This window comes from Arthrobacter sp. 10T425 (assembly GCF_056393985.1).
Window position 1 is genome coordinate 56,674 of record NZ_JBFTGZ010000010.1, and the last position, 57,671, is coordinate 114,344.

The 57,671-nt window shown below is 65.5% G+C and carries 46 protein-coding genes, 2 tRNA genes and 1 pseudogene (2 of these 49 only partly in view); 25 read left to right on the top strand and 24 right to left on the bottom strand.

Translation table 11 applies throughout. From position 1 onward, the window contains the following. Positions 1–1,889 carry the 3' portion of a Stk1 family PASTA domain-containing Ser/Thr kinase gene (gene pknB, locus AC1DDH_RS13135; protein ID WP_476955590.1) on the top strand. The gene continues 85 nt to the left of window position 1, outside the view, so only the last 1,889 of its 1,974 coding nucleotides appear in the window; its start codon lies beyond the left edge, outside the window; its stop codon occupies positions 1,887–1,889. A 63-nt stretch (positions 1,890–1,952) separates the two neighbouring features. On the opposite strand, the gene AC1DDH_RS13140 is transcribed toward pknB, so the two are convergent. After that, positions 1,953–2,594, bottom strand: coding sequence for an anthranilate synthase component II (locus AC1DDH_RS13140; protein WP_476856755.1), 642 nt, complete (start codon positions 2,592–2,594; stop codon positions 1,953–1,955). A gap of 170 nt (positions 2,595–2,764) precedes the next feature. Continuing rightward, the gene (locus AC1DDH_RS13145; protein ID WP_476859648.1) at positions 2,765–3,532 is read right to left on the bottom strand and encodes a class E sortase; all 768 of its coding nucleotides are present in this window, start codon (positions 3,530–3,532) and stop codon (positions 2,765–2,767) included. Positions 3,533–3,709: 177 nt separating this feature from the next. On the opposite strand from AC1DDH_RS13145, the gene AC1DDH_RS13150 reads away from it, so the two are divergent. Together AC1DDH_RS13150 and AC1DDH_RS13155 are read left to right on the top strand one after the other, a co-directional pair. Further along, a complete protein-coding gene (locus AC1DDH_RS13150; RefSeq protein ID WP_028278234.1) occupies positions 3,710–3,964 on the top strand; it encodes a cell division protein CrgA in 255 nt (84 codons plus the stop codon). 105 nt (positions 3,965–4,069) lie between these two features. After that, positions 4,070–4,675, top strand: a complete 606-nt coding sequence (locus AC1DDH_RS13155) for a DNA-3-methyladenine glycosylase I (RefSeq protein ID WP_476870304.1) — start codon at positions 4,070–4,072, stop codon at positions 4,673–4,675. Positions 4,676–5,790: 1,115 nt separating this feature from the next. On the opposite strand, the gene AC1DDH_RS13160 is transcribed toward AC1DDH_RS13155, so the two are convergent. Continuing rightward, positions 5,791–6,660 carry a rhomboid family intramembrane serine protease gene (locus tag AC1DDH_RS13160; RefSeq protein ID WP_230008395.1) on the bottom strand — a complete coding sequence of 290 codons (870 nt, stop codon included), beginning with the start codon at positions 6,658–6,660 and terminating at the stop codon, positions 5,791–5,793. 9 nt (positions 6,661–6,669) lie between these two features. Then, positions 6,670–7,215 carry a peptidylprolyl isomerase gene (locus AC1DDH_RS13165; RefSeq protein WP_026538031.1) on the bottom strand — a complete coding sequence of 182 codons (546 nt, stop codon included), beginning with the start codon at positions 7,213–7,215 and terminating at the stop codon, positions 6,670–6,672. A 155-nt stretch (positions 7,216–7,370) separates the two neighbouring features. Between AC1DDH_RS13165 and AC1DDH_RS13170 the strand changes: the two genes are divergently transcribed. Next, a complete protein-coding gene (locus tag AC1DDH_RS13170) occupies positions 7,371–8,369 on the top strand; it encodes a hypothetical protein (protein ID WP_476955591.1) in 999 nt (332 codons plus the stop codon). A 188-nt stretch (positions 8,370–8,557) separates the two neighbouring features. Further along, positions 8,558–9,430, top strand: coding sequence for a glycosyltransferase family 2 protein (locus AC1DDH_RS13175; RefSeq protein WP_223914864.1), 873 nt, complete (start codon positions 8,558–8,560; stop codon positions 9,428–9,430). Positions 9,431–9,484: 54 nt separating this feature from the next. On the opposite strand, the gene AC1DDH_RS13180 is transcribed toward AC1DDH_RS13175, so the two are convergent. Next, complete coding sequence (locus AC1DDH_RS13180) at positions 9,485–10,414, bottom strand: DMT family transporter (protein WP_476850708.1); 930 nt, start codon at positions 10,412–10,414, stop codon at positions 9,485–9,487. A gap of 131 nt (positions 10,415–10,545) precedes the next feature. Between AC1DDH_RS13180 and AC1DDH_RS13185 the strand changes: the two genes are divergently transcribed. After that, positions 10,546–10,914: a cupin domain-containing protein gene (locus AC1DDH_RS13185; protein WP_028275348.1), complete on the top strand. Its 369-nt coding sequence runs from the start codon at positions 10,546–10,548 to the stop codon at positions 10,912–10,914. A gap of 58 nt (positions 10,915–10,972) precedes the next feature. Here AC1DDH_RS13185 and AC1DDH_RS13190 read toward each other — a convergent pair. The 11 genes from AC1DDH_RS13190 to dnaA all read right to left on the bottom strand — a co-directional run bounded on the left by AC1DDH_RS13190 (position 10,973) and on the right by dnaA (position 23,363). Next, positions 10,973–11,048: transfer RNA gene (locus AC1DDH_RS13190), tRNA-Ala, on the bottom strand. 72 nt (positions 11,049–11,120) lie between these two features. Further along, positions 11,121–11,243: a DLW-39 family protein gene (locus tag AC1DDH_RS13195; protein WP_308288829.1), complete on the bottom strand. Its 123-nt coding sequence runs from the start codon at positions 11,241–11,243 to the stop codon at positions 11,121–11,123. Positions 11,244–11,306: 63 nt separating this feature from the next. After that, positions 11,307–11,380, bottom strand: a tRNA-Ile gene (locus AC1DDH_RS13200). Between the two features lie 98 nt (positions 11,381–11,478). After that, entirely contained in the window at positions 11,479–12,111 is a 633-nt protein-coding gene (locus AC1DDH_RS13205) for a DUF3566 domain-containing protein (protein WP_476955592.1), read from the bottom strand. Then, positions 12,108–14,846 carry a DNA gyrase subunit A gene (gyrA, locus tag AC1DDH_RS13210; RefSeq protein ID WP_476850707.1) on the bottom strand — a complete coding sequence of 913 codons (2,739 nt, stop codon included), beginning with the start codon at positions 14,844–14,846 and terminating at the stop codon, positions 12,108–12,110. The genes AC1DDH_RS13205 and gyrA overlap by 4 nt, the downstream gene beginning before the upstream one ends. 61 nt (positions 14,847–14,907) lie before the next feature. Continuing rightward, a complete protein-coding gene (gyrB, locus tag AC1DDH_RS13215; protein ID WP_374706707.1) occupies positions 14,908–17,007 on the bottom strand; it encodes a DNA topoisomerase (ATP-hydrolyzing) subunit B in 2,100 nt (699 codons plus the stop codon). Positions 17,008–17,421: 414 nt separating this feature from the next. Further along, positions 17,422–17,979, bottom strand: a complete 558-nt coding sequence (locus tag AC1DDH_RS13220) for a DciA family protein (protein WP_223914868.1) — start codon at positions 17,977–17,979, stop codon at positions 17,422–17,424. Next, positions 17,976–19,202: a DNA replication/repair protein RecF gene (recF, locus tag AC1DDH_RS13225; RefSeq protein ID WP_476870306.1), complete on the bottom strand. Its 1,227-nt coding sequence runs from the start codon at positions 19,200–19,202 to the stop codon at positions 17,976–17,978. The genes AC1DDH_RS13220 and recF overlap by 4 nt, the downstream gene beginning before the upstream one ends. Before the next feature lie 45 nt (positions 19,203–19,247). After that, positions 19,248–20,132 carry a phosphogluconate dehydrogenase (NAD(+)-dependent, decarboxylating) gene (gene gnd / locus AC1DDH_RS13230; protein ID WP_223915420.1) on the bottom strand — a complete coding sequence of 295 codons (885 nt, stop codon included), beginning with the start codon at positions 20,130–20,132 and terminating at the stop codon, positions 19,248–19,250. 99 nt (positions 20,133–20,231) lie between these two features. After that, on the bottom strand, positions 20,232–21,356 hold the full coding sequence (gene dnaN / locus AC1DDH_RS13235; protein WP_018775670.1) for a DNA polymerase III subunit beta: 1,125 nt from the start codon (positions 21,354–21,356) through the stop codon (positions 20,232–20,234). Positions 21,357–21,941: 585 nt separating this feature from the next. Next, positions 21,942–23,363, bottom strand: a complete 1,422-nt coding sequence (gene dnaA / locus AC1DDH_RS13240; protein ID WP_018775671.1) for a chromosomal replication initiator protein DnaA — start codon at positions 23,361–23,363, stop codon at positions 21,942–21,944. 463 nt (positions 23,364–23,826) lie between these two features. Here dnaA and rpmH point away from each other — a divergent pair, with 463 nt between their 5' ends. The 8 genes from rpmH to AC1DDH_RS13280 all read left to right on the top strand — a co-directional run bounded on the left by rpmH (position 23,827) and on the right by AC1DDH_RS13280 (position 29,545). Continuing rightward, a complete protein-coding gene (gene rpmH / locus AC1DDH_RS13245; RefSeq protein ID WP_003800212.1) occupies positions 23,827–23,964 on the top strand; it encodes a 50S ribosomal protein L34 in 138 nt (45 codons plus the stop codon). A 41-nt stretch (positions 23,965–24,005) separates the two neighbouring features. After that, positions 24,006–24,416, top strand: a complete 411-nt coding sequence (gene rnpA / locus AC1DDH_RS13250; RefSeq protein ID WP_079552763.1) for a ribonuclease P protein component — start codon at positions 24,006–24,008, stop codon at positions 24,414–24,416. Beyond that, positions 24,409–24,804, top strand: a complete 396-nt coding sequence (gene yidD, locus AC1DDH_RS13255; RefSeq protein ID WP_230009110.1) for a membrane protein insertion efficiency factor YidD — start codon at positions 24,409–24,411, stop codon at positions 24,802–24,804. The genes rnpA and yidD overlap by 8 nt, the downstream gene beginning before the upstream one ends. A gap of 15 nt (positions 24,805–24,819) precedes the next feature. Beyond that, positions 24,820–25,791, top strand: coding sequence for a membrane protein insertase YidC (gene yidC, locus AC1DDH_RS13260; RefSeq protein WP_223914872.1), 972 nt, complete (start codon positions 24,820–24,822; stop codon positions 25,789–25,791). Further along, positions 25,791–26,381 carry a Jag family protein gene (locus AC1DDH_RS13265; protein WP_230009108.1) on the top strand — a complete coding sequence of 197 codons (591 nt, stop codon included), beginning with the start codon at positions 25,791–25,793 and terminating at the stop codon, positions 26,379–26,381. The genes yidC and AC1DDH_RS13265 overlap by 1 nt, the downstream gene beginning before the upstream one ends. Positions 26,382–26,397: 16 nt before the next feature. Further along, positions 26,398–27,048 (top strand): 16S rRNA (guanine(527)-N(7))-methyltransferase RsmG, encoded by a 651-nt coding sequence (gene rsmG, locus AC1DDH_RS13270; protein WP_370116794.1) that lies wholly within the window; start codon positions 26,398–26,400, stop codon positions 27,046–27,048. An 87-nt stretch (positions 27,049–27,135) separates the two neighbouring features. Further along, the gene (locus AC1DDH_RS13275; RefSeq protein WP_275450894.1) at positions 27,136–28,203 is read left to right on the top strand and encodes a ParA family protein; all 1,068 of its coding nucleotides are present in this window, start codon (positions 27,136–27,138) and stop codon (positions 28,201–28,203) included. 67 nt (positions 28,204–28,270) lie between these two features. Next, positions 28,271–29,545, top strand: coding sequence for a ParB/RepB/Spo0J family partition protein (locus AC1DDH_RS13280; protein ID WP_476955593.1), 1,275 nt, complete (start codon positions 28,271–28,273; stop codon positions 29,543–29,545). A gap of 184 nt (positions 29,546–29,729) precedes the next feature. Here the strand turns inward: AC1DDH_RS13280 and AC1DDH_RS13285 are convergent. Further along, a pseudogene (locus tag AC1DDH_RS13285) lies at positions 29,730–30,599 on the bottom strand (IS110 family transposase); the annotation flags it as partial. 1,528 nt (positions 30,600–32,127) lie between these two features. On the opposite strand from AC1DDH_RS13285, the gene AC1DDH_RS13290 reads away from it, so the two are divergent. Continuing rightward, positions 32,128–32,370 carry a hypothetical protein gene (locus AC1DDH_RS13290; protein WP_476955594.1) on the top strand — a complete coding sequence of 81 codons (243 nt, stop codon included), beginning with the start codon at positions 32,128–32,130 and terminating at the stop codon, positions 32,368–32,370. Positions 32,371–37,077: 4,707 nt separating this feature from the next. Here AC1DDH_RS13290 and trxA read toward each other — a convergent pair. The 5 genes from trxA to AC1DDH_RS13315 form a co-directional block, all read right to left on the bottom strand. Further along, on the bottom strand, positions 37,078–37,404 hold the full coding sequence (gene trxA / locus AC1DDH_RS13295) for a thioredoxin (RefSeq protein WP_223914875.1): 327 nt from the start codon (positions 37,402–37,404) through the stop codon (positions 37,078–37,080). A 37-nt stretch (positions 37,405–37,441) separates the two neighbouring features. Next, a complete protein-coding gene (gene trxB / locus AC1DDH_RS13300; protein WP_476874142.1) occupies positions 37,442–38,398 on the bottom strand; it encodes a thioredoxin-disulfide reductase in 957 nt (318 codons plus the stop codon). 297 nt (positions 38,399–38,695) lie between these two features. Beyond that, complete coding sequence (locus tag AC1DDH_RS13305) at positions 38,696–40,231, bottom strand: ABC transporter substrate-binding protein (RefSeq protein ID WP_476955595.1); 1,536 nt, start codon at positions 40,229–40,231, stop codon at positions 38,696–38,698. Between the two features lie 171 nt (positions 40,232–40,402). Further along, positions 40,403–42,466 (bottom strand): murein biosynthesis integral membrane protein MurJ, encoded by a 2,064-nt coding sequence (gene murJ / locus AC1DDH_RS13310; RefSeq protein ID WP_476859687.1) that lies wholly within the window; start codon positions 42,464–42,466, stop codon positions 40,403–40,405. 62 nt (positions 42,467–42,528) lie between these two features. Continuing rightward, positions 42,529–43,077, bottom strand: a complete 549-nt coding sequence (locus AC1DDH_RS13315; RefSeq protein ID WP_223914878.1) for an NUDIX hydrolase — start codon at positions 43,075–43,077, stop codon at positions 42,529–42,531. Between the two features lie 171 nt (positions 43,078–43,248). On the opposite strand from AC1DDH_RS13315, the gene AC1DDH_RS13320 reads away from it, so the two are divergent. The 5 genes from AC1DDH_RS13320 to AC1DDH_RS13340 all read left to right on the top strand — a co-directional run bounded on the left by AC1DDH_RS13320 (position 43,249) and on the right by AC1DDH_RS13340 (position 49,394). Continuing rightward, a complete protein-coding gene (locus AC1DDH_RS13320) occupies positions 43,249–44,727 on the top strand; it encodes a CCA tRNA nucleotidyltransferase (RefSeq protein ID WP_223914879.1) in 1,479 nt (492 codons plus the stop codon). Then, entirely contained in the window at positions 44,728–45,312 is a 585-nt protein-coding gene (locus AC1DDH_RS13325) for a histidine phosphatase family protein (protein WP_028277661.1), read from the top strand. It begins immediately after the preceding gene. Positions 45,313–46,065: 753 nt separating this feature from the next. Beyond that, on the top strand, positions 46,066–46,200 hold the full coding sequence (locus AC1DDH_RS13330) for a hypothetical protein (protein ID WP_263407439.1): 135 nt from the start codon (positions 46,066–46,068) through the stop codon (positions 46,198–46,200). Between the two features lie 270 nt (positions 46,201–46,470). Further along, positions 46,471–47,949 (top strand): glycosyltransferase family 87 protein, encoded by a 1,479-nt coding sequence (locus AC1DDH_RS13335; RefSeq protein WP_476955596.1) that lies wholly within the window; start codon positions 46,471–46,473, stop codon positions 47,947–47,949. Further along, on the top strand, positions 47,946–49,394 hold the full coding sequence (locus tag AC1DDH_RS13340; RefSeq protein ID WP_476856765.1) for a phytoene desaturase family protein: 1,449 nt from the start codon (positions 47,946–47,948) through the stop codon (positions 49,392–49,394). The genes AC1DDH_RS13335 and AC1DDH_RS13340 overlap by 4 nt, the downstream gene beginning before the upstream one ends. Positions 49,395–49,397: 3 nt before the next feature. Here the strand turns inward: AC1DDH_RS13340 and AC1DDH_RS13345 are convergent, their stop codons facing one another. Beyond that, entirely contained in the window at positions 49,398–50,126 is a 729-nt protein-coding gene (locus AC1DDH_RS13345) for an ABC transporter ATP-binding protein (protein WP_476947382.1), read from the bottom strand. 42 nt (positions 50,127–50,168) lie between these two features. After that, positions 50,169–51,269 (bottom strand): FtsX-like permease family protein, encoded by a 1,101-nt coding sequence (locus AC1DDH_RS13350; protein ID WP_476955597.1) that lies wholly within the window; start codon positions 51,267–51,269, stop codon positions 50,169–50,171. A gap of 196 nt (positions 51,270–51,465) precedes the next feature. Here AC1DDH_RS13350 and AC1DDH_RS13355 point away from each other — a divergent pair, with 196 nt between their 5' ends. The 5 genes from AC1DDH_RS13355 to AC1DDH_RS13375 all read left to right on the top strand — a co-directional run. Further along, positions 51,466–52,893 (top strand): sensor histidine kinase, encoded by a 1,428-nt coding sequence (locus AC1DDH_RS13355; protein WP_476955598.1) that lies wholly within the window; start codon positions 51,466–51,468, stop codon positions 52,891–52,893. Then, positions 52,890–53,546, top strand: coding sequence for a response regulator (locus AC1DDH_RS13360; protein ID WP_230009120.1), 657 nt, complete (start codon positions 52,890–52,892; stop codon positions 53,544–53,546). The genes AC1DDH_RS13355 and AC1DDH_RS13360 overlap by 4 nt, the downstream gene beginning before the upstream one ends. Positions 53,547–53,618: 72 nt before the next feature. After that, the gene (locus AC1DDH_RS13365) at positions 53,619–55,637 is read left to right on the top strand and encodes a penicillin-binding transpeptidase domain-containing protein (RefSeq protein ID WP_476955599.1); all 2,019 of its coding nucleotides are present in this window, start codon (positions 53,619–53,621) and stop codon (positions 55,635–55,637) included. Positions 55,638–55,672: 35 nt separating this feature from the next. Beyond that, on the top strand, positions 55,673–57,355 hold the full coding sequence (locus AC1DDH_RS13370; RefSeq protein WP_476955600.1) for an ABC-F family ATP-binding cassette domain-containing protein: 1,683 nt from the start codon (positions 55,673–55,675) through the stop codon (positions 57,353–57,355). Positions 57,356–57,495: 140 nt separating this feature from the next. Continuing rightward, positions 57,496–57,671: the 5' end (the start) of a DeoR/GlpR family DNA-binding transcription regulator gene (locus AC1DDH_RS13375; RefSeq protein WP_476955601.1), read on the top strand. Its footprint extends 598 nt past the window's final position; 176 of the gene's 774 nt are visible here — the first part of the coding sequence; the start codon lies at positions 57,496–57,498; the stop codon falls past the right edge of the window.

Consider the following 57,671-nt stretch of genomic DNA (forward strand, 5'->3'; position numbering starts at 1 on the left):
GTGAGCTGATCGGCCGTGGCGGCATGGCGGATGTTTTCCGCGGCCTCGATACCCGGCTGGGACGTACCGTGGCCGTCAAGCTGCTGCGCCCGGACCTGGCCCGGGATCCGCAGTTCCAGGCCCGCTTCAAGCGCGAGGCCCAGGCTGTCGCGGCACTCAACCACCCCTCGATTGTGGCTGTCTTCGACACCGGGGACCACGCGGTCCCCGGTGATCACGACGACAGCGTCCGGGTGCCCTACATCGTGATGGAGTTCGTTTCCGGCAAGACCATCCGCGACATGGTGCGGGCCAAGGACGTCACCATCGACCAGGCGATCGACTTCACCCTGGGCGTGCTGTCCGCGCTCGATTACAGCCACAAGGCCGGGATCGTGCACCGCGACATCAAGCCCGCCAACGTGATGTTTTGCCCCGATTCAAACAGCGTCAAGGTCATGGACTTCGGAATCGCCCGCGCCATTGCGGATTCGTCCGCCACCATGACACAGACGCAGGCCGTCGTCGGCACGGCACAGTACCTGTCCCCGGAACAGGCCCGGGGCGAAGCCGTCGACGCGCGCAGCGACCTGTACTCCGCCGGATGCCTTCTCTACGAGATGCTGACCGGCCGGCCGCCGTTCATCGGCGACAGCCCCGTCTCCGTGGCCTACCAGCACGTTCGTGAGATCCCCGAGCCCGCCAGCAGCCTCAATCCCGAAGTCTCCGCCGCGCTGGACAGCGTGTTGATTAAGGCGCTGCAGAAGAACCGCGCAGACCGTTTCCAGGACGCCGCCGCCTTCCGCCGCGCCCTGCGGGCCGCGCGCAGCGGCGTTCCGGTGACGGCGCCGTCCGCCAGCGAGGCCCCCACCGACCCCACCAACGAGGTTCCCCGGCACGACCCCCTGGCGCCCACGGCAGCTTTCTCCCTGACCGGCGCCAAGTTCCTCGACGATTCCCCCGGCGGCCGGCTGCGGCCCGCCGAAGAAATACCCGACGACGAGGAAGTGCTGCAGCCGGCGGGCACCGAACTCTATGGCATTGCGGACACCGGCAGCCTGCCGCTGGCGCTGCCGGTCGAACGCGAGCACACCCCGCGCCAGAAGACGCGCCGCCGCACCTGGATCGCGACGCTCGTGGTCCTCACACTGCTGGTGCTGGCCGGCGGCGGCCTGTGGCTGTACAACCTCATGAATCAGGCCCCGCCGCAGGCAACCAAGGTACTGGTTCCCACGGTGACGTCCCTGACGGAATCAGAGGCCCTGCAAAGGCTGTACAACGCAGGTTTCAAGCCACAGCTCCAACGGCTGCAGCACGAGAGCATTCCCAAAGGCACCGCGATTGGCACCGTGCCGACGTCGGGGAGTTCCATGGACGCCAACTCGGACATCATCCTCAACATCTCCGAGGGCCCCAGCGCGATCACCATTCCGACGGATCTGCCCGGCCGGACCGAGGCGGCAGCCCGCGATCTTCTCCACCAAACGGGGCTGACTGGCGCCCTCACCACCAAGATGTCCAACAACCCCACGGTTCCGGTCGGCATTGTCATCACCACCAACCCGGCCCCCGGCCAGATTGTGGCCGTGGCGGACGCGGTCGAAATCGTCGTCTCCACCGGCAAGGTGGCTGTGCCGCAGCTGATCGGGCTGCCGCTGGCGGAGGCGGAGGCGAAACTGAAGGAACAGGGCCTGGTGCTCAAGGCCACCGAGGTGGAGAACTCCCAGGTGGCTCCGGGCAAGGTGACAGGCCAGGCCGATGCCGCGGATTCGCTCGTCGAACAGGGCAAGACCATTACCGTGACCGTGGCGAAGGCACCGGCGCCGCCGCCGCCCCCGCCGTCGCCCACACCGACGCCGACCAAGAGCGCGTCCAAAGAGGACGCGGCCCTGGGCGGACTGTTCCCCTAACCCGGTCGGGAAAAACCTAAGGTGCCGGCTACCGCCGCGCCCGCGCTTTCAGTGCCTGCCGGGTCAGTGTTTGATGAGCGGGCTCAGGTCCGCTGCCCGTTCGGCAGCGCCCGCCATGCCCAGTGACTCCAGCCAGTTGCCGAGCATCTGGTAGCCGCCTTCGGTCAGGACGGATTCCGGGTGGAACTGGACGCCGCACAGCGGGGCGGTGCGGTGCTGCAGGCCCATCACCACACCGGTGCCCGTTTCCGCGGTGATCTCCAGGACCTCCGGGATGCTCTCGCGGACAGCGGCCAGCGAATGGTAGCGGGTGGCCGTGAGGGGCGACGGGAGCCCCGCAAAGACGCTGGTTCCATGGTGTTCGACGAGGGAAGTCTTGCCGTGCATCAGTTCGGGAGCGTGCGTCACGGTTCCGCCGTAGGCCTCCGCCAGCGCCTGGTGCCCCAGGCAGACACCCAGCATGGGCTTGTCGTAGCTGCCGCACCACTTGATCAGCTCAATGCAGACGCCGGCCCCGGCTGGATTCCCCGGACCGGGAGAGATAAGGACCCCGTCCCGCGCCTCGGCCATTTCGATCGCCTCGGCGAGCGTGACGTCGTCGTTGCGGACTACGGTGGTCTCCGCACCGAGCTCCTGGAGATAGCCGACCAGGGTGTAGACAAAGCTGTCGTAGTTGTCTACGACCAGGATCTTCGTTGTGCTCATGGGTGCCTTGCCGAACCAATCGTTGAATCTGTTAACTGGGTGAATTGCGCCAGCCAGGGAAAAAGGAACTGAACCATCAATACCAGTGCTCCGGCCGCCAGCACCAGCGCGGTCGCAATCCTGAGCCACAAGGGCCCGGGAAGGCGGCGGAAAAGCCAGCCATACATTCGTCAGCCTTCCCCGGCCGCGCGGGCCGCCCGGGAAATTTCAGCCGGCGGTCCAGCCGAAAGGGACTGCCACCGCTCCAGCAGGGCGTAGGCCACAAAGCGTTCCTCGGAGCCAAACCGCGGGTTGCAGCTCGTCATGGTCAGGTAGCTCTCTGTCGGCGCGGCGCCCGGCCGCATCGGCACCGGCAACAGCACATCGGTCCGCGAGGGGAGGACTGTCTGGCTGTTCCGGAACACGTAGACATAGTAGCCCTCACGGGTCTGGACGTAGATCCGGTCCCCGGGCACCAGGGCGTCGATATGGTCCAGGACGGCGCCGTGGGTCTGCCGGTGCCCTGCCAGGGCGAAGTTTCCCGCAGCCCCTGGCATGGCCGTGCCCTGATAGTGCCCGATGCCCAGAGTGTCCAACACCGCCGGAGTGGTTCCCTGAACGATTGGACGCGTGTATCCGGCGCCGAAACGGGGAACATACAGGATGCCGATGGTCGCGCCCTCGGCCGGTTCGGGCGCGACGGCGGGATCCGGGGCAACAGCCGACGGCAGAGGCGGCGCTGCGGGAGCGGCTGTTCCAATCCCGCGGGCAAAGTCGTGCACCGCCTCGCGCTGCCGGGCGTCGGAGGCCACATTCGTCCACCACAACTGCCAGGCTACAAAGAGCAGGACAATGACGCCCACGGTCAGGAGCAGCTCGCCCGCGACGTGGATGGAGCGCAGGAGCAGCCCGCGGCGGCTGCGCGCCGTCCGGCCGGATTCCTGCTCCAACTCCAGCACTGCGGGTTCTCCTCCAGGACGGTTGCGCGGGTCCACGGCGTGGCCGGAACTACAGCTAGAATTGTGCGACACAAGAATTCAAGCTCGACCAAGAGCACGTTGGCCGGCGGGGGCTCGCTTCCTGCAGGATACCAAGCCACGTTGGCCGCTCTTGTTCCAGCCCGCCAAGGAGGATCAGTGCCCGAGTCGAAGCCGCGTAAAAGGACTGCCCGTGTGGCCCCGCAGACTTCTGCCGCGGAGGCCTACAAGCCCAATCCGGTCTGGTTCAAGCCCGTCATGTTTGGCCTGATGATCATTGGCCTGCTGTGGATCATCACGTTCTACATCACAGAGGGCGCCTTCCCGGTTCAGGCTTGGGGCTCGTTGAACATCGTCGCCGGCTTCGGAATCGCGATCATCGGCTTCCTGATGACCACACGCTGGCGTTCCTGACACCAGGCCCGCGCGGCGCAGATCCCTGACGGGCCGGTACACACAGTGTGCCGGCCCGTCGCCGTTAACCCACAGCACTAGTCCCGGCCCAGCGAAGGAATCCAGATGACCCCGGCAGTAAACGGCTCGACCATTGGCGACGACGGACTGGCGCGGCCGGCGTGGGCCGCCGTGGATCCCATGCTGCGCGAGTATTACGACTCCGAATGGGGCATGCCCGTCCGGGACGAACAGGGCCTCTACGAACGCATCAGCCTCGAGGGATTCCAGGCGGGGCTTTCATGGGCGACGATCCTGCGCAAGCGGCCCGCTTTCCGCGCGGCGTTCAAGGAGTTCGACCCGGAACTGGTGGCGCGCTTCACGGACGCCGATGTGGAGCGGCTCATGCTCGATGCCGGGATCGTCCGGAACCGGCTGAAGATCCAGGCAACCATCACCAATGCCCGCGCTACTCTGGCGTTGAGGGACGACGGCGGCCTGGCTGACTTCGTATGGGCGTTCCAGCCGCCCGCCACACCCCGGCCGAACTCCCTGGATGAGGTCCCCACCACCTCGGCCGAGTCCGTCGCGCTCTCCAAGGCGCTGCGCAAGAAGGGCTTCGCCTTCGTGGGGCCCACCACGATGTTCGCGCTCATGGAGGCCATCGGAATGGTGGACACCCATCTGCTGGACAGCCACCGGCGCGGGTCATCGGGCGTCTGGCCACATTGACCCGGCGGCGACCCGGCGAGGTCCCGCCTCATTATCCACAGCTGTGCACAAGTCTGGGGAAACTTATCCACACTGTTCATAAGTTTCCGGGTCTTCATGCGGTTCAGCCGGGTTCCGAGGCCACAGCGGGGCGCAAAGCCACTGTTGAGATCCCCGGACGGTTCTGAATTACACGGCTGTAAGTTATTAACAGTGTGGATTTCCTGTGGACAAGTTCCCCGATCCCGGCAACAGGCCGCGGATGGCACCGCGGTCCCGCCGCACGGCCGGCTCACGGCAGCCTCGGGGCCGCCTCGGGGCAGGCCGGCCGCCCGCCGTTGTGGCCCGTCCCGACCACAGCTGCACCGGGCGAGTTATCCACTTAATAACAGCTCACTACCCACAAGTTATCCACAGCTGGGGATAACAGCCGGCGCATCGGAGCCGCAACCCCCTCTGCCGGGCCATGAGCCGGGTTAAATCCCGCGGATGCTCAGACCATCAAGTTATTAACACTGTGAATAACCCTGTTGAAACACACACCGCGGCCGTCCCACGGCCCGTCGCGACCTGCCGCCGCCGCGCGCGGGCCCTGTGGGGGCGACAGTGCTGGGAGAACGTCGGGGAGACGCGGCGCCGCCTGGAGGTCCTGAGGCACCGGTCCCTGGCGTGCCCGTGGCACCGTTCTGTGGAGTACTCCCTGGAGTGCCAGCGGCGCAGGGCCGGAACAGGGCTGGTGCCGCCCAGCGCCAGGTAACAGGGCCTGGGCGGGCAAAGTTGTCCACTTACTCACAGGGCAACCCACAGAAGTTATCCACAGGTGTGGAGATCGGGTCGGCAGCATCGCCTGCAAGCTGGATAATCGCCAGCCCGGGCGGTCAGAACCGGGTCGTCACAGTGAACTACACGCTTGTAAGTTATTAACAATGTGGATAACCGCTGTGGAAAACTCTCGGATCCGCACCTGTGATTCAGGTTCGGGGCGCGGCCCGGGTGTACAGGGGGAAAGACCCACAAAGCGGAGGGAACAGCCAAGGAACACCAGCGAGGGAAACACTGCAAAAGAGTGAAGGGGCCGGGCGTTCAATTCCGGCCGGTTACGGCCGATTGCGGCCGGGGACTTCGGCAGGAGCGGGCTAAGCGCCGGCGCCGGCCATCCGCACGACGGACACGGCGATCACCAGGGCCAGGACCACCGCGAGGCCGATGGCCTGCAGCAGGGTCTGCCGCGGGCCGCGGGGGGTGTAGGCAATCACGGCGGCGCTCAGGGCGCCGGTGACGAGGCCGCCAAGATGGGCCTGCCAGGCGATCTGCGGGACCATGAAGCCGATGACGCCGTTGATGGCAATCAGGACCAGGAGCTGGCGGACTTCGCCGCCGCGCTGGCGCTGGACCACCAGCAGGGCGCCGAACAGGCCGAAGATGGCGCCGGAGGCGCCGACGAGGCCCACCGGGCCGTTCAGCGGATACACCGGGGTCAGCAGGAGGAAGCCGACGGAGCCTCCGACGGCCGAGAGCAGGTAGATGGCCAGGAAGCGGGCGTGGCCCAGCAGCGGCTCGAGGATCTGGCCGAATATCCACAGCGTGTACATGTTCAGGACGATGTGGAGCAGGAATCCCTGCGAGTGCAGGAACGCCGAGGTGAGCATCCGCCACGGTTCAACGCCGGTCAGGGCGGGAGCGTAGGCCAGTTGCTGGTAAATCCCGTCGTTGGGGACTATCCACTGCAGCGCATAGACAAGGGCACACAGCGCGATGATCACGTAAGTGACCACGGGTTTGCCGGCGGTCACGGCGCCGCCGTAGACGGTCCTGACGGCCGGCGTCGTGCGCTTGGTTTCGTTGACACAGTCAACGCATTGGAATCCGACGGCGGCCGCCCGCTGGCAGTCGGGGCACGCAGGGCGCCCGCACCGCTGGCAACGCACATAGGCGGGCCGGTCCGGGTGTCTGGGGCATACCGGGACCTCTGCGGACGGCTCTGCCGCCGGAATTCCGTAGCTCATGGTGGTGGGTTAGAGCTTTTCGATGTCAATGCTGTTAATGGTGACATCCTCGACGGGGCGGTCGCCCATGCCGGTGCGGACGCCTTCGATCGCGTCGACGACCTTCTTGGATTCGTCATCGGCGACCTCACCGAAGATGCTGTGCTTGCCCTGCAGCCAGCCGGTGGGGATGGTGGTGATGAAGAACTGCGAGCCGTTGGTGCCGCGGCCCATCTGGACGCCGGCGTTGGCCATGGCCAGCTTGTACGGCTCGTTGAAAGTCAGTTCCGGGTGGATCTCATCGTCGAACTTGTAGCCCGGTCCACCGGTGCCGCGGCCCAGCGGATCGCCGGCCTGGATCATGAAGTCCTTGATGATGCGGTGGAAGATGGTGCCGTTGTAGAGCGGCGTGCCGGTCTTGTCCTCGCCCGTTTCCGGGTGGGTCCAGGCCTTCTCACCGGTGGCCAGCCCGACGAAGTTGTCGACGGTCTTCGGCGCGTGGTTGCCAAAGAGGTTGACGACGATGTCGCCGAGGCTCGTGTGGATGGTGGCTTTTGCGGTTGCGTTGGCAGTCATAGGGCCCATTCTTCCATGACGGCTACGCCCGCATAGGGCCGCACAGTCAGTTCCGCGCTGGGTGAAATCCACTGGAAATCGGCCTGAAGAATAGCCGGTGCGTTCCTAGACACGTAGGCTAACAGCAGAACCGTCACATTAATCGGGAGGTAGTTGTGAAGAAAACGGATCGTATTGCCCGTGACTTGGAGCAGTCAGTCAGCACCGGAGTAGACAGCGCCAAGGATTGGGCGGCCCCGCGGGTTGAGGCTGCCGTGAACTGGGCTGTTCCCCGCCTGCAGCACGGACTGGACACCGCCTCTCCCAAGATCCAGGAGGGCCTCAAGTCGGCGGCCCACAATCTGGCCGGCGGCGTTGCCACTGTCACTCCCCGCCTTCAGGATGGCCTGGCTCAGCTGGCGCCGAGGATCCACGATGCCGCGGACAGCGCTACCCCGCGCCTGCACGAAGCTGTGGACAAGGCAGCCCCGGTCATCGCCAATGCACGCGACCGGGTTGTTGTCGAGTACCTGCCCAGGCTTTCCGACCAGATCGGGCAGGCTTCCGTGGCCGTCCACCGCACGTTGGAAAACGCCCCGGCCCACGTGGACGCCGTCGCACAGAAGCTTGTTGATTCCGGTGTTGTCACCGGCGTCCAGACGCAGGCCCAGGCCGTCAAGGGACACGCCAAGAAGGCAGGCAAGAACGCCAGCAAGAACATCAAGGCGGCCGCCAATGAGGTCACCAAGACGGCTAATGCCAAGCTCGCCAAGCAGCAGAAGCCCAAGCACCGCGGCCTGCTGATCTTCGGCATCATCGCTGCCGCCGTTGCAGCCGGTGTCGCCGCCTGGCGGGCGTCCAGGCCGGTGGAGGACCCCTGGAAGGTACCGACGCCGGTAAAGCCCGCCCCCACGGCCGCCCCGGCCGGCGAATCGCTGAAGGACGCCGCCGACAAGGCCGGTTCCGCGACTGTAGCGGCAGCGGACTCCGCGGCTGAGGCATCCAAGGAGGCTTCCGATTCCGCAGCCACCGCGGCGGACAAAGCCGCGGAAACGGCCAAGGACGCCGCCGGCAACGCCGCTGAGGCCGCCGACAAGGTTGCTACCGACGCCAAAACGGCCGTACGCAACATCGCGGCCAGCCTGAACAACGGCGCAGACAAGCCCGGCAAGTAGAACCTGGCCGGCACAGGCCGGCTGAGTCGAGACCCTGCGCCGGGCAGTCCCGCTGCCGGCAGGTGACCTGCACTCTCCCAAGGAGGGATTCCGCCACGGTGCGGGATCCCTCCTTTTGTTTGACGCGGCCTCCGCAGGCACGTCACGGTCCGGCTTGAAACGCCAGGCTAGATGCTAAATTTGTGGTGATGTCACCCCATAGATCACCCCAGGATGCCTTGCTCCTTGCTCCGCCGCCGGCTGTGTCTATCGTCATCCCGGCGTACAACGAGGAAAGCGTCATCCGGCAGTGTCTGATCGCCGCGGTTTACCAGTCGGTGCCCGCCCACGAAATCATTGTGGTGGACAACCTGTCCAAGGACCGCACGGCGGAAATCGTGCGGCAGATGCAGCTGGAGTATCCGGAGAGCCCGATCATCCTGCTCAGCCAGGACCGCGACCAGGGGCTCATCCCCACACGCAATTTCGGTTTGGACCATGCCACGGGCGATATCCTCGGCCGGATCGACGCCGATTCCGTGCTGGAACCGGACTGGGTGGAGCAGGTGCAGAAGGCTTTCGCCGACGAGTCTGTGCACGCTGCGACCGGTCCGGTGGTCTATTACGACATGCCCATGCGCCGGTTCGGGCTCAAGGCCGACGACAAAATGCGCCAACTGATGCTCAGGCTTGCCAAGCACCAGTATCACTTCCTCTTCGGTTCCAACATGGCAATGCGCCGCTCGGCCTGGGAGACCATCCGCACAGAAGCTTGCCGCGACGAGCGGGACGAGATGCACGAGGACATCGATCTGTCGCTGCACCTGGCCGACCACGAGCTCCGGATCCAGTACTGGCCGCAGATGATCTCGGGCATGTCGGCCCGGCGGCTGGAGGACTCGCCGCGGGATTACCGCTACTACGTGACGCGCTTTGACCGCACCTACAAGGCCCACAACGTCAAGAAGATGGCACTGAAGGCGCCCATGGTGGTCTTCTTCTCGGTCTACTTCCCGGCGAAACTGCTCCGTGCCATCCACACGGTCAACGTTCCCCAGCCGGCCCGCCGCGGCGGCCAATAGCGGCCAATGACGGCGGCCACGCGGCCACCGGGAGATGCGGCCGCCGGGAGCGGCCTAGTCGGTGCCGAGCTCCGCCAGCCGCTCTTCACCGGCTCCCTCGCCCGTTCTCCGGGCGGAGCGTGAGCCTCGCTGCCCCAGGACCACGACGGCGAGCCCCACTAGGATCATCGCCAGCCCCGCGTAGGTTCCGGCCGGCAGCGTCTCGTCCAGGAAGGCTGCGGCCAGGAGCGCCGCTCCGGGGATTTCCAGCAGGATGATCATGGACACCAGCAGCGGGCTCATGGTCGCCAGCAGATAGTTGAACGCGGTGTGCCCCACCAGCTGTGCGCACACGGTAATGGCGAGGATCCCCAGCCAGCCGGTGGCTTCGAACCCTGCCAGCGGCTGTCCAGCCAACAGCGCCATCCCCGCCACAATCGCGGCGCACATGCCGTAGCACAGGGTCGTATAGACGCCGGTGCCCATGCTCTGCCGCGCCTTGCCTCCGGCGAGCGTGTAGATGCCCGCCAGGGCGCCGCCGGCGACGGCCAGGAGATCGCCCACAAGCGCCTCGGGCGAGGAACCCATATCAAAACCGGTGATTGTCACGACACCGCCGAAGGCGAGCCCCAGCCCTACCAGGACCGGCCAGCGGAACCGGACTCCCCGGAAGAGTTGGAAGATCGCGATCCAGCCTGACTGAAGGCACACCAGCGCCGTCGCCGCCGCGACCGACGTCAGCTGCAGGGAGGTAATGAAGCACGCGAAGTGCAGGGCCAGGGCCACCGCCGCGGCGAGCGACCAGCGGAACTCGGCTCCGGTCACCTTTCCGAACTGACGGGGGTTGCGGACCACAACCGGACCGGCCATCACGACTGCTCCAATGGCGTTGCGCCAGAAAGCGATGGCGAGGGCACTGACCGACGTGGCGCCCAGCGTGGCGGCAATGAGGGGCCCCGACGAGGCCACACCCAGCACGCCTACGGCCGCAAGTAAGAAGTTCACGCTCCAACACTAATGGGACGGACAGCAGGGGCCCTTACGGCCGCTGCTCCTTGACGGGTGCATACCGCGGTGCCAATCTTAAGGCGCGGTCTCACGTTCCGGTCTCGCCATCATCGAAGAAGGAGACCATCATGGCGTCAATGATCCGCAAGAGCCTGGACAATCCCGAAGAGACGCGCCCCGTTGCCGAGGGCATGGGTCAGGTGGATCTCGTCAACCTCGAGGCCGGCCCGGTTGGACGGGCCACCTTCCTTCCGGGCTGGAAATGGTCAGACCACGTCAAGCCGATCGCCAAAACTGACAGCTGCATGGCCAGCCATACCGGCTACACGATTTCCGGCCGCATCAAAGTCGTCATGGACGACGGCGAAGAACTCGAATTCGGGCCCGGCGACTTCGGTGTGATTCCGCCGGGCCACGACGCCTGGGTCCTCGGCGACGAGCCCTACGTGTATATCGACTGGCAAGGGATGGCGGACTACGCCAAGCCGAAGGAGTGAGTGGGGAAGGCATGAAAAAAGCCCCGGACAGCGTTTCCGCTGTCCGGGGCTTTTCCTATGGTGGAGGCACGGGGACTCGAACCCCGAACCCCCTGCTTGCAAAGCAGGTGCGCTACCAATTGCGCCATGCCCCCATAAGAAGCAACCAGACAATCATACCCTAGGTCTGGAGAGCCGGTTTCCAGCTTCCATCCCCAGATTCCGGGCTAGTCAACCGTATCGGTTGAATTGCTCCAGACCACTTTCCGGGCTTCGGATTCCTGCACTTTCCTGTAGAGGAGGACGCCTGCGACCGTGGCTGCGATAACCAGCAACTTCTTCACATGCACCCCGTTCCGGTTCTGTCATGGACGAACCTTCACTAACCTCTGCCAGAACCAGTACAGGTTCCGTGGGCGTACCAGGACTTGAACCTGGGACCTCTTCGTTATCAGCGAAGCGCTCTAACCGCCTGAGCTATACGCCCCGATGCCTCATCGGGCCGAGATATGACTGTACAGCACATCCCGGCCCGATCTCAAATCGAGGCCTTTTTCCGCGGGAATCCGCGGAAAAGTACGGGAATTAGTCGTCCGTGAGGGTCACGCCGATGCCGCCGACGAGCGTCGCGGCAATGTTGTAGAGCACCGCCGAAAGCATCGACAACGCCGTTAGCAGCACCACATTGATCACGGCGATGATGGTGGCGAATGACGCCACCTGGCCCAGGGATGCCACCTTCTTCAATTCGAAGCCGCCGCCTTCAGAGCCGGCGAGGGTCCCGAGCAGGCTGTCCACCTGGTCAAAGATCCCGGTCAGGTCCAGGACGGTCCAGAGCACGATCGCCGCCACGACGGTGACGATTCCCAGCGCCACGGAGAGCAGGAAGGCCATTTTCAGCACGGACCAGGGGTCCACCTTGCTGACCAGCAGCCGGGCACGGCGCACCTTGGCCTTGGGAGCGGGCTTGATCAGCCCGGCAGTGCCTTGCCCGCCCGACTGGGCGGGGCGCTGACCCGGGACGGCGGGGCGCTGTCCGGGGACCGTGGGGCGCTGGCCGGGTGCGGCGGGCCGCTGGCCCGTTCCCGTGGGTGCGCCGGACACGCCGGGGCGCTGCTGCGGACGCGAGGGGGCGCCTACGCGCGGTGCGGCGGCGGGCTGCCGCACTCCGCTCGGCACGCCGCTGCTCGGCTTGGGATATGAGTCGGAATTACTCACTCGTTACCTCCGGTATTGTCTTCGTCCAGCTCGGCATTGCCTGATGACTCATCTGACTCCGGGGCCGGTACTGATTCTGCCGCTGCGGACTCCTCATGCAGTCCGCCATCTTCAGCCAACGTTACGTCATCGGGCGTGGATGCCCGATTTTCGGTCACGTCTGCGGTATTTTCGCCGGTGTCTTCACCGGCATCTTGACCTTCGGCCGGTTCCTCGACTTCGAGCCCGCGTTCGCTGTTGCGCGCGACGGCGATGATGCGGTCGTTCTTGTCCGGCTTGGCAAAGATCACACCCATGGTGTCGCGGCCCTTGGCCGGCACGCCGCTGACCGACGAGCGGACCACCTTGCCGCCTTCCATGACCACCAGGACTTCGTCTTCCTCGTTGACAATGAGGGCCCCGACGAGGTGGCCGCGTTCTTCCTGGTACTTGCCCACCTTGATGCCAAGGCCGCCGCGGCCCTGGAGGCGGTATTCCTCCACAGCGGTCCGCTTGGCGAAGCCGCCTTCGGTGACAATGAAGACAAACGAACCGTCCTGCACGACGTCGGCCGCCAGCAGTTCGTCGTCCTCGCGGAACTTCATGCCGGTCACGCCCGAGGTGGCACGGCCCATCGGGCGCAGCGCATCGTCCGTCGCGGTGAAGCGGACGGACTGGCCCTTGCGCGAGACCAGCATGAGGTCATCGGTCTCGGACACCAGCTGGGCCGAGACAAGCTCATCGCCGTCGCGCAGGTTGATGGCGATGACGCCGGCGGACCGGTTGGTGTCGTAGTCCTCCAGACGGGTCTTTTTGACGAGGCCGCGTTTGGTGGCGAGCACCAGGTAAGGGGCGTGCTGGTAGTCGCGCAGGTCCAGCACCTGGGCGATGTGCTCGTCCGGCTGGAACGCCATCAGGTTTGCCACGTGCTGGCCCTTGGCGTCGCGGCCGGCTTCCACGAGCTCGTACGCCTTGGCGCGGTAGACCCGGCCCAGGTTGGTGAAGAAGAGCAGCCAGTGGTGGGTGGTGGTGACGAAGAAGTGTTCGACGACGTCGTCGCCGCGCAGCTGCGCGCCCTTGATGCCCTTGCCGCCGCGCTGCTGCGAGCGGTAGTTGTCGCTGCGGGTGCGCTTGACGTAGCCGCCGCGGGTAATGGTGACGACCATTTCCTCCTCGGGGATCAGATCCTCGATGGACATGTCGCCGTCGTAGCCCAGCAGGACCTTGGTGCGGCGGTCATCGCCGTGCTTGGCCACGATCTCCGAGAGTTCGGTGCTGATGATCTCACGCTGGCGCTCCTCCGAGGCCAGGATCGAGTTGTATTCGACGATCAGGGCCTCAAGTTCGGCGTGCTTGTCCTGGATCTTCTGGCGCTCCAAGGCGGCGAGCCGGCGCAGCTGCATGTCCAGGATGGCCCGGGCCTGCACCTCGTCGATGTCCAGCAGCTCCATCAGCCCGTCGCGGGCCGCTTCGGTGGTGGTGGACGCACGGATCAGGGCAATGACCTCATCGAGCGCATCCAGCGCCTTGAGAAGGGCCCGCAGGATGTGCGCTTCCTCCTCCGCCTTCCGCAGCCGGTACCGGGTGCGGCGGGCAATGACGTCCATCTGGTGCGTGACCCAGTGCCGGATGAAGGCATCGAGGCTGAGCGTGCGCGGCACGCCGTCGACGATCGCGAGCATGTTGGCGGCGAAGTTGTCCTGCAGCTGGGTGTGCTTGTAGAGGTTGTTCAGCACCACCTTGGCCACGGCGTCGCGCTTGAGCACGATCACCAGTCGCTGGCCGGTGCGGCCCGAGGTCTCGTCGCGGAGGTCGGCGATGCCGGAGATCTTGCCGTCCTTGACGAGTTCGGCGATCTTGATGGCCAGGTTGTCCGGGTTGGCCTGGTACGGCAGCTCGGTGACCACCAGGCACGTGCGGCCCTGGAGTTCCTCGACGTTGACCACGGCGCGCATCGTGATGGAGCCGCGGCCCGTGCGGTAGGCGTCCTCGATGCCCTTGTGGCCCAGGATCGTGGCGCCGGTCGGGAAGTCCGGTCCCTTGACGCGCTGGATCAGCTCTTCGAGCAGCTCTTCGCGGCTGGCGGTCGGGTTGGCCAAGTACCACTGCACACCGTCGGCGACCTCACGGAGGTTGTGCGGCGGGATGTTGGTGGCCATGCCGACGGCGATGCCCGAGGAACCGTTCACCAGAAGGTTCGGGAACCGCGCCGGCAGGATGGTCGGTTCCTGGTTCTTGCCGTCGTAGTTGTCCTGGAAGTCGACGGTTTCCTCGTCGATGTCCCGGACCATCTCCATGGCCAGCGGCGCCATCTTGGTTTCGGTGTACCGCGGGGCGGCCGCGCCGTCGTTGCCGGGCGAGCCGAAGTTGCCCTGGCCCAGCGCCAGCGGGTAGCGCATGGTCCAGTCCTGGATCAGGCGGACCAGGGCGTCGTAAATCGCGGTGTCGCCGTGCGGGTGGTACTGGCCCATGACCTCGCCCACCACGCGGGCACACTTGTTGAAGGAGCGTTCCGGGCGGTAGCCGCCGTCGAACATCGCGTAGAGCACGCGGCGGTGGACGGGCTTGAGGCCGTCGCGGACATCCGGCAGGGCACGGCCCACGATCACGGCCATGGCGTAGTCGAGGTAGGAGCGCTGCATTTCGGTCTGCAGGTCAACCTGCTCGACACGGTCGGTCAGTACGTCGCCATCGAGGATGGCGCCTTCAAGGACGGGCTCGGAGCCGGCCGGCACCTCTGGTGTTTCGTCACTCATAGTCTATATTTTCCGTTTCAGGTATATATCAGTCCGGGCATATTCGGGGCTTGACTGCCCTCTAGATGTCCAGGAACCGAACGTCCTTGGCGTTCTGCTGAATGAAGTTTCGGCGCGATTCAACGTCCTCGCCCATCAGGACCGAGAAGATCTGGTCAGCCGCCAGGGCATCGTCCATCGTCACCTGCAGCAGGGTCCGGTGGTCCGGGTCCATGGTGGTGTCCCACAGTTCCGTGTAGTCCATTTCACCGAGGCCCTTGTAGCGCTGAATGCCGTTGTCCTTGGGGATGCGGCGGCCGGCGGCCTGGCCCGAGAGCAGCTTCGCGTCGCGTTCACGGTCGCTGTAGACGTAGTCGTGCGGGGCATTGGACCACTTGATCCGGTACAGCGGCGGCTGCGCGAGGTAGACGTAGCCGTTTTCGATCAGCGGGCGCATGTAGCGGAACAGCAGCGTCATCAGCAGCGTCGTGATGTGCTGGCCGTCGACGTCGGCATCGGCCATGAGCACGATCTTGTGATAGCGCAGCTTGGCGATGTCGAAGTCCTCGCCAATGCCGGTGCCGAAGGCCGTGATCATGGACTGGACCTCGGCATTGCCGAGCGCCTTGTCCAGCCGGGCACGCTCGACGTTCAGGATCTTGCCGCGCAGCGGCAGGATGGCCTGGGTCTCCGGGTTGCGGCCGCGCTTGGCGGAGCCGCCGGCCGAGTCACCCTCCACGATGTAGACCTCGCACCTCTCCGGGTTCTTCGAGGAGCAGTCGGACAGCTTGCCGGGCATGCCGAAGGATTCCAGCGGGCTCTTGCGGCGGGCGTTGTCCCGGGCCTTCCGGGCGGCCATGCGCGCCTGGGCTGCGGAGATGGCCTTGCGGATGACGTCCCGGGCGGGGCCGGGGTTGCGCTCGAGCCAGTCGCCCAGGCCGTCCGTGACAACGCGCTGGACAAAGCCCTTGACCTCGGAGTTGCCGAGCTTGGTCTTGGTCTGGCCCTCGAACTGCGGTTCGGAGAGCTTCACGGAAATGACTGCCGTCAGGCCCTCGCGGATGTCGTCCCCGGTGAGGTTGTCTTCCTTTTCCTTGATGATGTTCTTCTCCCGCGCATAGCGGTTGATGAGTGAAGTCATCGCGGCGCGGAAACCCTCTTCGTGGGTGCCGCCCTCGTGCGTGTTGATCGTGTTGGCGTAGGTGTGGACGCTTTCGGAGTACGCGTTGGTCCACTGCATCGCCATTTCCAGGGCAATGTGCCGTTCCGTGTCCTCGGTTTCGAAGGCGATGACGTCCTCGTGGACCACATCAACCTTCTTGCCGGAGTTCAGGTGCTTGACGTAGTCCAGCAGGCCGTCGTCGTACTGGTAGACCACGGTGTGGAATTCCGCGGCGATCTCACCTTCTGTGGGGACGGTGTCCAGGTCCAGGTCGTCGTCCTCGGACGATTCCTCCGGAGCGCGGCGCTCGTCCGTCAACGTGATGCGCAGGCCCTTGTTGAGGAATGCCATCTGCTGGAAGCGGGCCCGCAGTGTTTCGAAGTCGAAGTCGGTGCTCTCGAAGATGCTGGCATCGGGGTAGAACGTCTGGGTGGTACCGGTCTCGGTGGTTTCCTCGCCCTCGACCAGGCCGCCTTGCGGCTTGCCGCCGTCAGCGAAAGACATCCGCCAGACGTGTCCCTGGCGGCGGACCTCGGTGTCGACCCGGCTGGAGAGTGCGTTGACCACCGAAATGCCGACGCCGTGCAGGCCGCCGGAGACAGCATATCCGCCGCCGCCGAACTTGCCGCCGGCGTGCAGGATCGTCATGACGACTTCCACGGTGGGCTTGTGCTCGGTGGGGTGCATGTCCACGGGGATGCCGCGGCCGTTGTCGACCACCTTGACCCCGCCGTCGGCCTGCAGCACGATTTCGATGTGCGTGCAGTAGCCGGCCAGGGCCTCGTCCACCGAGTTGTCCACCACTTCATAGACCAGGTGGTGCAGGCCGCGGGGGCCGGTAGAGCCGATGTACATGCCGGGACGTTTCCGGACAGCTTCCAGGCCTTCAAGTACGGTGATGTCGCTGGCGCCGTATTCGCGCGATGTCGCGGTCCCCGACGGCGCCGCCACCGCAGCCTCTTGTTCCACCGCTTCCGCTACGTCTTCCACTGCCGGGATCTCTGCATTGTCGTTAGCCACAGGCGCTTTCGACTCCTCTATGTTCGTTGAAGGCCGGCGGTTGCCCCTTCCGTGGAAAAGGCTCCTGCCAACAGGCACGTCACTGACGACGCCGGGTGTTTCCGCTGACTTGGGGATCCCGTCCGCCGCACGCTGAAATTGCGTGGGAAACGGACTCAGTCAACGCTTCACCGGCGCCCAGTTATCTACACCGATTCTATCGTGTTATAGGGGCCAAACTTGCATTCCAGGGCGCCAAACGGGCGGGAAAGTGCCGCTGGGAGGGCGCTGGCTCCCCCTGCAAGGCTTTCGGGGTCCAGCCCTAGGGTTCCTATACGACTCCGGGAGGTTCAAGCGCCCTACACGCCGCTTGCGGATTTTTCAAGGGTTTTTGCAAGAAGTGCTTCAGATCCGGTGCCCGCCATTGGGCCGGGGCTATCCGTACGTGTCGCGGGGACCCCGGCCGTTGACCGTCCGGAGGCCCTTGCGCCAGCTCGGGGCGGCGGGTCCGAGCACCTGGATGCTGGTGACGACGCCATCGCCAAGCTCGGTCCGGAATTTTTCCAGCAGGCTGCTGCTGAGCAGCCGCAGCTGGGTTGCCCAAGCCGTGGAATCGGTCCGCACATGCAAGGTGGTGTCGGTAAAACTCTCGGGAGTGCAGTGCGCCGAGATCTCCGGGCCCACCAGCACGGCCCACTGCGCCATGACGGACCCGACGGCCACCGGCGAGCTCCAGCCGCGTTCGGCCACGAGGCGTCCCACGACTTTTCCGAGGCCCAACGGATCCCTGCCGGTACCGTGGAATTGGGAGAACCCGCGGGTTCCAGCGCTGCGGGCAGGCTTTTGGGTACTGCCGGGCCGCGGCGGCGCCTTTCGGCGGATTTCGCCCCGGGCCGCGGCGGCGTCGCGCATCCGGTTCAATGCGGCCTGCGCGGCATCGATATCGTCGGGGTCACGGCCGGGCTGCAGGCCGCCGTCGGTATCCTTATTCATCGATTTTCCTGCTCATCGATTCCTCCCGGGATGACCTTCACCCGCCGTCCGGTCAGCTCTGCCGGGATATCGTCCTCGACGGCGGCAGTGACCAGCACTTGCTCGGCGCCGGATACTATTGCCGCCAGTTTACGCCGCCGCTGGACGTCGAGTTCGGCAAAGACATCGTCCAGAATCAGGATCGGGGGCGAGCCGCCCGTGCGGGCATCGTCGAGCATGACGTAGTAGGAGGCCAGGCGCAGGGACAGGCACATGGACCAGGTTTCCCCGTGGGAGGCGTAGCCCTTGGCCGGCGCCGATCCAAGCACGAGCTCAAGTTCGTCGCGGTGTGGCCCGACCAGCGAAATTCCCCGTTCCAGTTCCTTGCGCCGGGCTGCGGCGAAGGCCTGGATGTAGCGGTCGGTGAGCTGCTCGACGGAGAGCAGGCGCAGGTCTTCCGCCGGCGCGGCCTCATCGGCTGCGGTTCCGTCCGCAGGCCTGGAATCCGCTGGTCCTGAGGTGGCGCCGTCGTCGTCCAGGCTGTCCTGCAGCGAGGAACGGTACACCGCAGAGGCCTCCTTGGAGCCGTCGGTCAGCTGCGCGTAGGCGTTTTTCAGGTGCGGTTGCAGCCGGTCCACCAGCTCCAGGCGCGCGTGCAGCAGCTCAGCCCCGGCCCGGGCCATGTGCTGGTCCCAGACATCGAGCGTTGCCTCGTGGCCGGTGCTGAATTTTCCGGCGCGGGCCGACTTGAGCAGCGCGTTGCGCTGCTTCAGGACCCGGTCATAGTCGCTCCTGGTCGCGGCGTGGCGCGGCATGAGGCTGACCAGGAGCTCGTCCAGAAACCGGCGGCGGCTGGACGGATCGCCCTTGACCAGCGCCAGGTCCTCCGGCGCGAAGAGCACCGTCTGGCAGATCCCGAGCAGGTCCCTGGCACGGACCGGATTGCTCCGGTTGATTCGGCCGCGGTTGGCCCGGCCCGCGTTGATTTCCAGCTCCAGCACGGTGGACTGCTCGCCACGGACCAGCTTGGCCCGGATCATGGCCCGCTCGGCACCGAACCGCAACAGCGGCGCGTCCGTGCTGACCCGGTGCGAGTTGAGCGTGGCCAGATACCCGATCGCTTCCATCAGATTGGTCTTGCCGATGCCGTTGGAACCCACCAGCACGGTGACTCCGGGCTCAAGGCTGAGATCGACCTGGGCGTAGCTGCGGAAATCGGTGAGCGAGAGCTTTTCTAGGTACACGCGGGATTCAGGACTTCACAGGCAGGATCAAGTGGCCGGGCAGGATTATTTGGCCGGCCGCGTCGCGTGGCCGCCGAACTGGTGGCGCAGCGCGGACACCATCTTCATGGCCGGCGAATTGTCCTCGCGGGAGGAGAACCTGGCGAACAGCGCAGCCGTGATCGCCGGGGCCGGCACCGCGTTGGCAATGGCCTCCTCGACGGTCCAGCGGCCTTCGCCCGAATCCTCGACGTAGTCGGAGATCGATTCCAGTCCGGGATCCTCGTCAAGGGCCTTGACCATGAGGTCCAGGAGCCAGGAGCGGACAACCGTCCCCTTCTGCCAGGCCCGGAATGTCCCGGGAAGATCGGCGACGATCTCCTTGGCGGCCAGGAGCTCGTACCCCTCGGCGTAAGCCTGCATCAGGCCATATTCGATTCCGTTGTGGACCATTTTGGCGTAGTGGCCGGCGCCGACGCCGCCGACGTGCACAAAGCTGTCGGCCCGCTCACCTGCGGGACGGAGCGCATCGAAGACGGGGAGTGCCCGTTCGATGTCCGCGGCATCGCCGCCCGCCATCAGGCCGTAACCGTTCTGGAGGCCCCAGACCCCGCCGGACACGCCGCAGTCCGCAAAGCGGATTCCCTTTTCGGCCAGCGCGGCACCGTGCTTCTGGTCTTCCGTGAAGCGGGAGTTGCCGCCGTCGATCACGAGGTCACCGGCGTCGAGCTTGGTGCCCAGTTCGGTGATCACGGCGTCGGTAATCTCGCCCGAGGGGACCATGACCCAGATCAGGCGCGGCGCCGGGACGGCGGCGATGAGTTCGTCCAGGGTGGCGACGTCGGCAACGTCGGGGTTGCGGTCAAACCCGGTGACCTCGATCCCGCCGTTGCGCAGCCGTTCACGCATGTTGAAGCCCATTTTTCCAAGGCCGATTAGTCCGATGTGCACGGGGATGAACTCTTTTCTGCGCTGGGGTGCTTCGTTGGTGACGGCCGTGATGGCCCGCATGTGCCGTGCTCCGGAGGTCCGGGGCACGGCAATGACGGGCTAGTTGGGCAGCCGGACGGGCATGACGAGGTAGCGGTAGTCGCCCTGGTCCTCGCCCTCGGCGTCCTGCTGGGCAGTGATCATGGCCGGCTTGGGTGCGGTGGTGAAGGAGAACCGCACAAACTTGGTTTCGATGACGCTGAGGCCCTCGATCAGGTAGTGCGGGTTGAAGGCCACGGTGATGTCTTCACCGGACAGCTGGGCTTCGAGCTCTTCGGAGGCCTGGGCGTCCTCGCCGGTGCCGGCGTCCAGGTGCAGCTGGCCCTGGGTGAAAGCGAGCCGGACAGGCGTGTTGCGTTCGGCCACGAGCGAGACGCGGCGCACGGCTTCGACCAGTTCCTGGGTCTGCACGGTGGCGTGGATGGGGGTCGAATCCGGGAAGAGCGAACGGATCTTCGGGTAGTCGCCGTCGACCAGGAGTGAAGTGGTGGTCCTGCCGCCGCTCTCGAAGCCGATCAGCCGGCTGTCGTCGTCGGCGAGGGCGATGTTGATGTCGCCGCTGCTGCCCAGGGTCTTCGCCACTTCGTTGAGGGTCTTGGCCTTGACCAGGGCGCTCGTGGAGATGCCCGGCGTCGCAGGCTTCCAGGGGACTTCCCGCATGGCCAGGCGGTAGCGGTCGGTGGCCAGGAGGGTGATGAGGTCGTCCTCGATTTCCATCCGCACGCCGGTCAGGATCGGCAGGGTGTCGTCCTTGCTGGCCGCGATGATCACCTGGGATACGGCTTGGGCGAACGAATCGCCGGGCACGGTGCCGCTGATCGTCGGCAGGGCCGGCAGCGGCGGGTATTCAGCCTCGGGCATCGTGGCCAGGTGGAAGCTGCTTCGGCGGCAGGTGAGCGTCACTTTGTTGCCGTCGGTTTCGACCTCGACGGGGGCGGACGGCAGGCTGCGGCAGATGTCCGCGAGCAGGCGGCCCGATACCAGGATAGTGCCCTCGGCGCTGATGTCAGCGGGGATTTCGAGCCTCGCGGAGGTCTCGTAGTCGAAGCTCGACAGGCTGACGGTACCGGCTTCAGCTTTCAGGAGCAGGCCCGAAAGTACGGGAACGGGCGGCCGCGGAGACAACGACCGGGCGGTCCATGTCACGGCTTCTGCCAGGACGTCCCGTTCGACTCTGAACTTCACGGAAGGGTGCCGCCTTTCATTGCTGCTGTTAGTGCTGAAAATCGCTGAAACTGCTCGAGCTGCGGCGGACCTCGGCAGGGACGCCGAATTCCGTCAACAAGGGAATCGTCCGCCCACCCGGGCCCCATGGCCCGGTAGGAACCACAAAAGATGTCCGGGACGGACGCACTGCAGACAGCTTAGCCCCAAGGTGAGCGTTTCTCCCATCCCCGGGTTACATCGGTGTTGTTCGCGGGGCCGGTCTCCTGCGCCGGTCCGGAACGGGCCTGGGAGCTGCTCGGAGGTGGGAAGGAGATTGTTGTTTGAGGGAATTTCATTTTCTTGGGATTAGTAGTGTTAATAACTGCTGTGGAAACTGTGGATAACTCGATCCTGCCGTGCGAATCCGCGGTTAAGCCCTGTTCATGGACTGTGGGCGGAGCAGGTTTTAAACAGGGTGTGGATGGGGACAAGATTTTTGGCCGACTGGCCAATCCACAGGTGCCTTAAGGGTTTTAAGCCCATTAACCGCGGTTGTCCCCTTAAGTATCCACAGGGTTGTCCACAGGGCCCTGTTAATAAGGTATGAGTGCGCCGGCCGATGGCTCAGGAATTGCGCTGCTGCTGCTTGATCCGGTTGGTCAGCTCGGTCACCTGGTTGTAGATGACCCGGCGCTCGGCCATGAGTTCGCGGATCTTGCGGTCGGCGTGGATAACGGTGGTGTGGTCGCGGCCGCCCAGCTCCTGTCCGATCTTGGGCAGGGACATGTCCGTCAGCTCCCGGCACAGGTACATCGCGATCTGCCGGGCGGTCACCAGCGTGCGGGTGCGCGACTTGCTGCAGAGTTCTTCCATGCTGAGCTTGAAGTAGTCGGCTGTCTGGGTGAGGATCTGCGCCGAGGTGATTTCCTGGGCACCGTCGTCGGTGATCAGGTCCTTGAGCACCATCTCGGCCAGGGCCACATCCACCGGCTGCCGGTTCAGGCTGGCGAACGCCGTGACGCGGATGAGGGCTCCCTCAAGTTCGCGGATGTTGCTGGAAATCTTGGAGGCGATGTATTCGAGCGCATCGTCCGGCGCGGAAAGGCCCTCGCTGAGGGCCTTCTTCCGGAGGATCGCGATGCGGGTCTCCAGTTCGGGCGGCTGGATGTCGGTCAGCAGGCCCCATTCGAAGCGCGACTTCATCCGGTCCTCGAAGCCGGCGAGCAGTTTCGGCGGCTGGTCCGAGGTGATGACCACCTGCTTGTTGTTGTTGTGCAGGGCGTTGAACGTGTGGAAGAACTCCTCCAGCGTCCGGTCCTTGCCGGCCAGGAACTGGATGTCGTCGATCAGCAGCACATCCACGTTGCGGTACGTGGTCTTGAAGCTGGTGCCTTCATCGTCGCGGATGGAGTTGATGAAGTCGTTGGTGAATTCCTCGGAATTGACGTAGCGGACCCGGATCCCGCTGTAGAGCCGGCGCGCATAGTGGCCGATCGCGTGAAGCAGGTGGGTCTTGCCGAGTCCGGAGTCCCCGTAGATGAACAGCGGGTTGTAGGCCTTCGCCGGCGCCTCGGCTACTGCCACGGCGGCTGCGTGGGCGAACCGGTTGGAGGAACCGATAACGAAGGTGTCGAAGACGTACTTCGGGTTCAGCCGGCCGAATTCGTGCGAGGTGCTCGGCAGCATCGGCTGCGGCTTCAACTCCACGGTCGGGTCGGCGGCCAGGGAAAGTTCGACGGCGGGTTCGGGTTCTGTGTGCAGCGGCACCAGATCCGTGTCGACGTCGATCGCGCAGCGGATTTCGTCGGAAAACACGCTGCGGAGCGCGTCGTCGAGGGCTTCCTTGACCTGGGTCTGCAGCACTTCGCGGGTGAGCTCATTCGGAACTGCCACCAGCAGGGTGGAACCGATGAGCCCCTGCGCCTGGGCGAGGATGACGAAGCCGCGCTGCCGGGGAGAGACACGGTGGTCGTTCTCCAGGAGGCTCACTACCCGCCGCCAGGAACTTCCGACAGTGTTGGCTTGGTTGGCTTCGTCTACTGTCATCAATCAGTTCCTCAAACTTGCTGGCCTGCATTACGTGCATCCACGCGGTCCGGAGCTGTCCACCGGCCGGCTCAATCCACAGGGTTATGCACAGTCCGTGGATAAGGGGTTACTGAGACACTGTAGGGGATGAAAACGCCAGAAGATAGCTGGGTTCAGTCCTGTGGATAATTACACCGTTGTGGTTCTGAAATGGGGCGCGTGACGCACTTCATCCACAGGCTGCGGGAGCAGTTAGCCACAGGTGGGGATAGCTTGCGGAGCGGTCCCCGGTTTGACTCGGGAGGTTGGCAAGCCCTAACGTTGTGAAGTCCCATGTGTACGCTTTTCGCCTCATCTGCATCTTTCCTGACGCCCCGCGTCGTGTGAGATACGAGGGAAGCGGCACATACCAAAACTTAGCGTCGGCCAGTTCTTCCCCTTGATCGGGTGGGCGCACCTTTGATCCACTGGAGTAACTAACGTGAGCAAGCGGACTTTTCAGCCGAATAACCGCCGTCGAGCCAAGAAGCACGGCTTCCGCCTTCGTATGCGTACCCGTGCCGGCCGTGCCATCCTGGCAGCCCGTCGTGGCAAGGGCCGCACCGAACTGTCGGCCTAAATAACTGACTCGTCGGTCCATATCCCTGTGCGAGTTGAACGGTGCTAGCCACCAGGAACCGTCTGCGGACATCAACCGATTTTTCAACAACTGTACGTTCCGGTGTCCGCAATGGACGCCGGAACGTAGTGTTATATGCGGCAGCTCTCGCTGCCGATGAACCAAGCCGGATCGGATTCATCGTTTCCAAGAGTGTCGGGAACGCTGTTGTCAGGAACCTCGTTAAGAGGAGACTGAGAGAAGCCGGTGCATTGTCGTTGCAGAAATACGGCAGCGGGTTCGCCATTGTGGTCCGGGCCCTGCCCGCCGCAGCGGGAGCCAGCTGGGACCAGCTGCTTGCCGACTATGACGCCGCTTTGGAGACGACCATGAAAAGGCTGGGCAACCGCCTTTCGCAGGCTGCTTCACCAGGTTCTAACGAGACGACACAGGAAGGGACCCCGCGTGCGTAACTCAACTGCCGCCGTCGTCCCTCCTGCAAGATCCGCAGCAGCATGGTTGGGCCGGGCAGTCTGGAACCTGCCCCGCGATGTCCTCATCCTGTTGCTCCTGGCGTACCGCAAGGTGATCTCACCGCTGTACGGCCAGGTTTGCCGTTTTTTCCCCAGCTGTTCGGCCTATGCCCTTGAAGCGATCACCGTCCACGGCGCGGTGAAAGGAAGCTGGCTCGCTGCGAGGCGCCTGTTGCGCTGCCATCCATGGAATGCCGGTGGTGTGGACCATGTCCCCGCCGGGCATCGGGAATGGCCCGCGGGCCGCACCCCCACAATTGTTGTGCTGAACAATCCGGACATATACCTGGCTGCTCAGCCTGATGGAGAAGGCCGCACTGCGGCCTGACGAATAGGGAATCGTATGGACATCTTTGGAACAATCTTGGCCCCGTTCAAATGGCTGGTCTCAGCCATCATGGTCGGCTTCCATGACGGACTCAGCGCCATTGGCATGCCGGCGGCCAGCGGCTGGACCTGGACCCTGGCCATCATCGGGCTGGTGCTGGTCATCCGCGCCGCCCTGATTCCCGTCTTCGTCAAGCAGATCAAGGCCCAGCGCGGGATGCAGCTCCTGCAGCCGGACCTGAAGAAAATGCAGGACAAGTACAAGGGCAAGACGGACCAGCTCTCCCGCCAGGCCATGGCGCAGGAACAGATGGCGCTGTACAAGAAGCACGGCACCAACCCGTTCTCCGCCTGCCTGCCCATGCTGATCCAGATGCCCTTCTTCTTTGCGCTCTTCCAGGTGCTCTCCGGCATCAGTTCGGCTAAAGCGGGCGGCCAGGGCATCGGCGCCATGAGCCCGGAACAGGTCAAGCAGTTCGACGAATCCACCATCTTCGGTGCCCCGCTCTCCGCCTCCCTGCTCCACGGCGGCGGCGGGAACCAGATGTCGGTGTGGATCCTCTCCATCGTGATGATCCTGGCCATGACGGCCTCGCAGTTCATCACGCAGAAGCAGATCATGGCCAAGAACATGTCCGAAGAGGCCCTGGCCAGCCCGTTCATGCGCCAGCAGAAAATGATGCTCTACATCCTGCCGGTCGTCTTCGGTGTGGGCGGTATTAACTTCCCCATCGGCGTCCTGATCTACTGGACCACCACCAACCTGTGGACCATGGGACAGCAGTTCTTCGTGATCCGCCGGATGCCTACGCCGGGATCGCCGGCGGCCAAGGCTCTCGCCGAGCGCCGGGCAGCCAAGGGCCTGCCCGCCCTGCCCCTTTTGGGCGGCAAGAAGGTCGACGCCGAGGCCGAAGCCTCCGCCGCGGCCGCCGTCGAAGCCAAGACCCAGCGCGTCCAGCCGCAACGCAAGAACAGGAAGAGGAAGTAATGTCCGCCGAGAGCACCGAACACGCTATTTCCGCCGAGTTTGACGACGACCGGGACGACGCCCAGAGCGCGGCCGACGACTCGTCACAGGGTGCGGAGACCGGCACCGGCAAGAGTGTTTCCGCCAGCCGCCTCGAAGAAGAAGGCGACGTCGCTGCGGACTACCTCGAGGAACTGCTGGATATCGCGGACATTGATGGCGACATCGACATCGAGGTCCGCAACGGCCGCACCTACATCTCGATCGTCGCCGAAGAGGAAGCCGCCGGGCTGGACAGCCTGGTGGGCCGTGACGGCGAAGTCCTTGAGGCCCTCCAGGAGCTCACGCGGCTCGCGGTCCTCTCCGCGACGGAGAACCGCTCCCGCCTGGTGCTGGATATCAACGGCTACCGTGCCGAGCGCGCCGGCGACCTGCAGAAGATCGCTGAAGACGCCGTCGCCGCTGTGAAGGATTCCGGTGAGGCAGTTGCCCTGGCTCCGATGAGCGCCTACGAACGCAAGATCGTGCATGACGCCGTCGCTGATTTGGGACTCGTGAGCGAGTCCGAAGGCGAAGGCGCCGACCGGCACATCGTTGTCTCCGCAGACTGAACCGTTGACTAGCTTGATGGTTGAAATTACCGCCCCGGAACTCAAGGCAGCAGAGTCCATCTTCGGCGACCGCCTGGAACTGGCGAAACGCTACGTCGAGCACCTGGCGACGTCCGGGACCGAGCGGGGCCTGATCGGGCCCCGTGAGGTGCCGCGGCTTTGGAGCCGGCACGTGCTTAACTGCGCCGTCATTGAGAGCCAGATTGCCCACGGAAGCCATGTCGCCGACGTCGGCAGCGGCGCCGGCCTGCCTGGCCTGTGCCTGGCCATTGCGCGGCCGGATCTGGAACTAACGCTGATCGAACCACTGGAGCGCCGCGTCATCTGGCTCCAGGAGGTGGTGGATGATCTTGGCCTCCAGAACGTCACGATCATGCGCACCCGCGCGGAACTCGCAGTGGGACTCGTGAACGCCGACGTCGTGACTGCCCGCGCCGTATCCGCGCTGTCCAATCTCGCCGGGCTGACCATTCCGCTCCTGGCCGGCAAGGGAGAAGTCGTCGCCATCAAGGGACGCAGCGCCGGCGAGGAAATCGAAAAGGCCGCCAAGGTTATCCGCAAACTGGGCGGCATTCAGACGTCCGTGGTGGTGGTGGGTGAAGACCTGCTTGAGGAACCCACCACCGTTGTGCGAATCGTAGTGAACAAGCCTCAAAAGATTACCTAGCACCGGCCCCGGTGCCCGGGGAGTCTGAGGGGAAGAGGTTAGGCTAGTAACCGGCAGTAAGAGCCGAATGAGAGTGAGCGTGTCATAGTGAGCAGTAGCGAAGCCTCCACACAACGGATCCCGCCGTTTGTGTCCCTGGGGTCCGCACGGGCGTTTACGGCTCCTGCAGTAGCTTTTGACTACTCCGGAAATCACACGGCTTCGGTTGCGAAGACGACCGGGATGGCCGGTGTTTCACGTGAAACATCCCTTCCGCACACGGGGAACGTGCTGGATTCCATCGACGATTCCAGTCCCATCGCCCGCGAACTCGCACACGAAAACAAGCGCCGCGAGCGGTTGCTCGGCCGGCAGCTCCCCAAACCGGAGAAAACCCGGATCTTCACCGTTTCCAACCAGAAGGGCGGCGTCGGCAAGACCACGACGACCGTGAACATCGCCGCCGCGCTGGCGGCCGCTGGCCTGAACGTGCTCGTCATCGACATCGATCCGCAGGGCAACGCCTCCACCGCCCTGGGAATCGAGCACCACGCCGATGTCGACAGCATCTACGATGTGCTGATCAATGATGTCCCGCTGAAGGACGTCGTGGCCCCGTGCCCCGACATCGACAACCTGATCTGTGCGCCCGCCACCATCCACCTTGCCGGTGCCGAAATTGAACTCGTCAGCCTGGTGGCCCGCGAGCAGCGGCTGCGCCGCGCAATCGATGTGTACTCCAAGGAGCGCGCCAAGAATGGCGAGGAGCGGCTGGACTACATCTTCATCGACTGCCCGCCGAGCCTCGGGCTCCTGACGGTCAATGCGTTCTGTGCGGCCGGCGAAGTCCTCATCCCGATCCAGTGCGAGTACTACGCCCTCGAAGGCCTCAGCCAGCTCCTGAAGAACATCGAGATGATCCAGAAGCACCTGAACGCTGATCTGGTTGTTTCCACTATTCTGCTGACCATGTATGACGGCCGCACCAACCTCGCCGCCCAGGTGGCAGCCGAGGTCCGGGAACACTTCCCGAAGCAGGTGCTCGGCGCTGTGGTGCCGAGGTCGGTCCGTATTTCCGAGGCGCCGAGCTACCAGCAAACTGTCATGACGTATGATCCTTCTTCCAGCGGTGCCCTGTCCTACCTGGAAGCCGCCGCGGAAATCGCGGAACGTTAGAATCTTTCAAGAATTGCACTAACCAGAGCCAGGTGAATCCCGGCTCTTCCACTGGAGGGATTTATCCATGAGCGATAAGCGACGCGGCCTCGGCCGTGGACTTGGCGCACTCATTCCAAGTTCCGCCGCGGCTAACGCCTCCGGAAGCGGTGCTGCCCCATCCCGGCCCGTGGACCTCTTCTTCCCTGAAGCCCGAAAAAAGACCTCCGACGCCGAGACGCTCGCGGACACCAAGGCCGCGCTGGCCAAGGAGCCGGAGTCCACACCTGTCCAGGCCGACGATTCCGCTGATCTCACGGTTGACACCACTGAAGCAACCAGCGCTGCTGCCGGAGCCGACGTTGCTGCCGACAAAGCCGACGCAGCTGGCGCCGCCGTGACCAAGAAAACCCCCGCCCGAAAGTCGGCTGCCTCCAAGCCGGCGACCGCTGCTGCCAAGGCGGCCGCATCCGACGCCGGCGAACAGCTGACGTTTGACTCCACGCCCGAGCACGGTGACGAGGGAACTGTTGACCTCGTAGAGGTGCCCGGCGTCAGATTTGCCGAAATCCCGGTCACGGACATCCATCCCAACCGCAAGCAGCCCCGCTCGGTCTTCGATGAGGATGACATGGCGGAGCTGGTGCACTCTGTGCGGGAAATTGGCGTCCTCCAGCCAATTGTGGTCCGTACCTCAACCGAAGAGGGTGGCGAACCCTATGAGCTCGTCATGGGTGAGCGACGGTGGCGTGCAGTACAGGCCGCAGGCCTGGAAACTATCCCCGCGATTGTCCGTGACACCACCGATGACGACCTGCTTCGCGACGCGCTGCTGGAGAACCTGCATCGCAGCCAGCTGAATCCGCTCGAAGAGGCGGCGGCCTACCAGCAGCTACTCGAGGACTTCGGCACCACGCACGAGCAGCTGGCGGACCGGATCGGACGTTCGCGGCCCCAGGTTTCCAACACCCTGCGCCTGCTGAAGCTGCCCCCGCTGGTGCAGCGCCGGGTTGCGGCAAATGTCATCTCCGCAGGGCACGCCCGCGCACTCCTGGCACTTCCTGACGCCGCGGCCATGGAACGCCTGGCGCAGAAGATTGTTTCAGAAGGCATGTCGGTCCGGGCGACCGAAGAAGCTGTGACCCTGTATCAGAGCCCCGCCTCGCCGGCCAAGAACAACATCCCGCGGGCCGGAGCCCGCCACGAACGACTGGATTACCTGGCGTCGTCGCTGTCTGACCGCCTTGATACTAATGTCAAGATTTCGCTTGGTGCCCGCAAGGGGCGTGTCAGCATTGAGTTCGCCAGCGTCGACGACCTGAACCGCATCATGGACGTCCTCACGCCGGGAGCTCCCAGCTAGGTCGCGACTCGCTGAGTCCTCCGGGAGGGTCTGTTTCACGTGAAACAGACCCTCCCTTCTTTGTCTCTACCGATGCTGCCGGTGCCGGCGAATTCGGTGGTGCCGAGTTCGGCGCTGCCGTGTTCGCCCACTGCCGGAGAGTTGCGGGGGGTGCCTCTATGGTTTTCGTCAAGCCGCTGGGGTTTAGCCGTGGTTCGTAGAGAGTGCCGTCGCGCAACATGGCGTAGAGGGTGTCGCAACGGCGGCGGGCGAGGGCGAGGGCCTCGACCCGGGTGAAGACGGTGTCCCGGGACTCGCGGATGTCGGCGAGCATCCGGGCCAGTTGGGGCAGCACGATCGTGGCCGCGTTCGTCCCCACGACAGTGACTGTTTGCTGGCCGAGTGCGTCGATGATTTCGCCGGCAAGGCGTTCGCCCATCCGGGGTGCACGCTTTTTTAGCCGGTTTCCGATCCTGCGCCGACCTGCATGGCGCAAGGCTTCTGGGGTTGGCCAGGCCCGCAGCAGGTCCAACACTGCCGGGTGGTCCAGGCGCGGGCCAAGGACACGCTCCAGGGCAGGGGTGGATCTGGGTCAGCAGGCCTCGGATCCTGTTCGATGTTGCGTGGCCTGTATTGCCAAGTCGTCGTCGAAGCCGCAGAGCATGGTCAGTTCGGCGAGCTGTTCATCGGCGATCTGGATGGAGCGCAGTGTGTGGGGCATGGTCCGGGCCGCTTCGGCGATGATGAACGCGTCCCGGGCGTCGGTTTTCGCTTCGCCCGGGTGCAGGTCCGCGATCCGGCGCATCGCCAGCCCGGGCAGATATCCGACGGTGACACGGGCGGCCTGGGCAACCGCGACGGGGAGTGCACCGATCGTCGCGGGCTGGTCAACGACCAGCAGAATGCGGCCGTGCCTGCCCAGAGAAGTCAGTATTTCGCGGAGCCGGGCCTCGTCGTTGGGCAAAGCCTTGTCGAAGAGCTTCATCCCCGTCCGGTCCACTGCAACGGCGTGGTGCTCGCCCTTGCCGACGTCCAGGCCGATGAAGACATCAATGCTTTCGCGGTTTCCGATCACCTGTACCTCCCCGTCACAGCAGCTGATACCTGTGCTGGACTGTCCGCGGTGTCAGAGCCCGTATCCACGTTACGCACGACGATCCCAAACTGTCCTGCCTCTATTAGCGGTCTCTCCGGCACCTACCGGACCCCGGTGACAACACCCCCCGGAGCATTGACGACTGGGGGCGGCAATCATGCCGGGGTTGGCAGGCCAGCACACCCTCATCCTGCAACAGGAACGGGCTACGAAAAAGGTAACGGGGCGGCACCGGTGGCGCCGACTAGTTCCGGCGGCTCTCTCGCTTCCGTCCTGGCCCGGGCTCTCGCGGGTTGCGGCCGTGGGAGTGGGACCGACGCAGTGCCGTGGTCTTTCTGTGGAAATCGCCAGCATCGCCGGCCCTGCTTGGGCGAGACCGAGGGACACGTGCGGAACGACGGGCTGGTGCTGGGCAGGCGGGTGTCCCTGACTGGGGCGGAGCTTCCTGAGCGTGGAGTCCGATGCGTTTCCGGTGGCCGTACCGTCCACTCTGTTGCGTTCCGTGGGTGGAGCTTCTGATCGCATGGAACGGCCACACCGAGCACAAATGGCAGCTGCACGGTTCTCGTTGTTGCGGAAAGGCCCCCTCTCTGCCGGTGCCGCTGCGATCGCGCTAGTCAGCAACAGCCATCTTCGCCGCCTTCCAGAGCTCACTGACCAGTTGGGCTGGAGTGGTCCGTCAATGTTTCACGTGAAACGGGGCCGCGAATCTGCGCCTTGCCCCATCGAACGCCAGGCAGGCTGGGCACCTATGCGAGGAGACATAAGGGCAGATGAATCCGGCCAGCGTTTGGAGACCGCTGCGCAGTCGTCAATCCGGCAGCTGGACTAAATCCCCGTCCGTGCAAGTCCGCCTGCGGATTGGCGATCTGGCTCGGCCATTGCGCCGTAGGAGGTCATCGCAATGCCGGTGGACTGGGGTGCCGACCAGTCGTTTGACCAAGGGTCCACCGTCTGCGTCATGACGGTTCGGCTTCCCCTTGCAAGAAATCGACCCACAGCTATGGCCCACCTTTGCCTGTCGGCCGGGCCGGCCGCGGGTGCGCCATGCGACCACATTGGTCCATGTCGTTGCGAAGCAGGAGAAGCGGCTCACTACGGCGCGGCTGCTGCTTGGCGGCGGAGCAAGATCGCCGCAGCCACAGGCGAACCTCGGAGCGACTGTTGTACCGTTCCCAGTCGCTGCGGGATCACCTGCTCCTGGGCGCCTCTGAAAGCGTCATATGGCGCCGCTACTGCGTTGTATGCCCGCGTGGTTGGCTGAACGAAGGCTAAGCAAGCTGCAGGGCATCTGAAGCCTTGCACGCCTCGGGATGCTCTAATACGGCACTGTCCGGTCCTGGCGGAGGCCGGCGGCACCCTCTCGCTGCTTACGATCACGGGTCGTGGGGCAGCTTCCGTGAACGAAAATTGAAGTGGGTTGAACCGTGGGTTCGCGCGCGGGCCGGCAGGTTGGTCTGCTTGCTGCTTCGTCGGGTTCGGGCCATGGCTTTGTAGGAACGTTCCGGTGGTTACGGTAGAAATTGGCGCCGGACACGCGCCTCGAAAAGCGAACCTCAACAGAGGTCTCGATGTGGGCGTGGACGAAGATCGGGACAAAGTCGACGGCGCAGACCTGGACGCCGACCTTGGCGCGGGAACGGACGCGGGCCGTGATGCGGTCGGTGATCTGGCGTCGGCGCCACAGGAAGCATGTAGTCTCGATCGCATTGTTGAAGACCTCTTGTGGGAGTCTGATCGCGAAAGCTGACCGGAACTGCCTCGCTTTGCGGATGTCTGCGTCCTTCGACTCCCCCGCTAACTTGCCGCTCACCCCTTTCGCCGGCTTGCACCGACGTCCCCGATTCCGCATTCGGTACATGATTGTGCCTGTCAGTTTGCCGGGACCCGGGCAAGGGAACCGGGGCCCTGACACGCATCCTCCCCACCCAGGTAGCCGGGTGCCATGACCGCCAACGTTCTGCTGCAGTCCCGTCGCCGCATCCAGCTGTAACCATGCGCCATGCCGGCATGCCTGATCTCCTTGGGGCCCCGGCGGGCGTGCTGTTCCTGCCGAACTTTTCAGCTTCCTCCGGTGAGCCCGACGCCTTATCCAATAGCCGAGATGGCCCTGGGGGTCTATTCCGGCACTCCGGACACGGCTTCCCTCATCCGGAACAGCACACCGGACGCCTCGCGGGCCCCCACACTGTGCCGCTGCTGACGCACCTGCCGGCTTGCCAGTACCCGCTTGATGAGAGTGCAGTGCAGATCCTGTACTGCTGCACACCGGCTGATCCTGCTGCAGAGTGTTGGAAGGAGTCTTCCGGCAGGAGCTCAGGCCGCGCGACGCACCCGCGAGAAGGGAAGCGGAGGCCATGTGAAGTAGGGCCGGGGTCGTGCCGAATGATCCCAGACGCCGACCACGCCTTCCTGTGGATTCGGCCTGGCTGGAACTGTCGGGATGGCTCTTGTGTGGGCATCCAGCCGCCATTATAGGGAAGCAGCCGAGCTGCTGCATGTTCCAACTACACGGCTACCAGCGCCGGGTCCGCTCCCCCGGACCAGTGTGTTTCGGGCGGTAAGGTTCGTCGCCCCGGGCACCAGGGCGCAGTCGCCTGCAGGATCCAATCCGCTGATCGCACCGGATCCGTAAGTTGGTGCGGCAACCGGAGGGATTCAAACCGCAAAGAAGGAAGGTCTGCATCCGGACCAATCTGATTGGGTTCGGGACTCGTGCTTGCGCGTGTCAACTGTGCGGGCTCGACCGACCCGACCGCTTTTGCAGTCCGGTGCCTCCCTCATCCGAATCCCCGGGTCGACAGGCAATGCATCAGTCAGGACAAGTCCAGGGCCGTCTCAATGCAACAACGCATGGCAAACACACTGTCGACGAGCCTCTTCGTGTTGGCATCGGCCAACGGACACGGCGGGTCCGCGAGGACCGGAGTGGAAAGATGATCGACCGGACAGACCCAGCGAGGGCGTGAGGCCCGCCAAGGTCTCCGAGCTCAGAGCATGTGAGCTGCCCGGCAAAGCCCATCGATTCAGCGGGTGCCGTCGTCGCATCTTGGCCCGGCAAGACGATCCCCTGGACGTGGGACGGGAGAGTTCCTTGGGACAGTGACTCCGCTCCCCTGGTCTTCTTGAAGTCCGCCTTGCGCTGTGGAACAAGCTGGCTTCGGCCGGCGCGACGGGCGATGCAATGACACGTCGGCGGTCCCGGCGCTCGACGGGTTTTGGTTCGACCCACCTGGATTTGCGGCTCCCGGCCGCCCTGGGATGACAAGTCCGGAGGGTACTTCACCGCAGGTCAAAGCTGCATCCAAGCGAGGTTCGCGGGCCGCTCCCGGCCCGAGTATTAGCCAGCGGCCGGTCGATGGCGCGCTGGATAGGGCGGTGGATATTGCTGTGGATAACTTTGTGGATTAGTGACTGACGGCAGCCCGCTAGGGACGCCAGATTCTTGTACGAGCTGCTGCCGTGACAACTGCCCCGAACCTCGTTTGAGGGCCCACTGTCCGTTTCACGTGAAACATGATTATGGTGTGCAGCGACGATGGTCGAAGCATCCGCGAAGATGTACTAAATCGACGTTCTACGGTTAATTTTTCAGGGATATACGCTCGAAGACCTGATTGCGAGCCGAAGTTCCTCATTGGGGTCCAGGACCTATCCCCGGCACGGCGGGTGGCTGGTCAGAGGACCGGTGCCGGAGGGGCGACCGCGCTCGGCCGCTCACCAGGAAGGGCATGTGAATAATCTCTCAGCACCTGTGGATAACTGTGTGAATAACTTCTGTGGAGAAACTGGTGGATAACGAATGAGCTCCGGATCCTATAGCCGCTGGACAGACCGGAAATGCTTGGGTGTCGGCCACCGCCGACCTCCGCTTGGTACCCAGGTCGGCGGTCGTGATGGCTCGTGGATTGACGGTCGGAAGGCCTGCACCGGTCACTATGAGAGTGGGGAATTGCGGACAGACGCCGAGGGCTCGAAGGACATCCATAGCGGGCAGCGACGGTTGCGGTGCCTGCCGGGGCGGGGGCAGCTTCGCGGCTGGACCTGCGTGTCCTTGGTCTTGCCGCCATGGAATCGAACCTCCTGCGCCGCGGCTGTCAGGGCACAGACACCAACCTTCATGAGAACAAGACTTCATGAGAGCAGGCGTGCGATCTTCTTGTCCCGCGAATGCCGAATGGACCCTACCCGGGGACACAAGAGCCGGCCCAATCCGGTCCCCTCTAGAGCAAAATGGGGCGACCAGCCGCTAACGGCACAGGAGTCTGGGCGAGCCCAATGCAGCTTGAGTGGAGCCTGAGACCGAACCGGGCCTGGGCGCAGACAGTGGGCATTGATCAGCGAGGACAAGATCATGCCGCGGGCTGAACGGTGATGGTGATTGATGAACCGATCAGCCCACGAACTCTGAACAGGCACTGCACGATTGACCTTGACCGCCGCCGGAGTGGGCCTGGACAGGAACCTTGGTGAAGCGGAGCAGCGACTCGTACAGGGGCGTAGGACGCGGACCGGAGGCTGCGACGGTCCAATTGTCGGGACGAGCCATGGATTGGACAAAGTGTCGGACCTAACCGTATGAATCGCCTCAGGGCCGGGCCCTGTGTTTGGTAGGGTGCCCTATGGAATGCAGGACCGGTTCCGTGCGTCCCACGCCGCGCAGGGTGCGGGAACTGCGCCGGCCGTAACGGCGACGGGGCGTGTTCATTCGATGACTGACTGCCGCAGCGATCCGAAATTGATCATCGGTTCGCTTTCAAATCAGACAACATAGGCCCATGGTCGTAGGCGGGCGGCCGAGAACGCCCATGAACACTCTGCCCCAAGCTCCGGCGGCTGAGCGCAGGCAGGTTCCCTCGCCGGTTCCGGGGCGCACTGCACGCCGCTGCAAAGGCACCCACGTTCGCCTGTCCCCACACACGGCGGGTCACAGAGGCCTGAAGGCTGGCGGCCGTTCCCCCGTCGGTGGCTACGGACGGGAATCTGGGTCTGCTTCGCCGCCGACTATTTCTGGTCCGCTGACATGTTTCACGTGAAACCAGGAGGTCTGGAGATGTTGGGACGGGATCGGATCCGGTGAACCGTGCGAAATCCGGTCTGTTGTGCGGAATTTGGGTCGGAGCCGGCGGTGCTGGAGCGAGCGTTAGGGCGGGGAACGATGTCGTTCACGGGCGCGGGCCAACGTCCCCGGGGGCCGCTCAGCCAAGGTTGGGCCGCGCCTTTCCAGCTGGGACGCACAGACCATCAAGCGAATCTTTGCGTCCCACCGACCTCTATTCCTGCGGAAATGGGCGGGCTGAGTCGGTAACCGCGGCGGCTTATCGAAGAGTCAACTATCACTTCGCGCCAAGTTGCGATTTATGGATTGCGACTATGGGTGTTTCACGTGAAACATCGGCGCGGCGGAGGTGGGCGGAAGTAGTCGGCACTCTCGCGACGTGCACACCCGTTTCACGTGAAACATGGGGAGCCTGGAGGTGGGCCGGACAATTCGGCAGCTGCGACGTACACACCTGTTTCACGTGAAACAGGGTCCGAACCGGGCGGCCGGTGGCTAGGACCGCTAGTGACTTGCCAGCATTGATCGCCGTTCTTGGAAAACGTGGACGAATGTGTGTGTTAGAGACAGTCGATCGCAGTCCTGGCCACCCGCCGACTGGTCTACTATTTTGCCGCGGACCAGGGTGGCCCCCAACTCTCCCCGGACCCGTGGCGGACGTGCAGGAGCAGTCATGGCGTGTTGCGCTGGCAGGAGGGCCCCGACCCTGCCCGAACTCGGGGCGGCAGCGGAGTGCGGCGCCGCCTTAACGGCAGTTTCGGCAGAAGCCTACCCGTCAGACAACCACGAACCTGGTACAAGTGGGACCTCCACCCTCGACTCCCCCGCGGCGGGCCATGAGTGTATGGAGTGCATTTCGAGTCCGGACTCATCCGAAAGCCGTCCCAAACTTCATGACCCTAAGGAAGTTGGATGTTTCACGTGAAACACGTCCATTACGCGACATGGCGCATGGTGCTTCGGTGGAATTTTGGCAACCAGCCCTCGGCATACACGCAGACAACGTAAATCGGCTGTGATGTCCTAATGGGAACCCGCTGTGTCTACGCACAGGTTCACATCGCGCACCGAACTGATAAGTGGGGGTGCAGCGGTCATTATGTTTCACGTGAAACAAGAGGGTGCTGTCCCCTAAGCAACGGCCAAAAACCCTACGTGACTCTCAGCACGAATAGCAGTTCGCCGGCCGAGGGATACCCCATTTCACAAGCCGGCGGCGGCCAGGGGAATTCTCAGCCAGCAGAACAAAAAACCACTCCGATAGACAGCCACCCAAGGTTGCAGTAACGGTTATGGCAGATCTAGGGGCTGTCCGCCTAGTCCTACTCCCCGATCGTGGGCCGTGAAGCACAACAAAAAAGTGGCCCCCGCCAGAAGCGGGGGCCACTTTCGGTCAGCCTAGGACAGGACGTCCGCAAATTCCTTCTCGAAGAACTGCTTGGGCCGGGCGCCGATTACGGTGCCCTTGACCTCGCCGCCCTGGAACAGGTACACGGCAGGGATGGAGGTGATGCCGTACTCGGCAGCGATGGCCGGGTTGTCGTCAACGTTCACCTTGACCACATCAACCTTCTCGCCGTACTCGACCGAAATCTCGTCAAGAATCGGACCGAGCTTGCGGCAGGGGCCGCACCATTCGGCCCAGAAATCGACAATGACGGGCTTTTCGGAGGCCAGTACATCAGTGCTGAAGCTGGCGTCCGTTACGTCTTTTGCGTTGCTCATAACCTTTGTCTCTCTTCCGTTGGTTGCTGCGCGCCGGTTAGGCGTGGAAATCTGCGAGGTAGTGCTCGACGTCGAGGGCGGCCACGCACCCGGAACCGGAGGCCGTGATGGCCTGGCGGTAGGTCGGATCAATGACGTCGCCGGCAGCGAAGACGCCCTGGACGCTGGTCTTCGAGGTGCGGCCGTCCACGGCGATGGTTCCCTCTGCGGTCAGCTCGAGTTTGCCCTTGACCAGATCGGTGCGGGGATCGTTGCCGATTGCCACGAATACTCCGGTTACGGCCAGTTCGGATTCCGTGCCGTCCACCAGGTTCTTCAACCGCAATGCGGTGACTTTGTCCTGTCCCACCACGTCTTCCACACCGGTGTTCCACACAAAGTTGATCTTCTCGTGGGCCAAGGCGCGGTCAGCCATGATCTTTGAAGCGCGGAGGGCATCGCGGCGGTGGACCACCGTGACGGACTTGGCGAACTTGGTGAGGAACAGGGCCTCTTCCATGGCGGAGTCGCCGCCGCCAATGACGGCAATGTCTTGATCCTTGAAGAAGAAACCGTCGCAGGTTGCACACCAGCTCACACCGTGGCCCGAAAGCCTCTTCTCGTTCGGCAAGCCGAGCTCGCGGTAGGCCGAACCGGTGGAAAGAATGATGGAACGGGCCTTGAAGGTCTCCCCCGTGCCGATGGTGACGGTCTTGACGTCGCCGTCGAGGTCCAAATCGGTGACGTCCTCAAACTGGATCTCCGTGCCGAAACGGGCAGCCTGCTTCTCGAAGTTCTCCATCAGGTCCGGGCCCATGATGCCGTCGGGGAATCCTGGGTAGTTCTCCACGTCCGTAGTGTTCATCAGTTCGCCGCCGGCCGTAACCGAGCCTGCCAGGAGCAGCGGCTTCAGGTTCGCGCGCGCCGTGTACACCGCTGCGGTGTAGCCCGCCGGGCCGGAGCCGACGATGATGACATCACGTACTTCGGAGGCAGTGTTTTCTGCGTTGCTCACTGAACGGTGAACCTCTTCCTTTGTCGATGCGCCCGCCGCGATGGCCGGCCACATGGCACAACTATTGCCGGGCATTGAATATTCCGGCCGAAATGGGCGTCACGGAGCAACACCACTACTCAGGGTACCGGTTTGCCGGGGTCGGGGCCGGAGACGGCCCCGGATTACCGGCCAACCGGCGGGCAAGGCCTCCGCTGCACGACAGCCGCCTTAGGGCGCAGCGGCAGTCTTAGAGCGCAGCCGCAGCCTTACAGCGCAGCCGCCGCCTTTGGGCGCAGCGGCAGCCGCGCAGGGCCGTTACTGGACTTTGATTTCGGCCAAGCGCAGGCCGTACCCATAGCGGGTCTTGGGTGCGGCCAGCTTCGGAAGCTTCTTGATGGACACGATCACGTACTGCGCCGTGACGGGTTCAGACAGCGGCATGGTCAGGTCCGGTGACGTAAAGCTGTTGCTGCCAATCTGCTTTGCACCGTCCAGGGTCGGCTTGTCATTGGTGAAGACGCTGATGTTGCCACCGGAGGCCCCCAACTGGCTCAGAGTGACGGAAGAGACCTTGGAAGGGTCCTTCAGCTTGACCACGAGCGGAACTTCGGAGGCGAGTCCGCCCCAGTCGTCCGTCGCGAATTCCATGTCTGACCAGAAGCTCGCGCCGTTGCCGTCAAAAGTCTTGACGAGGTCGGAGTCGTAATTTCCGGCGAAATCGAAGTTGCCGAGTCGCGTCACGTCTTCGATGACGGGCGGTCCGGCCGCCGGCGCCTCGGTGGCGGTCGACGACGGCTGCGCGGTGGACGGTTCCGGTGCGCTGGAGGAGGCGGAGGTTGCGGCGTTGGTCTGCGGGCTGCTCTTGAAGAGGCTGCCAAGGTTGGTGACCGCGAAGATCAGGCCGACCACCAGCACGGCAGCCAGGAGCCCGCCCACCAGCCAGCGCATGGAACGCGGCTCCCGGTTGGGCTCGTCCTCGTCTTCGTTCTCGTACTCGTCCTCATCCTGGTCGACGGCGGCACGGGCGGAGGCGGGGAAGTTGCCCGGAGCCCGATCCGCCGAGTCGAAGCCGGCAGCAGCCACTCCGGCAGCCGCGGCTGCGCCGCCGTGGTGCTCTCCGCCGCGGTGATCGTCACCGGTGTAGTCGTCGTCGGACCACAAGGAAACTTTTGGTGCCGCGGCGGTTGCCGGCTGCTGCGCTGCCGGTTCGGCCTGGCGGGGCGAGCCGTTCTGGACGGGCTGCGGCGCCGTTGAATGCGCCGCCGTCTCCTGCGGTGCGGTTGTGGGTGCCCTGGCGGCCGCCGCGGCTGCTGCCGCGGCAGCAGGAGCGGAAGCGGGCCGCGACGGTACTCCCGCGGGGGGCGGTGCCGGAGAAGCCGGCGGCTGTGCGTTTGTGCCCTGGGCCTGGCCATAGTTGATGTACCCGGCGTCGACTTCCTCGTCGTCGTAAAGCCCGTCGTAGGTTTCGGGTTCGTGGGAGCGGGCCTGCCCAAAGATCTCGCTGCCCAGCGTGTCCGTGAAGAAGGGTTCGACGTACGGCGGGTTGGAAGAGACCACAAGATCCAGCAGATCCGCGGCCGAGGTGTGGTTGGTGATCAGGTACGTGGTGGCGTCGCTGACGCCAAGATCGAGGATCTGCACGTTGCCGGGACGTTCGCCCGTGGCCACTTCACGGGCGCTCTGGGCCACCTGGTCGGCGTTGCCCGGGCCTGCGACGAGTATGCTCACGGGGCGGTTGAGCACCTGGTCCACACCGTCCAGCACCAGATCCTGGTCATGTGAGGTCAGTACGGTGGCAGTGACCTTGTAGCGGCCACCGAGTACTGATCCGACATCGATCGGGTGGGACACGGGCTCCTCCTAGACTGTCCGGGACCTGCCGACGTGGTCACTCCGAGAGCGACCGTGTGCCCTCCGGTAAGCCGGTTGACCGCTGGTCCGCAACTTCCCTTGTTAGTCTTCGATCCTAGCCGATGCTCTGTCCAGGCCGCGTGAGCACGGCAGTTCGAAACGGAGCCGGGATCATTTTTTCTTTTTCCCGCCAAACGGGAAGTAGGGGTTGTGGCCGGCCGGCCCCTGGTAGGTGCGGCGGCCCGGCAGGGGAACATCGCCCTTGCCCAAGCCGCCCTGCGCGGTGCTGGGGAGGTCTTCTGCCGGCAGGTAACCGCCCTCCGGGCCAGCGGGACGGCCGTAAGGGAACGAGTCCTCTTCCCGAATGTCGGGACCGGCACGGAACGACTCGGCGTCGAACTCGCCGGAAATTCGCGGAATCAGGCCCGTATCCACCGAGACGGTGGCCCGCTCCGGTGCCCTCCGGACCTCCGCCGCGCCGTCTGCCTGCGGCCCCGTGCCGGGCCCTGCGGCGGTGCTGCGCCGGAGCCGCCCAAGCAGCGGCTGCAGGAGGTCCTGCAGCTCGGTGACCCGGAAGAGCTTCAGCAGCAGGAAATAGGCGGCCAGCATGACGGGACCGACGACGACGATTGTCACCAGGGCGGCGGTCCGGTCGCTCCAGGCGTAGCCGTCCGGGTTGTAGCTGCCCAGCAGCCACAACGCCACAGCTCCGGCGAGGGCGGAACCCAGGGCCGCATACCCCATGCGGATGTAGGAGCTGGCGATGCGGGGCCCGTCGAGGTGGCCCAGGAGCCGGCGCAGGAAGGTCGCGCTGACGATCACGGAAAGGATGTTGCCGGCCGTGTAGAGGATCGCGATGGCGAAGATGATCTGATCGAACGGCAGGAACTGGATCGCGAACGCGGCCGACAGGTTGACCAGCGCCAGGACCAGCTGGATGAAGAACGGCGTCCGTGCGTCCTCATTGGCGTAGAACACCCGCGACATCATGAAGTTGGCGCTCATGAACGGGGTGCTGAGGGCCAGGATCGTGAGGGTTTGGGCCAGCATGACGCCGTCCAGGCGATTGTTGCCGGAGAAGAACATGCCCAGCGGTCCGGCCAGCGCGAAGAGCGCCAGCGCGCCGAAGACGGTTGCCACGGCCATGGTCCGCAGCCCGTGGGAGAGCGCGTTTCGCAGGGCGGCCCGGTCACCGTCCTGGGACGCCCGGGTCATCCGGTTGAACAGCACGGTGGCCAGGGACAGGGCAATGATGGAGTGCGGCAGCAGGTACAGCTGGCTGGCCACCTCCAGCACCGCGTTGCCTGGAATGAAGGCTGCCGCGGGATCCCCGGCCTGCTGGAGGCGGAGCCGTTCCGCGCCCGGGATCGTCGCGATGCGCATGACGTAAAGGAAGGCGAACTGCCCGACGGCGGCGGTCGCCAGGGTCCAGACGCTCAGCTTCGCGGCATGGCCCAGACCGACCCCGCGCCAGCCGAAGCGCGGCCGCAGCCCCAGCCGGAGCCTGAACACGGGGATGAGCAGCACGGCGGTCTGGGTGACGACGCCGATTGTGGAGAACCCGGCGACGAGGATGGTCTGGAACGGGCCCCAGTTGTCGATCGTGTGCGGGTTGGTGGCGTTGGCCCCCATGATGCCGATGAACATGCCCAGCCCGGCGATCGCCACGACGTTGTTGATGATTGGCGCCCACATCGCGGGTCCAAAGGCCCCGTGGGCGTTGAGGACCTGGGTCAGCAGGGCGTACAGGCCGTAGAAGAAGATCTGCGGAAGGCACCAGAACGCGAACGACACCGCGAGGGCCTTCTGCTGCGGCGAGTAGCCCTGGGTGGTCAGTTGAATGACTGACGGCGCCAGGAGCGTGACCAGCAGCGTGAGAACGAGCAGCACCAGCACCGCCAGCGTCAGCAGCCGGCTGATGTAGTCCGCTCCCTTGTCCGGCGCCTTGCTGGCTTTGATGATCTGCGGCACCAGAACAGCATTGAACACCCCGCCGGCCACCAGCAGGAAGATCAGGTTGGGAAGGTTGTTGGCGTTGATGAAAGTGTCGTTGACCGTCGAGCCCAGGCCCAGGGCGGCGGCCAGCATCCAGGTCTTGGCGAAGCCCAGGAAACGCGAAACGAGGGTTCCGGCGGCCATGACGGCGCTGGAACGGGCTTCTCCGGATTGGGCAGCTTTGGAATCGGCGGGGCCGGAGGGTACGGGGGCGGGTTTGGCTGATGACATCGTCTTCATCGTCTCACCCGCGCGGGGCATTAGTCGCTATCCGTGGACGTGACCGGCCGCACCGGCGGCCTTCAGCGGTCTTCCGGCAGGACTTCTTTGGCCAGATCCGCGATGCGGCGTTCGTTGGGGAAGGACAGCTTGCGCGCCAGCTCCTGGATCGGAACCCATGCGACGTCCACGGCTTCCTTGTCCGGATCGTTTTCGATGGTGAGTTCCCCGCCGGTGGCCCGCAACAGGTAGTGGTGCACGGTCTTGTGGACGCGGTGCCCGCTCACGGTGAACCAGTAGTCGATGCTCCCCAGCGGTGCCAGGATCCTGCCTTCGATCCCGGTTTCCTCGGCGATCTCGCGGACCGCGGCTTCCTCGTTGCTTTCCTTGCCTTCCGGGTGGCCCTTCGGCAGGCACCACTCGAGACGTCCGCCGCGGTTAAGGCGCGCGATGATCGCTACCCGCAGGTCGGCGTCGGACATGTCCACCACGACGCCGCCGGCGGAGATTTCCTCCACGGTGGGCAGGGAGGCCTGGCCCGTGTGCTGGACAGGCGCGACGTTGGCACCTATTGCCGACGGCAACGGTGCGTTTGTCCTCCTGCCGGGAGCGCTCGGTACGGGATGGGCCATGAGGTCCACTCTAACGACTCTTGCCCGCTGTTGATGACCTAAACATGGCCGGAAAGTAGACGGCCGGGAAAGTCGGCCCGCGCCGGTTCGTGCGCAATCGTGACGAACCCGCCGGATCCTTGCGGGTTCCGGTGTGGTGCTGGCGCGGTTTTCTGACAAGCTTAAGTAACTATGGCGCACGCACATCACAAGACTGACTCCCACACCGTTTCTTTCCAGGTGGATCCGGTGGTTCTGGAGCTCGGGCAGCGCTTCGTGGACGCCGGCCACGAGCTGTCCCTCGTGGGCGGGCCGGTCCGTGACCTTTTTCTTGGCCGGGTCTCGCCCGACCTGGACTTCACCACTGACGCCACTCCGGACCAGACGGTTGCCCTGATCAAGAAATGGGCGGACAACTACTGGGAGATCGGGCGCGCCTTCGGCACCATCGGGATGCGCAAGGACGACTTCCAGATCGAAATCACCACCTACCGGGCCGACGCCTACGATCCGGAGTCCCGCAAGCCGATAGTGGCCTTCGGAACATCCCTGACGGATGACCTGTTGCGGCGGGACTTCACCATCAATGCCATGGCCCTGCGGCTGCCCATGCTGGAGCTCGTCGATCCTTTCGGCGGCGTCCGCGACCTGCACGCCTCGATCCTCAATACGCCCGGGCCGCCGGAAACGTCCTTCTCCGACGACCCCCTGCGCATGATGCGCGCCGCGAGGTTCGCGGCCCAACTGGGGGTGTCGCTGCACGCAGACGTCCGCGAGGCCATGGTCCGGATGGCTGAACGGATCAGCATCATCTCGGCCGAACGCGTGCGCGATGAACTGATCAAGCTCATCTGCGCCGCGCAGCCGCGGGCCGGCGTGGACCTGCTGGTCGATACCGGACTCGCGGACCTGGTGCTGCCGGAAGTCTCGGCCCTGCGCCTGGAATCCGATGAACACCACCGCCACAAGGACGTCTACCAGCACTCGCTGCAGGTCCTGGAACAGGCAGCAGCGCTGGAGTCGAAGGCGGACGGCCCGGTTCCCGGCCCGGACTTCGTGTTGCGGTTCGCCGCCCTCATGCACGACGTCGGCAAGCCGGCCACGCGCCGCTTTGAACCGGGCGGCGCAGTGAGCTTCCGCCACCACGACATGGTGGGCGCCAAGCTGACCGCCAAGCGCATGAAGGCGCTGCGCTTCGACAACGACACCATCAAGGCCGTGGCCAGGCTTGTGGAGCTGCACATGCGCTTTTACGGCTACGGTGAGGCCGGCTGGAGCGATTCCGCGGTCCGCCGCTACATCACCGACGCCGGTCCCCTCCTGGAGCGCCTGCACCGGCTCACCCGCTCCGACGTCACCACCCGGAACCAGCGCAAGGCGGACCGGCTGTCCTTCGCCTACGACGACCTCGAGGACAGGATTGCGGCGCTGCGGGAGCAGGAGTCCCTCGACGCCGTCCGCCCGGACCTGGACGGCGGCCGGATTATGGCGCTGCTTGGTCTCAAGCCCGGTCCCGTGGTGGGCCGCGCCTACAAATTCCTGCTGGAAGAACGCATGGAGCACGGCCCGCTCGATCCCGCCGTCGCCGAATCCCGCCTGCGGGACTGGTGGGCGGCACAGCCCGAGGCGGCGCCCGCCGGCGCCGAACTCTCCACCACTGAGGAGTCCTAAGTGATTGCACCATCCAACGGCCCCCGCCCCCAACTGTGGATCCTGCGGCACGGTGAAACAGAGTGGTCCAAGAGCGGGCAATACACCGGTCTCACGGACATGCCCCTCACGGTGGAAGGCGAGCAGCAGGCCGTGGAGGCGCGCAGGGTGCTCGAGACAGTCGACTTCGACCTCGTACTGACCTCACCCCTGCGCCGCGCCCGCCGGACCGCCGAACTCGCCGGCTACCCCGACGCCCAGTTGGAGCCGCTGGCGGTGGAGTGGGACTACGGCGACTACGAGGGCATCAGCTCGGACCTCATCCGCAAGGACAACCCCGAATACCTGATCTGGACGCACGGCGTGCCCAATGGTGAAGCGCTCGACGACGTCGCCGCCCGCGCGGACAAGATCGTGGCCCGGGTGCTCGAATCGGGCCTGGACAATGTGCTGATCGTCGCGCACGGGCATTTCTCCCGCATCCTGACCGCCCGGTGGCTCGGATTGGACCCCCGCGAGGGCCGGCATTTCGTGTTGGGGACCGCCAAAGTCTGCACACTGGGATGGGATAAGAAGACACCGGCAATCGTGCGCTGGGGACTCTAAAACCGGTTTTTAAAACAAAGTTAAAAAAAGTTTATGAATTCGGTAGGCAACTGCCGCATTCGTAGTGTATTTTTATTTCTGACCCCAAGGCGACTTGCCGGGGTCACGGCGCGCGTCGCCCGGCCTGTCAGCCGGAGCCACGGCAGAACAGAAAAGGAGGTTGGGAAAATGATGATTACTTTGACTAGCGGATGGATGTACTCCACCACCGCCAACCCGGCCTCGTTCGCTGACCCGCGCCCAAATGTCGGACTGACTGTTTCCTGACCGCTTTCCCGTCCCAGGCAATGCAGCCTGGGGCCCGCGGCAGTTGGCCTTCCATGACGGAAAGCCCAATGACGGCAGCCTGAACAGGCGGAACCACGCGGTTGCGCAGCCTCCCCATAGTTCGGAACCCAGCTTCTTGTTGGGGTTTCGGCGCTACCGCGTCCAGGGGCCATTCTCCATCGAATAACTATTTCCTATCCGGAATTCCGGCCTAATTAAGGCCGGGGATTTTCGGGCTAATTGCCACGCCCGGAACCGGTTATTCGAATTCCCTGCATCCAGCGCTCTATTTGTCGCGCCCAAAATACGGCGGCCCGTTTCATCCGCCCATTCCTGCTGCCTCCTGTTCGCCCCATTGAACCAAGGCGGCTCAATCCCCACCAACGAAAGGTCCCTGTGACTACCGCAACCACCGCTCCTGCCCACCGCACAGCCCTGCCCGCCACCAGGGCGCGCCGATCGAGTCCCCGAGGGGAGGTAAGAACCATGATGAACAAGCTCTATACGGTCCTGTTCCGAAAGCTGAGCCGCAGGGAGTCGACACGCTTCAACGGCCAACTCTTGGACCAAAGGCGGGACGACACGTTCCTCGCCATGCATCAGGCCGGCCTGATTCGCTGACGCCCGATCTGCTGACGGCCGGACATTTCCGCCACCGGCGCATGGACTAGTCCCGTGCAGGGGCGGAGCCCGTTGCCGGCAGGACTGTCCGCAGCGAAGGAGGACCTGATGACTGACATTGGAACCGATCCCAGGGAGCCCGTGCGTCGCCGCACGGGCTCCCCCTTTTAAGCATCCCTTCGTGGCCAGCCGTTGTGGCGGCTCCGATACGACGTGCCAGCGAAGACCGCGGCGCGGCACGGGTCAATGTCCCCCGGTAAGCTCAAGGTCATGCAGGAGACAAAGCCGCCGGAGCGCAAACGGGTCCGATTGGTCATCCCGAGCCGCAGCGACCCTTTTCTCCGAAACTTCACGGAACTGGTAGGCGGTCCCTTGGGCCACCGCTCGGCGCCCGGGATCGTTTCGCCGGGATTCTTTACGGTGGATCGTGTTCTGGTCATCCTCACTGTCCTCGCCGCCCTGGCCGGGATTCTGCTCAAGAACTTCTGCCGCACCAACGGCTGGGAAACACCCGGGCAGTTCTACGCCACGTGCTACTCGGACTTTCCGGAGCTGTTCCGCAACCGCGGCCTCGGCGATGGCGCCTTCCCCTTCATTACCCCGGGAAGCCTCTTCGAGTACCCCGTGCTGATGGGTTTGATTGCGGGTGCCACCGCACTTCTGGTGCCCGGCGCCGGCACCGACGATCCCCGCGTCCTTGGCTACTTCGACGTCAACGCCACCTTGATCGCCGCCGTCTGGATCATCACCGTGCTGGCCACGGCGCGGACGAACCGCCGGCGGTCCTGGGACGCGGCGATGGTTGCCCTCGCCCCCGGCATTGTCCTGGCGGGCGTCATTAACTGGGACATGTGGGCCGTGTGCATGCTGGCTCTTGGCATGTACTTCTTTGCGCGGAACAAGCTCGTCCTCGCCGGGATCTTCATCGGCCTGGGCACGGCCACCAAGCTCTACCCGCTGTTGATCCTCGGCGCCGTCCTGCTGCTGGCGCTCCGGAGCGGGCGCATCCGGGCGCTGCTGATCACGGCCGGTGCCGCAACCGCGGCCTGGCTGGCGGTCAACGTCCCGGCAGCCGCGGCAAATCCGGACGGCTGGAAGTACTTCTACCAGTTCACGCAGGAGCGGCCGGCGGGCTACAGCTCGCCCTGGTTCGCCTACAACCTGGTGGCCGCCCGGCTGGGCTGGAATCCGCTTGAGGCCGCGGCCATCAACTCCCTGGCACTGGACCTGTTTCTCCTGGCCTGCATCCTGATTGCGGTCCTGGCACTGACGGCACCCCGCCGGCCGAGGATCGCGCAGCTGGCGTTCCTGATCGTGGCCGCGTTCATCCTGACCAACAAGGTGTACTCCCCCCAGTTCGTGTTGTGGCTGATCCCCCTGATCGCCCTTGCCCGGCCCCGCTGGCGTGACTTCGTCATCTGGCAAGCCATCGAAGCGCTGCACTGGGGCGCCATCTGGATGTACCTCGGGCAGGCAACCAGCGGCGGCTCGACCCAGCACAACATCGACATGCCCTACTACGTCCTGGCCGTGGTTGCCCACATGCTCGCCACCGCGTACCTGATGGCCCGTGTCGCCTGGGACATCTGGGATCCGTCCAGCGACGTGATCCGCTGCCACCGCATCGATGATCCGCATGGCGGCCCCTTCGACGGTGCACCGGACTGGCTGCGGATTGATCTGCGCCGGCCCGCGGCGTCCCTGGTGCCGTGGCGGAAGCGTGCCGTGGCGGAAAGCCACAGCGCATGACTGACGTCGCCGTCGTCGGTTCCGGCCCCAACGGGCTGGCCGCGGCGGTGACCATGGCGCGGGCCGGACTCAAAGTCCACGTGTTCGAGGCGGCCGCCACACCCGGCGGCGGACTGCGCACCGCCGAACTGATGGAACCGGGCCACTTCCACGACGTCTGTTCGGCCGTGCACCCCATGGTTCTGGCCTCACCCTTTTTCCGCCGATTCGAGCTGTCCAGGCGCGTGCCCCTGGAGGTGCCCGAGCTCTCGTACGGATCCCCGCTCGACGGCGGCCGCGCGGCGCTGGCCTACCGTTCCCTGGACCGCACCGTTGCGGAACTCGGGAGGGACGGCGCCGCCTACCGCCAGCTCATGGAGCCCCTCGTGCGGCGGGTGGAGGGCGTCGCGGACCTCACCCTGAACCAGCTGCTGCGGATTCCGGCAGATCCCCTGGCCGCCGCCGCGTTCGGCCTCCGGGCGCTCGAACAAGGCTCGCCGCTGTGGAATGCGAGGTTCAGCCAGGACCTGGCTCCCGCACTGCTGAGCGGCGTCGCCGCTCATGCCGTGGCGCCGCTGCCCTCGATCACCGCCGCCGGCGCCGGGCTGATGCTGGGCGCCCTGGGCCATGCCGGCGGCTGGCCGGTTCCGCGCGGCGGATCGGCCGCGATTGCCCGGGCGCTGACCGCTGACATCGAGGCCCATGGCGGGGTGGTCGAGACCGGCAGGCGGATCACATCGCTCGCGGAGCTGCCGCCGGCCCGGGCCACGCTGCTGGATGTGGCACCCCCCGCGCTGCTGCACCTGGCGGAGGGCCGGCTCCCGTCGCGCTATAAGAGCGCCCTGGCGTCCTTCCGCTTCGGGAACGCTTCCTGCAAGGTCGATTTCATCCTCTCCGGACCGGTGCCGTGGGCGGCGGACGGCCTCGCCGATGCCGGGACGGTGCACGTGGGCGGCACCCGGGCGGAAACCGCCGAAGCGGAACGCCTGGTCGCCTCGGGACGGCATCCGGACCGGCCCTACGTGCTGGTATCCCAGCCCTCGCGTTTTGATGCCGGCCGCGCGCCGGCCGGCCGGCACATCCTGTGGACCTATTGCCACGTTCCGGCCGGTTCCACCGTGGACATGAGCGATGCGGTCATGGCGCAACTGGAGCGCTTCGCGCCCGGGTTCCGGGATGTGGTGGTGCAGTTCAAGGTGACCACGGCCGCAGGGCTGGCGGCGTACGACGAGAACTTCGTCGGTGGGGACTTCGGCGCAGGCCGCATGGACCTTTGGGGCATGTTGCGGCGGCCGGTGCTGAGCCCGGTGCCCTGGCGGACGCCGCTGCCAGGGGTGTACTTGTGCTCGTCGTCGACCCCGCCCGGTCCCGGCGTCACCGGGATGCCCGGCTTCCACGCCGCCCGGCATGCCCTCAAGGACATGTTCGGTCTCGGCGTCCCGGACCTCGGATACCGGGTCCCCTAGCCGCTAGCCCCGACGCGGCGCCGCAACGGCCGCCGTCGCCGCCCTGGCGGACAGCCGTCCGTCGCGCATGCTCGCGACGGCGTCGGTGAGCGGCACGAAATCGGTGTCGTGGGTGACCATGACCGTTGCCACGCTGAACTCGTCGGTGACCTGCCGCAGCAGCCGGACGATTGCTTCGCTGCGCTGGTGGTCAAGGGCTGCCGTCGGCTCGTCCACCAGCAGCACGGCAGGGTTGCCCATGAGTGCCCGGGCAATGTTGACGCGCTGGCGCTGGCCGCCGGAGAGCTGGTGCGGCCGCTTCGCCAGGGCATGCCCGAGACCGACAAGGTCCAGCAGAGCCGCGGCGCGTTCCCCGGCCGCCCGCGCCGTCCCGCCGCGCAGGCGCTGGGTGATCACGAGCTGCTCCACCGCGGTGAGGGAGGGCAGGAGGTTGGGCTGCTGGAAGATGATGCCGATCTTGTCCCGCCGCAGTGCGGTGCGGCCGGAGTCGGGCAATCCGCCGGCGTCCTCGCCGTCGACCACCACCAGGCCGGCGGAGGGCCGGACCAGGGTGGCGGCGACGGCCAGCAGGGACGACTTGCCGGACCCCGAGGGGCCGATCAGGGACACGAATTCGCCTGCGTTCACCTTGAGGCTCACGGAATCCAGGGCCTTAAGGGTGCCGTCTCCGTCCGGGTACTCCAGGGTGACGTTGACGAGGTTCAGGGCGGTGTTGTTCAGGGTTGAGTTCACGAGATATGCCTTTCTAGGAATATATGGGCGGGCCGGGGCTGCTCAGTTGCCGCCGAGGGCGATGAGCGGATCGACGCGGGCCACGCTGCGGACCGCGAGGGCTGCCCCGGCCAGGCCCAGGAGCACGATTCCGGCGATGGGCAGCAGCGTTGTCCAGGGCGTGAGGAGGAACGGCGCCGCCTGCGACGCGAGGACTCCGCCGGCCACACCGGCCAGCCCGCCGGCCACCGCGCCGGCCAGCAGGACCAGGGCCGCCTGCGCCATGGCGTCCCGGAGGATGTAGCGGGCGGACCCGCCCAGTGCCTTCAGAACGGCGATGTCCCGGGTGCGCTGGACCGTCCAGACCGTCAGGAAGGCAACAATCACGAGGGCTGAGATGCCGTAAAGGAAGGCCTGCATGAGCAGCAGCGAGCCGTTCTCGCTCTTGTACGAGCCGAGGGCCTGGAAAGACCCGTCGATCGTGGTGCTGACGGTTCCCGCGGCGGTATTGGCGGCACCGAGATCCACCCCTGTACCGGACGTGGAGTCGAATGTCACGGCCAGCACCGTCGCGGCGTCCGCGTCTTGGATATGGGCCAGCTTCTGCCAGTCGGCCAGCGTGGTCCACACGACGCCGGTGTGGGAATACCACTGCTCCGGCACGACCGCCGTCACCACGAGGTCGGCGCCGCCCACCGAGGCGTGGCTGCCGATGCTGAGCTCCAGGTCCTCCGCCAGTCCAGCTCCGACGGCGATGGTTCCCTCTGCCAGCGTGGCGGGAGCCAGGCCTGCGCCGGGCTCGGTGCCGAAGACCGCAACGCTTGCCGTGTGTGCCGGCACGCCTCCGGCGCCGAGTGCCTGGAAGCGGCTCTGGCTGATCCCGACGGCGTCGGCGCGGGCGACGCCGTCGCGCGCCGACCACAGGCTCTGTTGGGCGCGCGTGACCTCGGATTCGGTAAACGAGGCCTTGGCTGCGCTCCCGGCCGGGGCGCCGAAGACCAGCTGGTCGGCCGGGAGGGCGGCGAGGGCCGACGTCGACTGGTTTCCGAGGCCGGCCGTCAGTCCGGAAAGCATGACGAGCAGGAGGGTAATGAGGGCGACGACCGCACCCATCAGGGCGAACCGTCCCTTGGCAAAGCGGATATCGCGGATGGCGAGATACATGGTGTCCTTCGTGGTGTCGTTTGAGGCGCTTGTGGCGTTGCTTCCAGCCTTCCCTCCGCCGGGCTCCGGGGCATCGGCCGCCCGGTTGGACCGCCGGCACCGGTCGGACGGCCCTGCGATCAACCAAAAGGTTGATTCCGCCGGGGGCGGGCCGTTTTCCGCAGGAGCCCCGCCGCACCGGCACTACGCTGGAAGCATGGAGGGCGACGCCGGCAACACGGTCCACAACGGCACAGGACCCAAGGGCGCTGGGCATGCCGGCGCTGGGCACGCCGACGCTGGGCATGCCGGCGCACCGGCGCCGGGCACGGAGCCCACCGGGGCGGCCGTCATTCTGCGCGTCCTTCGCGTGAGCCTGCACGTCGGCTTTGCGGTGCTGCTCCTGGTGGCGCTGCTCCGGCTCCTGGCCGGCGGTATCACGGGCCAGGAGTGGATCACCCTGTTGCTGGCCGTGCTGCTCGCCGCCTTTTACCTCGTGGGCACCGTGCTGGAGAAACGGCACGCCGCCCGCCGGACCCGGTTCGATCCGCGGCCCTACTCGGCCTGGTGGCTGGGCGGCGTCTGCCTCCTCTGGCTGCTGCTGGTCTGGGCCAGTGCCGACTTCGTCTGGCTGGCCTTCCCGCTGTTCTTCCTGCAGTTGCACGTGCTCCGGCGCCGGCTGGCGCTGCCGGCGATCGCACTGAGCACAGTGTTTGTCATTGCGGCGCTCTGGTTCCACAACGGCGGTACCGCGTCTCCCGATCTGGCCAGTGCGGATCCGGCCAGCGTGGGGCTGCAGCTGCCCATGGTGCTCGGGCCCGTTTTCGGCGCAGCCTTCGCTGTGGTCACCGGGCTGGCCTACCGGGCACTGTTCCTGGAGGCGGAAAACCAGCGGCTGGCGGCCGAAGAGCTCCGCCGCACCCGTGCCGAACTCGCCCGGACCCAGCACAATGCCGGCACCCTGGCCGAGCGGACCCGGCTGGCCCGGGAAATCCATGACACCCTCGCCCAGGGCTTGTCCAGCATTGTGCTGATGGGGCGCGCGGCCGAGAAGGCCCTGGACGACGGCGAACCCGCCGTGGCACGGGACAGGCTCCGCATTGTCCGGGACACGGCCGCCGCCAACCTGGCAGAGGCCCGCAACTTCGTCCGGGCCCTGCAGTCCCCCGATCTTGAGGACGGCTCCCTCGTGGCCGGACTTCTCCGGCTGTGCGAAACGACCGAAGCGGAGACCGCGGCGCGGGGTGCCGGGCTGCGTTGCCGCCTCGACGTCGAAGGCGTGCCGGTGGAACTCCCCGGCGCCCACCAGACGGTCCTGCTCCGGGCCGCGCAGGCGAGCCTGGCCAACGTGCGGGCGCATGCGCAGGCGGGCACCGCCGTCGTCACCCTTTCCTTCCTGGGCCCGGACGTGGCCATGGACATCTACGACGACGGCGCCGGATTCGACCCGTTGGCCTTGCTGGCCCGTCCGGACGGGTCCGGCTATGGTCTGACGTCGCTGCGGGACCGCGTGGCCGCCCTCCACGGGCAGCTGGACATCGAGTCTGCCCCGGGTGAGGGAACCGTGGTGGCCATCCGGCTGCCACTGGGCCAAGCGCCCGGTTCCAACGCCGCGCCGGCGCCGGCCCGCGGGGACCGGAAATGAACAACATCCGGGTGTTCCTGGTGGACGACCACCCGGTGGTCCGGGCCGGTCTGCGGGCAATGCTGGGTGATCTGGAGGGCATCACAGTGGTGGCCGAGGCCGCCGACGGCGCCGCCGCGCTGGCCGGGCTGGCCAGGCTCCACACCCTGGGCGAGCCCGCGGACGTGGTGCTCATGGACCTGCAGATGGGCGCCGGCATGGACGGCGTCACCGCCACCGGCCGGATCAAGGCAGGAGAGGCCGGCGAGCCGGCGCCGCCGGTGCTCATCCTGACCACCTATGACTCCGACGCCGACATCCTGGCCGCCGTCGAGGCCGGCGCCAGCGGCTACATGCTCAAGGATGCCCCGCCCGAGCAGATCCGCCAGGCGGTGCTCTCTGCCGCGGCGGGCGGCACCGCGCTGGCCCCTGAGGTCGCGGCCCGGCTGATGGGCCGGATCAGGAATCCGGAGCCCGCCCTGTCCGCCCGCGAGGTCCAGCTGCTCGGATTGCTGGCCACCGGGATGGGAAACCGGGCGATCGCGAAGCAGCTGTTCATTTCCGAGGCCACGGTCAAGACGCACCTGGTGCACATCTACGGCAAACTCGGCGTGGACAACCGCACCGCCGCGATCGCCGTGGCAGCGCAGCGCAGGATCATCCGGCGGCCCTAGGCGTCCCCGGCGGGCAGGTGACGGTGTTATGTGACAACAGAATTGTCGGTGGCCCGGGGCATAATGGGCGCCATGGGGAACTCATCAAAACTTGCACTGGCCCTTGTGGGCCTTGTTCTTGGCGGCTCGCTGGTCGCCTGCGGCGACGGCCGTGAGGGCGCCGAAAGCGCTGCCAAACAGCTCGCCTCCGCGGTGTCCGCGCTCGACGTCGGATCCGTCGCCTTTGAGGGCAAGGACTCAGGTGCCGCCAACGACCAGCTCAAGGAAGTATTCAAGGGGCTTGACCCGGCCCGGCCTGCAGTGGACAGCGGCCAACTGACGCTGGAGTCCGATAAGGCCACGGTCCCGCTCAACTACCGCTGGAAGATCGGCTCCGAAGAGTGGAAGTACACCACCTTCGCCGAGTTCAAGAAGTCCGGCGACAAATGGCTGACGGTCTGGAACCCGGCCACCCTGGTCCCCGAACTGGCCGAAGGCGAGCTCGTCGGCTCGGCAACCCATTCGCCGTCGCGCGCCGACATCCTGGGCGCCGGCGGGGCCCCGCTGGTCACGTACCGGCCCGTGGTCAATGTTGGCATCGACAAGCCGGCGCTCGGCGGTGCAGACGCCGCCGATTCCGCCACCAAGCTTGCCCAACTGGTGGGGGTCGACCCTGCGGCGTACGGCCAGCAGGTCGCGGCGGCCGGCCCCGAGGCGTTCGTTGCCGCCATCACTTTGCGTGAAGAAGGACGGACCATCACCGACGCTCAGATCGGTGAGATTCCCGGCGCCCGTGCCATCCGGGACTCCCTTCCGCTGGCACCAAACCGCACCTTCGCCCGCGCCCTGCTGGGCACGGCAGCGGAGGCGAATGCAGAACAGATAGAAAAATCGAACGGCGCACTCAAAGCAGGGGACACCACGGGCACAGGTGGCCTGCAACAGCAATACGACGCGCAGCTTCGCGGCAGCGACGGCATTCAGGTCTTCGCCGAGAAGGCAGGCCTCACCGCCGCAGAGAAGCAGGCTCTGCCCAACGCGGGACGCCGCGTACTTTTTCAGACTGAGATAAAGGAAGGCACCCCGCTGAAAACCACCCTGGACCCGAAGCTGCAGCAGCTTGCGGAAGACGTCCTCGGCAAGGTGGGCCCGGCGTCGGCGATTGTGGCGCTCCGGCCCTCCAGCGGCGCCGTCCTGGCGGCCGCCTCCGGGCCGGGCAGCAACGGCTACGACACCGCGATGCTGGGACAGTATGCCCCTGGATCGATCTTCAAGATGGTCGATTCCCTGGCCATGTTCCGCAACGGCATGACGCCCGACTCCAAGGTGGACTGCCCGCCCACCCTCACGGTGGACGGCCGCACCTTCAAGAACGCCGAGGGATACCCTGAGTCCTCCCTGGGGTCCGTGACGCTGCGCGACGCCTTTGCGCACTCCTGCAACACCGCGTTCATCAACGCCCGCGACACCGTCACCCAGGCACAGCTCGAATCCGCCGCGACCTCCCTGGGCGTGGCAGTTGAAGCACCTGCGCTCGGCGCGGCCGCATTCCTCGGCTCCGTCCCCGGGGATGCCGAAGGAACCGAACATGCCGCCTCCATGATCGGCCAGGGCAAAGTGCTCCTGTCCCCCCTGGCCGCCGCCGTCATGGCCGGCTCGGTTGCCAAGGGAGCCCCGGTGGCCGCCCAGCTGGTATTGAATCCGAACGAGGGCGACAGTCCCCCAGATGCCCAGGGCGCCGCGCCCACAGGAACGGCTACAGCCGGCACGTCGCCGGCTGCCCCGGCCTCCGGTGACGCGACGCCGTCGGCCCCCGCACCGGCCACGGCCGTCGAAAAGCCGGTAACTGCAGCGGAAGCCGCGGCACTGGCTGACATGATGCGGGCCGTCGTCACCAGCGGTCATGCCGGGTTCCTGGCCTCCGTCCCGGGCGAGCCCGTCGGGGCCAAGACCGGAACGGCCGAGTTCGGCAACGACACCCCGCCCAAGACGCACGCCTGGATCGTGGCCGTGCACGGTGACCTCGCCGTCGCCGTGTTCGTCGAGGACGGCGGACTCGGGGCCACCACCTCCGGGCCGCTGCTCAAGGAGTTCCTGACCCGGGCCGGCTGAGCGGACGCTTTCCCGGCCGTGGGAAGATTGAACGCGTGGCTCATATTGACGTATCCGGCATCGACTACTTCCTCTCCGACGGCACCCAGCTGCTCAACGGGGTGACCTTCAAGGTCCCGGACGGCACCAAGACAGCGCTGATCGGGCCCAACGGGACCGGCAAGACCACGCTGTTCCGGATCATTTCCGGCGATCTCGTCCCGGACGAAGGCGTGATCGGCCGGTCCGGCAACATGGGCATCATGCGCCAGTTCGTGGGCCAGGTCCGGGACGAGTCCACGGTCCGCGACCTGCTGGTCTCCGCCGCCCCGCCTGCCCTGGCCGCCGCCGCGCGTACCGTCGATGAGGCAGAGCTCGCCATGCTGGAGCACGACGACGAGCCCACCCAGATGGCCTATGCCCAGGCGATCGTGGACTGGGGGGATGCCGGCGGCTACGACGTCGAGACCGTCTGGGACGAGGTCTGCATGGCCGCCCTCGGCCTGCCGTTCGACCGGGCGCAGCACCGCCCGGCGTCGAGCCTCTCCGGCGGCGAGCAGAAGCGTCTGGTCCTCGAGGCCCTCTTCGCCGGCCCCGACGAACTGCTGCTCCTCGACGAGCCGGACAACTACCTCGATGTTCCGGGCAAGCGCTGGCTCGAGGCCAAGCTGAATGAGTCGAAGAAGACCGTGTTCTTCATCAGCCACGACCGTGAACTGCTCAACAACGCCGCCGGCCGCATCGTCACCCTGGAACCGGGCATCAACGGCGCCGGCGCATGGATCCACGGCGGCGGCTTCGGCTCCTACGTGGATGCCCGGGCCGACCGGAACGCGCGCTTCGAGGAACTGCGCAAGCGCTGGGACGAGGAGCACGTCAAGCTCAAGGAACTCGTCAACATGTACAAGAACAAGGCCGCGTTCCGCTCCGACATGGCCAACCGCTATCACGCGGCGCAGACCCGGCTCGCGAAGTTCCTCGAAGCCGGCCCGCCCGAGGCCCTTCCCATCGAACAGAACGTGCAGATGCGGCTCAAGGGCGGGCGCACCGCCAAGCGCGCCGTCGTGGCCGAGAAGCTGGAACTGACCGGCCTGATGAAGCCGTTCTCCACCGAAATCTGGTTCGGCGACCGGGTGGGCGTCCTGGGTTCCAACGGTTCGGGCAAGAGCCACTTCCTGCGCCTGCTCGCCACCGGCGGCACGGATCCCGAGCGGGAGCACCTGCCGGTGTCCGACGTCGAGATCGCCGAGGTGCCCCACGAGGGCACCGTGAAACTCGGCGCCCGGATCCGGCCCGGATTCTTCGCCCAGACCCACGTCCGGCCCGACCTGCTGGGTAAGACCCTGCTCGAAATCCTGCACCGGGGCGACGAGCACCGCTCGGGCATGGGCCGCGAAGCCGCCGCCGGGGCCCTCGACGGCTACGGGCTGGCGGCGCAGTCCGAGCAGAAGTACGAATCCCTCTCCGGCGGCCAGCAGGCGAGGTTCCAGATCCTGCTGCTGCAACTCTCCGGGGCCACGCTGCTGCTGCTCGACGAGCCCACGGACAACCTGGACCTGCACTCGGCCGAGGCCCTGGAACGGGCGATCGACCACTTCGAGGGCACCGTCCTGGCGGTCACCCACGACCGCTGGTTCGCCCGGACCTTCGACCGCTTCCTGGTTTTCGGCTCCGACGGCAGGGTCTACGAGTCCGCCGAACCGGTCTGGGACGAAAAGCGCGTCGAGCGCGCCCGCTAGAGCCATCGCGGGGTCCACTAAGCAACGCGGGGTCAGATACAGCCCATGCCGGGGGCGGTTATGGGCGCTAAGTGACCCCGCGTTGCTATTTGAAACGCGCAACAAATGATTAAATGATCACCAGCCGCTAGCATTTGAGCATGAACACTGATGAGCGGCACCGCCTGATCGGCGGACTGCTGCGCGACCGGGAGCACGTGACGGTGGACGATCTGACGGCCGCCTGCGGCGCCTCCGGCGCCACCATCCGCCGTGACCTCGACATCCTGGCCCTGCACGGCGTGTTGCGGAGGGTCCACGGCGGAGCCAAGAGCCT

What these genes read in the sequence shown, in the direction of transcription:
- AC1DDH_RS13140 (WP_476856755.1), bottom strand. Translation starts at nt 2,594, where the DNA reads ATGAGCACAACGAAGATCCTGGTCGTAGACAACTACGACAGCTTTGTC.
- AC1DDH_RS13155 (WP_476870304.1), top strand. Translation starts at nt 4,070, where the DNA reads ATGACCCCGGCAGTAAACGGCTCGACCATTGGCGACGACGGACTGGCG.
- AC1DDH_RS13160 (WP_230008395.1), bottom strand. Translation starts at nt 6,660, where the DNA reads ATGAGCTACGGAATTCCGGCGGCAGAGCCGTCCGCAGAGGTCCCGGTA.
- AC1DDH_RS13165 (WP_026538031.1), bottom strand. Translation starts at nt 7,215, where the DNA reads ATGACTGCCAACGCAACCGCAAAAGCCACCATCCACACGAGCCTCGGC.
- AC1DDH_RS13175 (WP_223914864.1), top strand. Translation starts at nt 8,558, where the DNA reads ATGTCACCCCATAGATCACCCCAGGATGCCTTGCTCCTTGCTCCGCCG.
- AC1DDH_RS13185 (WP_028275348.1), top strand. Translation starts at nt 10,546, where the DNA reads ATGGCGTCAATGATCCGCAAGAGCCTGGACAATCCCGAAGAGACGCGC.
- gyrA (WP_476850707.1), bottom strand. Translation starts at nt 14,846, where the DNA reads ATGAGTGACGAAACACCAGAGGTGCCGGCCGGCTCCGAGCCCGTCCTT.
- AC1DDH_RS13220 (WP_223914868.1), bottom strand. Translation starts at nt 17,979, where the DNA reads ATGAATAAGGATACCGACGGCGGCCTGCAGCCCGGCCGTGACCCCGAC.
- dnaA (WP_018775671.1), bottom strand. Translation starts at nt 23,363, where the DNA reads ATGACAGTAGACGAAGCCAACCAAGCCAACACTGTCGGAAGTTCCTGG.
- yidC (WP_223914872.1), top strand. Translation starts at nt 24,820, where the DNA reads ATGGACATCTTTGGAACAATCTTGGCCCCGTTCAAATGGCTGGTCTCA.
- AC1DDH_RS13265 (WP_230009108.1), top strand. Translation starts at nt 25,791, where the DNA reads ATGTCCGCCGAGAGCACCGAACACGCTATTTCCGCCGAGTTTGACGAC.
- rsmG (WP_370116794.1), top strand. Translation starts at nt 26,398, where the DNA reads ATGGTTGAAATTACCGCCCCGGAACTCAAGGCAGCAGAGTCCATCTTC.
- AC1DDH_RS13280 (WP_476955593.1), top strand. Translation starts at nt 28,271, where the DNA reads ATGAGCGATAAGCGACGCGGCCTCGGCCGTGGACTTGGCGCACTCATT.
- trxA (WP_223914875.1), bottom strand. Translation starts at nt 37,404, where the DNA reads ATGAGCAACGCAAAAGACGTAACGGACGCCAGCTTCAGCACTGATGTA.
- murJ (WP_476859687.1), bottom strand. Translation starts at nt 42,466, where the DNA reads ATGAAGACGATGTCATCAGCCAAACCCGCCCCCGTACCCTCCGGCCCC.
- AC1DDH_RS13315 (WP_223914878.1), bottom strand. Translation starts at nt 43,077, where the DNA reads ATGGCCCATCCCGTACCGAGCGCTCCCGGCAGGAGGACAAACGCACCG.
- AC1DDH_RS13320 (WP_223914879.1), top strand. Translation starts at nt 43,249, where the DNA reads ATGGCGCACGCACATCACAAGACTGACTCCCACACCGTTTCTTTCCAG.
- AC1DDH_RS13330 (WP_263407439.1), top strand. Translation starts at nt 46,066, where the DNA reads ATGATGAACAAGCTCTATACGGTCCTGTTCCGAAAGCTGAGCCGCAGG.
- AC1DDH_RS13335 (WP_476955596.1), top strand. Translation starts at nt 46,471, where the DNA reads ATGCAGGAGACAAAGCCGCCGGAGCGCAAACGGGTCCGATTGGTCATC.
- AC1DDH_RS13340 (WP_476856765.1), top strand. Translation starts at nt 47,946, where the DNA reads ATGACTGACGTCGCCGTCGTCGGTTCCGGCCCCAACGGGCTGGCCGCG.
- AC1DDH_RS13350 (WP_476955597.1), bottom strand. Translation starts at nt 51,269, where the DNA reads ATGTATCTCGCCATCCGCGATATCCGCTTTGCCAAGGGACGGTTCGCC.
- AC1DDH_RS13355 (WP_476955598.1), top strand. Translation starts at nt 51,466, where the DNA reads ATGGAGGGCGACGCCGGCAACACGGTCCACAACGGCACAGGACCCAAG.
- AC1DDH_RS13360 (WP_230009120.1), top strand. Translation starts at nt 52,890, where the DNA reads ATGAACAACATCCGGGTGTTCCTGGTGGACGACCACCCGGTGGTCCGG.
- AC1DDH_RS13365 (WP_476955599.1), top strand. Translation starts at nt 53,619, where the DNA reads ATGGGGAACTCATCAAAACTTGCACTGGCCCTTGTGGGCCTTGTTCTT.